Source organism: Amycolatopsis sp. NPDC004772, from assembly GCF_053601215.1.
In genome coordinates, this window is sequence record NZ_JBSGBK010000056.1 from 1 (window position 1) to 56,077 (window position 56,077).

A 56,077-nucleotide genomic window follows, 5' to 3' on the forward strand; every position below is an offset into this window, starting at 1 on the left:
CCCGCCGCGCCAAGCGCCCCAATGTGGCGTTCGGTGCGTCTGACGCACCGAACGCCACATTGGGTGCGTCTGACGCAACCAACGCCACATTGGGGCGCTTGTGACCGGGGGTCAGGTGAGGTAGGTCGAAAGCCCACGGTGGCCCCGCCGCATCATCAGCGCGTGGTTCGCGCGGAAGAGCGGCCGGGCCACCGTGTCGAAGCGCCGCAGCAACTCCTTCCGGGCCTGAACGTCCTGGGTGATTTCCAGCAGCGTGCCCGCGCCCGCCGCGCGGACCGCTCCCGTCAGGGTCCCGTCGAGGTCGCCACTGAGCCTGACCCGCATCAGGCCCGTGCGCTCGTCCTGGTGGTCCCGGTGCATCCGGACGACGATCCGGAACGGCAGCCGGGACCGGCAAACCAGCTCGGCGGTGTCGTCGTCCACGCGGCGCACCGCGCGGACGTCCGACCACCACCTCGGGTAGCCGGCGAGGTCGGTGACCACGCCGAACACCCGCCCGGGCGCGGTTCCCGGCAGCAGCCACGTGCTGCGGAACCGGTAGCGCGCGCCCGTCACGTCACACCTGGGCCGAGACCAGCTTCCGGCCGTCCACCGTGACGATGTCGACCGACTTCACGTCGTCGGGGGCGACCAGCGCCGACCCGTCGAGGTTGAAGCCCTGGTTCTCCCACTTCTCCGAGACCTGCCAGCTGCCCGCGGTCACCGCTTGGCCTTCCTTGGTGACCACCTGGAGCAGGCACTTCTCGCCGGCCTTGACGCCCTTGACGTTGACGTCCACCTTGACCCAGCCCTGGAACGGGGCCACCGACGCGGCCAGCTGAACGCCGGTGGTCGGATCCCGCCCTTCGACGTTCTTCGTGCCGGGGACATCCGACTGCGGCGCCGCGATGGTCCCGCCGTCCGAGGCCGTCTGCCGTCCCACCAGCACACCGCCGCCGAGGGCGGCCACCACCAGCACCGCCGCCGCGACCAGGGCGAGGCCCCGGCGGGACGAGCGGGGCGGCGCCACGCGCTCTTCCTCGTCGCGCACCCGGCGCAGGGTCTTCTGCAGCAGCAGGTCCCCGCCTTCGGGCGGCCCTTCGAGGAACGCCTCGGGCGGTACCTCGTCGAGCGAGTCGCGCAGGGCCACGAGCTCGTTCAGGTCGAACCGGCACTGCGCGCAGGTCTGCAGGTGCCGCCGCTCGAAGTCGGCTGCCTCGTGGGGATCGAGCGCGCCGAGGGCGTACGCGCCGAGCTGCGTGTGACTCTCGTCCACCGAGTTCATCGCGCCACCTCCGTTCCGCTCGAAATCATCGCTGCTCTGAGTGCTCGTAGTGCGTAGTACGACCTTGATTTCACGGTACCCGGTGCGACGCCCAGTGTTCTCGCCGCTTCGGCCACCGTCCGTCCCCGGTAGTAGATCTCCACCAGGACCTCTCGATGCTCGTTGGACAGCCCGTCCATCGCGCCGAGCACGGTCATCGAGTCGACCACGCCCTGGGCGTGATCGCGCTCGACGGCCGGGGTCGGCACCCCTTCGGCCGGTTCGGCCACTTCCTGTGGCCGGGCCGCCCTGGCCCGTGCCCGGTCGGTGACCAGGTTGCGCGCGACGGTCAGCAACCAGCCGCGCACCGAGCCTTTCCCGTCGTTCTGCAAGTCGTCCGCGTGCTTCCACGCACGGACGAGCGTCTCCTGGACCACGTCCTCGGCTGCCGCCCGATCCCCGGTCAGCCTCGTCGCGTAGGCCAGCAGGCTTCGCCCGTGTTCGGCGTACAGCTGCCGAATCAGGTCTTCGCCTTTGGCCTTCTTAGGCCGCCTGCCTCCTATGGCCACCCTCGTCCTCCCGACGGTGTTCTGAGTCGGCGAGGACAGTACTGCAACCCTCAGCTCCACCGGCGGTGCGTGCGCCGAGCGCAGCGCGACCATGGTGTTCATCGGCTGCCCGTCCTTCCTCGTTCTGCCCGGAAACCCGTCGTCTGTCAGTACCCGGCGCCGCCGGCCTTGCTCTTCGCGGTGATCTTGCTGCCGTCGGGCGCGACGGCGAACCACGCGCCGTTGGCGCCTTGGCCGTTCATGTCGCCCGCGACCTTGTCGCCCGCGTACTCGTACAGCGGGAAGCCGTTGAGGGTGATCTGCTTGCTGCCGTCCTTGCGGGTCGCGGTGCCCACCTGGGTGTCCTGGATGCCCTTGAGCATCGGGGTGGCGACCCCGGCCAGCATCGGCAGCCAGGACTTCGTGCAGTCACCGTCGCAGTTGGACGTCGGCGGCGAGGAAAGGTCCTTGTCGAACCGGTAGAGCGTCTTGCCGTCGGCGTCGGTGACCACCGCGCCGACCCCGTTGACCGTGGCGACCTGGAGCATCTTGTGCCCCGGCTCCCCGTGTTGCGGCCCTTGGGCACCGCCCGCCATGTCACCGCAGGCGGACAGGGAGGCGACGGCGAACAGCGCCACCGCGCTGACGACCACCGGCCGGATACGGTTCATGACGTTCTCTCCTAGGTGAGGGCGGCTCCGCCATCCGGCGGACCTCGACACCCAGAACACGGCGGCGGGCGCGAAACGGTTCAGCCGGGTTTTCGGGCGGTTCGGTGCCGGTTCGCCGCCGGATTGGTGTGTCCCGGTGATCGGCACGATCTTGTCGCCGTGCGGGCGGCTTCCTAAGCTCGTCACGTCCGCACCGCCGCCCCCGCCGTTCCGGGAGGCCGCCGTGCCCGTCAAACCCCTCGCCGTACTCGCGCTGCTGGCCGTGGGCTGTTCCGCTCCGGCGCCCTCGTTCACGGCGACCCTGACCACGCCCACGGACGTCGTGCTGAGCTGGCCGGACGACGGCGCCGGGCACCGCGTCGAGTACGCGAACGACCCGGCCGGGCCGTGGACGACGCTGCGCTTCCTGGCCCCGCACGTGACGAGCTACCACCACCCGGACCTGATCCCGGAGACGCCGTTCTACTACCGGGTGCAGCCGTTCACCGGCCCGGTCTCGACGGACCTGCACACGGCGACCGCGGGCGGCACGGTGACGTTCACCTGGGCCGACCGCACGCGCGACGAAGCCGGCTACCTGCTGGAGATGCGCCGCCTGGGCGCGCCGGACTTCGACCCGGTCGAGGTGACCGACCCGGACGTGACGACGTGCGCGCTCTCGCTGCTCCCCGGCGAAGAGGGGTCGGCCTACCGGCTCCGGGCCCTGCACTACGGCCCGCTCTCCCCCGTGGTCCACCAGACCACGGGGAAGGAGCGGTAGCCGCCCGCCGGCCGGCCTAGAGAACCGTCTTCAGGAACTGGCCGGTGTAGCTGTCCTCGATGTCCGCCAGGTGCTCCGGCGTGCCCTCGGCGACCACCGTGCCGCCGCCCGAGCCGCCCTCGGGGCCCATGTCGATGATCCAGTCGGAGGTCTTGATCACGTCGAGGTTGTGCTCGATCACGATCACCGAGTTGCCCTTGTCGACCAGGCCGTTGATCACGCCGATCAGCTTGTTGATGTCCTCGAAGTGCAGACCGGTGGTCGGCTCGTCGAGGATGTACACCGTCTTGCCGGTCGAGCGCTTCTGCAGCTCACTGGCCAGCTTGACGCGCTGCGCCTCACCGCCGGACAGCGTCGGCGCGGGCTGGCCGAGCCGGACGTAGCCGAGGCCGACGTCCACCAGCGTCTGCAGGTGGCGGTGGATGGCCTTGATCGGCTCGAAGAACTCCGCGGCCTCCTCGATGGGCATGTCGAGCACGTCCGAGACGGTCTTGCCCTTGTAGTGCACCTCGAGGGTCTCCCGGTTGTACCGGGCGCCCTTGCAGACCTCGCACGGAACGTAGACGTCCGGCAGGAAGTTCATCTCGATCTTGATCGTGCCGTCGCCGGCGCACGCCTCGCAGCGGCCGCCCTTGACGTTGAACGAGAACCGGCCCTGCTGGTAGCCGCGCACCTTCGCCTCGGTGGTCGCGGCGAACAGCTTGCGGACGTGGTCCCAGACACCCGTGTAGGTGGCCGGGTTGGACCGCGGGGTGCGCCCGATCGGCGACTGGTCGACGCGCACCAGCTTGTCGACGTTGCCCAGGCCGTTCACCCGGGTGTGCCGGCCCGGCACCTGGCGGGCGCCGTTGAGCTTGTTCGCCAGCACCGTCGCGAGGATGTCGTTCACCAGCGTGGACTTGCCCGAGCCGGAGACGCCGGTGACCGAGACCAGGCAGCCGAGCGGGAACGAGACGTCCAGCCCGCGCAGGTTGTGCTCACGCGCGCCCACCACGGTCAGCTGCCGCTTCTTGTCGATCGGCCGCCGGATGGCCGGCACCTCGATCCGGCGCCGGCCGGACAGGTACTGCCCGGTCAGCGACTCCTTGCTCTTCAGCAGCTTCTTGTACGGTCCACTGTGGACGATGTGGCCGCCGTGCTCGCCCGCGCCCGGGCCGATGTCGACCACCCAGTCGCTGGAGCGGATGGTGTCCTCGTCGTGTTCGACGACGATCAGCGTGTTGCCCAGGTTCCGCAGCCGGGTCAGCGTCTCGATCAGGCGGTGGTTGTCGCGCTGGTGCAGGCCGATCGACGGCTCGTCCAGCACGTACAGCACGCCGACCAGGCCGGAGCCGATCTGCGTCGCCAGCCGGATGCGCTGCGCTTCACCACCCGAAAGTGTGGCGGACGCGCGGTCGAGCGAGAGGTATGTCAGGCCGACGTCGAGCAGGAAGCGCAGCCGCGCCTGGATCTCCTTGAGCACCGCGCCGGCGATCATCGCCTCGCGCTGCCCCAGCTCCAGCTCGTCGAGGAACTGGGACGCCTCGGCGATGGACAGCCCGCAGACCTCGGCGATGGACATGTCGCCGCGGGTCTTGTGCTGCAGCGTCACCGCGAGGATCTCCGGCTTGAGCCGGGTGCCCTGGCAGGCCGGGCACGGCACCTCGCGCATGTAGCCCTCGTACCGCTCGCGCATGTACTCGGACTCGGTCTGCTCCTGGCGCCGCTCGAGGAACGGGATGACGCCCTCGAAGTTCGCGTAGTACGAGCGCTGGCGGCCGTAGCGGTTCTTGTAGCGGACGTGGACCTGCTCGTCGACGCCGTGGAGCACCGCCTTCTGGGCGCGTGCGGGCAGCCGCCGCCACGGCGTGTCCATCCGGAAGCCGATGGTCTCCGACAGCGACTCCAGCAGCCGGATGAAGTAGTCCGCGCTCTGGCCGCCCGACCACGGCGCGATGGCGCCCTCGGCCAGGGACAGCTCGTCGTCCGGGACCACCAGCTCCGGGTCGACCTCCTTGCGGATGCCGATACCGGTGCACTCCGGGCAGGCGCCGTAGGGCGAGTTGAAGGAGAACGAGCGGGGCTCGAGGTCCTCGATGGCCAGCGGGTGGCCGTTCGGGCAGGCCAGGTTCTCGGAGAAGCCGCGGATCCGGTGCGGGTCGTTCTCCGGGAGGTCGACGAACTCGAGCTCGATCAGCCCGTCGGCCAGGCGCAGCGCCGTCTCGACCGAGTCGGTGAGGCGCTGGCGCGAGGCCGCCTTCACGGTCAGGCGGTCGATGACCACGCCGATCTGGTGCTTTTCCTGCTTCTTCAGCTTCGGCGGGTCGGTGAGCGCGTGGACCGTGCCGTCGACGACCACGCGCGCGTACCCCTGCTGCTGCAGGTTCTCGAACAGGTCGACGTACTCGCCCTTGCGCCCGCGGACGACGGGGGCGAGCACCTGGAACCGGGTGCCCTCCTCCATGGCGAGCACCTGGTCGACGATCTGCTGCGGGGTCTGCTTGCTGATCGCCTCGCCGCAGGTCGGGCAGTGCGCCTTGCCGGCGCGGGCGTAGAGCAGGCGCAGGTAGTCGTAGACCTCGGTGATCGTGCCCACGGTGGAGCGCGGGTTGCGCGAGGTCGACTTCTGGTCGATCGACACCGCGGGCGAGAGGCCCTCGATGAAGTCGACGTCCGGCTTGTCCATCTGGCCCAGGAACTGCCGGGCGTACGCCGAGAGCGACTCGACGTAGCGGCGCTGCCCTTCGGCGAAGATGGTGTCGAAGGCGAGGCTCGACTTCCCCGACCCGGACAGGCCGGTGAACACGATCAGGCTGTCGCGGGGCAGGTCGAGATCCACGCCGCGGAGGTTGTGCTCGCGGGCACCGCGAACAACGAGGCGATCAGCCACGCCAGGGTCCTCTCAATGTCTTCTTCAGTGCGGTCGCCGACCCGGTGTCAAGCTGCACGGGCGGCCGCGATCCATGCTACGAGCCACCACCGACAAAAACGGGTTCCGCGTCCTTGACCTGCGGTTCTTCGGGCTTTCGACGTCTGGTGAGCCACCGGTGGGCCGGGCGTTCGACCCCCGCGGTGACCGCCCAGCCGGCCAGCACGGCGGCGCCGACGACGACGGGGAGCCGCAGCCAGCCGGGGAGGCCGAGGTCGAGCAGGGCGCGGGCCAGGATGTAGCCCAGTTCCTGGTGCACCAGGTAAAGACCATACGAGATGCCCGCGAGCCAGGTGACGGCCGGGGCGATCCGCGCCAGTCCGGGGAACCGCCAGTCCGGGCCGCGGGCGGCCACGCAGACCAGCAGGAGCAGCACGGCGAACCCGATCGTGGACGGCCAGCGCTGCGCGTCCTGCGGCAGGGCGACGTGGAACGGGAAGACCTGCAGGTCCTGCGCGGCCACGGCGGCGAGCACGAAGAGGGCGATGTGCCACGTCTTCAGCCGGCGCTGCGCCCACAGCCAGATCGCGACGCCGATGGCGAAGACGTGCAGCCGGTGCAGGCCCAGGCCGTAGTAGAAGGTCTCGACGACCGGGCTCGCCGTCCCGGGTGCGAAGACGAGGAACCGCAGCGCGAGCGGGACCAGGATCAGCGCCCAGAGCAGGGCGACGGTCAGCCGGTGGGTGCGCCACGACCGCGGCCACAGCAGGGCGGCGCCGGTGAAGGCGAGCAGCTGCACCGGCAGCGTCCAGTAGGAGCCGTCGAGGTAGTAGAACGTCTCCGACCGGATGCCCCACTCCTGCACCATGCCGAGGTTGGCGAGCAGATCCAGCCAGGTCGGGATATACCACGGCGAGGGGTCCGTCGGCGGGCCCTGCGGGACGCCGAAGAGGAACCCGGTGACGCCGGGCGGGTAGGGCAGGCCGCTGAAGGAGATGGCGGCCCACCGCGTCACGACGTAGGTCAGCAGGACCGCGACCAGGTAGGCGGGCACGAGGCGCGCGACGCGGTTCCACAGCCACCGGCGCGGGTTGCCCTTGCGGAGGCTGACGCAAACGAAGAAGGCGGAGATCACCAGCAGAATCGCGGCACCGAACTGCGCTGTCACCCGGAAGGGGTACCCCGTGAGTTCCGGGTGCAGCAGGGCACCCTGGTGGGTGACGTGCCCGAGCACGACGGCCAGCACGGCGACGACCCGGAGGAGGTCCCAGCTGATCCGGCGCGGCGTCGGGGAGGTGGGCACGGTCGTCCTGAGGTCGGCTGGCGGGGGTTCCCGCTGAGCCTACGTGGCGGGGTGGCCGGGTGCTTGTGCGGGTGGAACCGGTTGGAGCGAAACGACTACCGTGTGCACGGTGAACATCGTGGACACCTACACGGGGCACGTCGACCCGGGCGGCGACGCCGCCCGGCGCACGCTCGACGCGCTGACCATCACCAAGCTGTCCGTCGGCCCGATGGACAACAACGCGTACCTCCTGGTGTGCCGGGCGTCGAACGAGGCGTTGCTCATCGACGCGGCGAACGACCCGGACCGCATCTCCGACCTGATCGGCCACGGCCCGGACCGGCCGTCGTTGAAGACGGTGGTGACGACCCACCAGCACCAGGACCACTGGCAGGCCCTCGGCGCGGTGGCGGGAGCGAACGGCGCGAACACGGCGGCCCACCCGCTGGACGCCGAACCCCTGCCGGTGCCGCCGGACTTCCTGGTCGAGCACGGCGACACGCTGACGGTGGGCGAAGTCACGCTGTCGGTGATCCACCTGCGCGGACACACGCCGGGCTCGATCGCGCTGCTGTACCGGGACCCGGCGGGTCACCCGCACCTGTTCACCGGGGACTCGCTGTTCCCGGGCGGCGTCGGGAAGACGTCGTCGCCGGAGAACTTCACATCGCTGCTGGACGACGTCGAGACACGGCTCTTCGGGGACCTGCCGGACGAGACGTGGTTCTACCCGGGCCACGGCGACGACTCGACACTGGGCGCGGAGCGGCCGAAGCTGAAGGAGTGGCGCGACCGCGGCTGGTGACCGCGTGACGGACGGGGAGGGTCGGTGGGTCTCACCAAGCACGCCAAGCGGGTGCTCCAGCAGCAGGCTTCGGCACTGCTCACCGAGCACATCCCGCAGCTCGACGGCGATCGCCGCCGGATTCTCACCGCCCTGCTCGTCGAGACCGCCGGTCGCTGGCGGCTGTTCGTGCGGGCCGCGCCGGCCGGCCGGCGGGCCGACGCCTTCCTGATCGGCCCCGAGGGCCTCTTCGCCGTCACGGTCGCCGCCGGCCCGCCGCCGGGTCCCCATGCCCTCGTCCGGCACGCCGAAGAAAGCTGGGCCGGGATCCGGGACGGCCGGGGCCGGGAGCTCACCGGCAGTGCCGTCCACTTCGTGCTCGTCACCCCGGGCCCCAAGCGGCCCATCCGGGACCCCGGCCCGTTCCGCGTCGTCGCCGAGACCGAGCTGGCGAAGCTGCTCAAGCCCGCCGCACCGCACCTCGACCGGCGTCAGATCGACGCGATCGGCGAACAGGCCACCAAGATCCTCGACGGCTACGTCCCGCTGCGCGTCAAGCCGCCCGAAGCCGGTGAGGCGGCCGTGGGCTTCCTCGACGCCGGTGCTCTCGTCGAGGCCGAGGTCGCCGCCGCTCAGCTGCGGCCGTTCGACTCGTGGCTCACCTTCCTGCACCCGCACCAACGGGCCGTCGTCACGCGCGACTACCGCGGGCCGGCGCGGATCAGCGGGCCGGCCGGGACCGGGAAGACCGTCGTTGCGCTGCACCGGCTCCGGCACGTCGCCCGGCGGACCTCCGGGCCGGTGCTCTTCACCACCTTCGTGCGCACCCTGCCGCCCGTCCACGAGGCCGCGTTCCGCCGGCTGGCCCCGGAATTCGGCGACCGGGCCGAGTTCGTGCACCTCCACGCCTGGGTGCGCCGGTTCCTGACCGGACGCGGACGGCCGGTCGAGGTCGACGCGCGCGGGGTGCGGACCGCGTTCGGCCGGGCCTGGTCGCGGCACCGCGCCGTGCTGGAGCCGATCGAGCGGCACGACGAGTACTGGCGCACCGAGCTCGACCGGGTCATCAAGGGCCGCGGGTTCACCACGCTCGAGGAGTACCGCCGTCCGGCGACCCGGCGCGGGCGCGAGGTCCGGCTGGGCGGCGAGCAGAAGGCCGCGGTGTGGCAGTTCTACGAGACCTACCAGGAGATGCTCGCCGAACGCGGGCTGCACGACCACAACGACGTGATCGACATCGCGCTGGCCGAGCTGCGGCGGGAGCCGCTGGAAACCCGGTACGCCGCGGTGGTGGTCGACGAGGTGCAGGACATCACCCTGAACGGGCTGCGGCTGATCAAGGAGCTGGCCGGCACCGGCCCGAACCAGCTCCTCCTCGTCGGCGACGGCCAGCAGCAGGTGTACCCGGGCGGCTGGCGGCTCTCCGACGCCGGCATCCCGGTCCTCGGCCGGGGCGAGGTGCTGCGGGTCAACTACCGCAACCGCACCGAAGTCCTGGCCTTCGCCCAGCGGTTCGACGCGCGCAACGAAGTCGACGACCTCGACGGCGCGTCCGGGATCGCCTTGAAGAACGCCGAGGCGGGCAACACCGGCGGGACGGCGGTGTCCTGGCGCGGCACCGAAGCGGACCTCGCGGCCGAACTGACCCGGCGGATCGCCGGCCTGACCACCCCGCTCGGGCAGACCGCGCTGATCGTCTTCCAGCGCCAGGACCTCGTCCGGTGCCGGCGGATCCTGCGTGAGGCCGGCGTTCCCGTCCTGTCCCTCGACGACTACTCCGGAGCCCCCGACGAGCACCTCAAGGTCGGCACCGTGCACCGCGCCAAGGGCCTCGACTTCCAGGCCGTGCTGGTCGTCGAGTTCCCGGCCCGGGCGGGCGAAAGCGGGGCCGCCGCGGAGGAGGCGTCGGAACTGCGCGACCGGCAACGCCTCGTCGCGGCGACGCGCGCCCGCGACTTCCTCTGGTGGGGTGTCGTCGACGAGGTCGCGGACCCGGACGGAGCAGCCGGGTAACGATAGAGGACACGGGGGCAACTTCGCGGACGAACCGGGCGTCTCCAGCGCACCCAGCGCTGGGACGTCCATCGGTTCTCTCCGCCAGGAGGCCCACCATGTCCAGAACCAAGTGGCACGCACTCGCCGCAGTCAGCCTGCTGCTCGCCGGGAGCGGGGTGCTCGCCGCGGCCTCGCCCGCCCAGGGCGCCGCTCCCGTGACGCCCACCATGACGAACATCCGGACCGGGCTCAACACCGGGTTCGACCGGGTCGTGCTCGACCTCACCAGCGGGCCGGCGCCGACCGTCTCCTACCAGCTCGTCGACGAGCTGACCGCCGACGCCAGCGGGGAAATCGTGTGGCTCACCGGGGAATTCTTCATCAACGTCGCCGTCCACCCGGCCGCCGCGCACGACGCGAACGGGAACCCGACCTACCCCGGGCCAACGAAGTTCCGGACGCGGAACCTGAGCAATGTCATGGCGGTCGCCGTCACCGGGGACTTCGAGGGTCAGGTTTCGATCGGGCTCGGCGTGCGGTCGCGGACCGCGGTGAACGTCTTCACGCTCACCGCGCCCAACCGCGTGGTGATCGACGTGGCCCACTGAAGCCCGGCGGGGGAGTCACCCGCGCTCGTACGGGATCTTCTCCCCCGCCTCGACCGCGAACGGCAGGTGGTTGCCCGCCGGCGGCAGCGGGCACGTCGCGAAGTCCGTGAACGCGCACGGCAGGTTCACCGCGCGGTTGAAGTCCAGCGTCACCGTGCCGTCTTCGCCCGGCGCCCCGACCGGCAGCGAGCGGTTGGCGGCGTAGGTCGTCACGCCGCTCGTCCCGTCGGTGAACAGGATGCTGAAGCCGCCGTCCTTGCCGTTGAACGCCGTCAGCGTGTGCTCGACGCCGTCGCGCGAGAAGCGCACGACACCCGGCGCCGTGTAGACGTGGCTCAGGCCTTCCACGACCGCGCCGACGGTGGTCGGCCGCGGCGCGTCGAACGGCTCGAACCGCCCGGACAGCACCCACGACGGCGACGGCTCGTACGCCGGGACGCCGCGGAACTCGCGCAGCACCTCGGCCTTCGGGTCGTGGACGCGGATCAGGTACCCGGACCGGCGGGCCACCTCGATCTCGACGTCACCGGACAGCACGCGCGTGCCCGCACCGCTGTTGACCAGCTCGAATCGCCGGACGTCGGTGATCGGCTCGCCTTCGTGCGAGAGGGAGGCGCCGGCCGGGTCGACGTACGCCGCGTCGGCGTCCTGCCACCAGCGGCCGGGGATGCCGGGGTACTCGCGCGGGGAGCCGGTCAGCCAGTCCAGCGACACCAGCGCCAGCCAGCCGTGCGGCTCGGCCAGGTCGGTCTCGCGCCGGGCCTTCCAGTCCTGCCACTCCTGGGTGAACGTGCTCATCGCGGACCCCTTCTCCGTCGGCTACGACTGTGCCAACCCCGGGCCGGCGCGGCTATTCCACGTCCCACTATCCGGACTTCGGTGTCAGTCGAACGACCACTGCAGCCCGTAGCTCAAGCCCTGGTGCAGGTCGTGGAACTCGAGGCCGACCTCGCCGACCCGGTTCACGGTCAGCGCGTCACCCGAGTCGATGCCGTCGTCGACCACCCGGCCCGGGACGCCGTTGAGGCGCCACACCCGCGACGGCGGGGCCGCCCGGTCGAACCGGACCCGCACCGTGAACTCCTCGCAGCGGCGCAACGGCGTCATGGCGTAGTACGGCCGCAGTTCCGTGCGCCGCGGCGTGAACCTGATGCCGTACTCGTGGCGCTGGCCGAGCCGCAGCGGGTTCGGCAGCCGCATGATGAACTGCGCGTGGCTCGCCGACATCTGGCGCGCTTCGACGATTTCGCCGCCGAACAGGGCGTCCGCGGTGATGTCCGGCACCGGGTCGCTGCCCGGTTCGGCCGGCACGCTGAACGGCAGGACCAGCTCGTCCAGCTCGTCGACCTCGGCGACGATCCGGCGCTCCTCCTGCAGCTCCGCCGGGGTGCGGTCGAGCCGGAGCATCGCCTTCATCGACTCGACGTACCAGCCGGCCAGCGGGTGCGGGTCACGGCGGGGCGCGGGCGCGCCGAGCAGCTCGTCGATCCGGCGGAACGCCAGGTCGATCCGGCGGCGGGCGGTGCGCGGGTCGCGGTCGAGGACGCTGGCCAGCCACGAGATCCGCCGGTCGAGGAACTCCCCCGCGGCCTCTTCGTGCAGGCCCAGCGCCGCTAGCGCGGCCAGCTTCAGGTCCGGCGGCAGCCGTCCGCAGAGCTCGGTCAGCCGCAGCACGAGCTTCTGGCGCGCGGCGGCGGGCTGGTCGGTTTCGGTGATCGCGCACGCCGCCCGCAGGCAGGGGCCGATCCGCTGGTGCAGATCGGCGGCGTCGAGACCGCGGCCGCGGCGCAGTTCGTTCAGCTCGCGCACGAACGGGGAGGTGTGCTCGTCCGTCGTCCCACCCCCTCGTCCCCCCGCGGCCGACTTTCCCACGTTACCAGTTCCCGTTCTCCGAAAGCAGCACAAATCGCGGACGCCGGCATTCGGGAATACCGGCCGGCCGGCCCCCCACGAGCCGGCCGGCCGGTTTCACCACAGGTCAGTTCACCCCGAAGATCAGGGCCCAGATCGAGTGGCTCTCCATCAGACACACCTCCTCATCGCTGTACCCAGGCCGAGGTGGAGAGCGGCGCGGAGCCGTGCAACGCCGGAGCTGCCGGTTCCGCCGCGCTTCCGGCGGCCACCGCGAAACCCGCGAGGGCGCCGGCCACGAACGCGGCGAAGACCGATTTCACCAGGGTCAGAATCTTGCAGTAGACGTTCACGGCACGGGCTCCCCGACCTCGCTCGAAAGGAATCCGACCGGGTGGCATCGCATTCTTTTTTCCCGGCCGGGCTCCAGGATCGCCGGACGGGGGGTGCCGGTCAGAGGCCTGCTGTCACCGGTCTTGTGTGCCGTTTGGCTCAGAGTGGGCGAAGGCCCGCAGGACGCGCAGCTCGCGGATGAGGAAGCGGCGCCGGCCGGTCTCGACGATCCCGCGCTCCCGCAGCACCCGCAGCGCCCGTGCGACGGTACGCCGGGCGGCGCCGATCTGCGCGGCGATGTCCTCCTGCGACAGCGCGTCGACGACCACGCCCTCCGGCACGGTCCGGCCCCGCTCCTCGGCCAGCCGGACCAGGACGACCGCGACGCGGCGGCTGACGTCGAAGGCGGCGGCGTCGATCCGGGCGGACTCGGCGTTGCGCAGGCGTGCGGCGACCGTCTTGATCGTCGCGATGGCGATCGCCGGCCGTGCGTGCAGGACGTCGACGAACTCCGCGCCGGTCAGCTGGAAGACGGTGCAGGGTTCGATCGCGCGCACCGACGCCGACCGCGGCCGCCCGGTGACCGCGGCGAGGTCGCCGAGCACCTCGCCGGGACCGCGCAGGCCGAAGAGCACCTCGCGGCCGTCCTCGACGATCGTGGAGACGCGCACCCAGCCGGAGACCAGCACGTGGACGTGGTCGGAGGGGTCGCCCTCCATGAGCACGAGGGCGTTGGCGCGGAACCGGCGCCGGGTGCCGCGGGCGAGCAGGTACTCGCGATCGGCGTCGGCGAGGTAGGCCAGGAGCGCCCCCTCCGCCGTGTCGTCGTGCCCGCTCATGGTTCCCCTCCGGAGGTTCACCGTAACCCGGCGTGGCGGCCCGGGGCGAGGGGCGCGACCGGTAGGGTCGCCGCGTGGACGTGGAGATCTACACTGACGGCGCGTGCAGCGGGAACCCCGGACCGGGCGGCTGGGGCGCGGTGCTGCGCTACGGCCGCCACGAGCGCGAGCTGTACGGCGGCGAAGCCACGCCGACGACGAACAACCGCATGGAGCTGACGGCACCGATCCGCGCCCTGGAGAGCCTGACGAGGCCGTCGCAGGTCCGCGTCTACACCGACAGCACGTACGTGCGCAACGGCATCACGCAGTGGCTGCCCCGCTGGAAGAGCAACGGCTGGCAGACGGCGGCGCGCGCCCCGGTGAAGAACGCGGACCTGTGGCAACGCCTCGACGCGGCGATCGGCGGCCACACGGTCGAATGGCTGTGGGTCAAGGGCCACGCCGGACACCCGGAGAACGAGCGCGCCGACCGGCTCGCGGTGCGGGGTGCCCAGGAGGCGCGGCAGAGCGGGAAGCCGGTCAACGCGGATTAGTCCGGAGTGGACGGTCGTGGCAGAATTCGCCGATGCCTCCCGCTCCGTGCCCGTGCGGCCTAGCCGAGTCCTACGCCGCCTGTTGTGGCCGGTTCCACGGCGGCAGCCTCGCCGCTCCCACCGCCGAACTCCTCATGCGGTCGCGGTTCAGCGCCTTCGCCGTCGGTGACGCCGGCTACCTGCTGCGCACCTGGCACCCCGGTACGCGGCCGCGGCAGCTCACGCTCGATCCCGGGCAGGAGTGGACGCGGCTGGAGATCCTCGGCCGGACCGGCGGCGGCCTGCTGCACGCCGAGGGCACCGTCGAGTTCCGGGCGCACTACCGCCACCGGGGGCGGGACGGGTTCCTCGAGGAGAACAGCCGCTTCCGGCGTGAGGACGGCCACTGGGTGTATCTCGACGCCGGGTGAGACCGGCGTGCTAAACAGTGCGGCGATGGGAAAACTGACGCGCCGCGCCCGGGCCAAGGCGGACTACCTCGGCTTCCTCGGCGCCCGGGAGTGGCCGCTCGCCGCGTCCGGGCTGGGGGTGGTGCTCGGCGTCGTCACCATCCTGCCCAGCGCCGTCGGCGTCGTGCTCTCGGTCGTCGCGCTCGCGCTCGGGGTCGCCACCTTCACCCGGGACGTCCGGCTGCTGCGCCGGCGGTGGGCCGGGTTCGAGTTCACCACCATCGCCGCTCCCTTCCCCACCGCGGAACTGCCGCCGCCCGCCGCCTACCCGGAGTCCACCTACCTCGCCGTGCCCGCCCGCGGGACCGCGCTGGTCAGCGCGGCCATCGACCGGGACCTGTGGGAAGAGCGGCACACCATCGACGTCGCCGAGGAGCCCTACCGGCTGCCGCCGTCGCTCAAGGCCACCGCGCCGCACGTGCTGCCGCTGCGGGCCCGGGGCCGCCTGCTGTTCAACGGCCCGATCGTCGGCATGCGCGGCGAACCGCTGCCCGCCGCCGGGGCCCGGCCCGCGCCGATCCGGCTGCACCGGGCGCGGTTCTTCGACGCCGTCTGCTCGAACGAGCTCGCCGCGCTCCGGATCACCCGCACCGACACCGGCGAGGAGTACGACCTGCGCAAGGCCGAGCTCACCGACAGCGCCGGCGCGCTGCGCGAGCTGAGCGGCAGCGCGCTGGCCGACCTCGTCGGCGTCTCGACGGTCGCCTGCACCACCGACGGCAAGCTGGTCACCGTCCGGCAGTCGCCGCTCAACTCCGTCAGCGGGCTGCTGCTCGCCCCCTCGGGCAGCGGTTCGCTGGAGCCGCGCGACCTGCGCACGCCCGACGGCGGCCCGCGCCGGTTCCTGCACACCGCGGTCCGCGCCGGAATGGAACGCGAGCTCTGCGAGGAGAGCGGCCTGACCCCCGAGGACGTCCGCGAGACGAAGGTGGTCGGCTTCGCGCGCTGGATGGAACGCGGCGCCAAGCCGGAGTTCTTCGGGCTGACCGAGCTGGCGGTGGACGGCGCCGAGGTCGCCCGGCGCCGGCCGGTCAGCGGCGAGCGGCTCTACAGCGCCGGCCTGACGCTCTTCGACGTCGACATCGCCGCGATCGGCGCCGCGCTGGCCGGCGGTGTCCCGCTCAGCGAGGCACTTCCTCAACGGCTCTGGGAGGACGGTTCCCTGCCGCTCCTGCTGGCCCTGCGGGCCGCCGCGGTGTGGCAGGCGGCCCGGGTCTGACGGAACGGCCTCTGTTCCCGGCGTGAGCGGGCCGCTACGATCGTCGCAATTGTTAGGAAAGTTCCCTAACGATGGTCCGCTGTCCCCCGCCGCCGTGGGTGCCTAGGAGGCGCGCTAGTGAGCTATCGGCAGAGAAGAACCCGGACTCTCCTCGCGGCGGCGGTGCTGGCCGTCGCGGCGAGCGGCGCCAGTGTCGCACCGGCCACCGGGCAGGAACCGGTCAGAGCGGTGGTCGCGGCCGCGGCCCCGGCCACCGCGGTCCCCGGCTTCCTGATCCAGACGTCCGCGCAGGTCAGCGACGACGCCGCGGTCTCCAAACCCGGCTACAACACCTCCGGCTGGTACCCGGTCGGCCCGCGCTCGACCGTCTACGCCGGCCTGCTGGCCAACGGCAAGTACGCCGACCCGTTCTACTCGACGAACATGAAGAACGTGCCGACCGCGGACTTCCAGGTTCCCTGGTGGTACCGCACCGACCTCACGGTCGCCGACACCACCCAGCGCACGTACCTCGACTTCAGCGGCGTGCTGTCCAAGGCCGACGTCTGGGTCAACGGGACGCGCGTCGCCGACAAGACGCAGGTCAACGGCGCCTACACCCGCCACGACCTCGACATCACCGCGCTGGTGAAGGCGGGCACGAACAGCGTCGCGTTCAAGGTCTACCCGAACGACCCGAACAAGGACCTGTCGATGGGCTGGATCGACTGGGCGCAGACCCCGCCGGACCAGAACATGGGCATCGTGCGGGACGTCCTGGTCCGGCGCAGCGGCCCGGTGGCGCTGCGCGGCGGCCACGTCGTCACGAAGCTGACCGGGACGAGCCACGCCGACCTGACCGTGAAGGCCGACGTCCGCAACGACTCGGCGAGCGCGGTGAGCACGACGGTGTCCGGCACGGTCGCCGGGCGGGCGATCAGCCAGACTGTCTCGCTGGCGGCCAAGGAGAAGAAAACCGTCACGTTCGGCGTGGTCGGGATCGACAACCCGCAGCTCTGGTGGCCGGCCGGGATGGGCGGGCAGCCGCTCTACGACCTCGACCTGACCGCGAGCGTCGGCGGGACGGCGTCGGACTCCTCGCACTCGAGCTTCGGCGTGCGCACGGTGACGGCAAACAAGAACTCGAGCGGCGGCCGGTCCTACACGATCAACGGGCGCCCGCTGCTGATCAAGGGCGGCGGCTACTCGCCGGACCTGTTCCTGCGCTGGAACGAGCAGTTCGCGGCCGACAAGCTGGCCTACGTCAAGGACCTCGGGCTCAACACCGTGCGCCTGGAGGGCCACATCGAGCCGGACGAGTTCTTCGACCTCGCCGACCGGATGGGCGTGCTCACGCTGCCCGGCTGGGAGTGCTGCGACAAGTGGGAGGGCCAGGTCAACGGCAGCGAGAAGGGTGACCCGTGGACCGCCGCGGACTACCCGATCGCGAAGGCGTCGATGACCGCGGAGGCCGAGCGGCTGCGCGACCACCCGAGCGTCATCTCCTTCCTCATCGGCAGTGACTTCGCCCCCGACGCGACGATCGAGAAGAACTACCTCGACGCGCTGTCCGCCGCGGACTGGGCGACGCCGGTGGTCCCGGCCGCGTCGGCGAAGTCGTCGCCGCAGCTGGGGTCGTCCGGGATGAAGATGAACGGCCCGTACGACTACGTCCCGCCGAACTACTGGTACGACAAGGCGCACAGCGACCTCGGCGGTGCGTGGAGCTTCAACTCCGAGACCAGCGCCGGGCCGGACATCCCGACGATGGACACGCTCAAGCGGATGATGTCGGCGAGCGAGCTCGACACGATGTGGAAGAGCCCGTCGACCGCGCAGTACCACCGGTCGTCGTCGTCGACGTTCGCCAACCTGAAGCTCTTCGGCGACGCGCTGACCGGCCGGTACGGCAAGCCGTCGAGCCTGGCCGACTTCGTCCGGAAGGCGCAGCTGGCGCAGTACGAGAACGTCCGCGCCGAGTTCGAGTCGCACTCGCGGAACTTCAGCGACAGCTCGAACCCGGCCACCGGGATCATCTACTGGATGCTCAACAGCGGCTGGACGTCGCTGCACTGGCAGCTGTTCGACGCCTACCTCGACCAGAACGGCTCGTACTTCGGGGCCAAGAAGGCGAACGAGCCGCTGCACATCCAGTACTCGTACGACACGAAGTCGGTCGTGGTGGTCAACCACAACCACGACGCGGTGTCGGGGCTGACCGCCCGCGTGCAGCTGTTCAACCTGGACGGGACGTCGAAGTTCGACCAGTCGAAGAGCGTCTCGGTGGGCGGTGACGGCGCGAAGACGACGGCGCTGACCATCGGTTCGGTGAGCGGGCTGTCGACGACGTACCTGGCGAAGCTGGTGCTCACGGATTCCTCGGGCAAGGAGGTCAGCCGGAACGTGTACTGGCTGTCCACCAAGGCCGACACCCTGGATTGGGGCAACAGCGACTGGTACTACACGCCCACGACGTCGTACGCGGACCTCTCCGGGCTGAACTCGCTGGGTTCGGTCACGCTCGGGTCTTCGGCGACCTCGACGGCGAACGCCGACGGCACCACGACGACGAAGGTGACGCTTTCGAACCCCTCGACGGGCAAGGTGCCGGCGTTCTTCGTCGACGCGCACGTGGTCGGCACGGCGGGCGCACCGGTGCTGCCGGTCCGGTGGACCGACAACCAGGTGAGCCTGTGGCCGGGCGAGTCGACGACGCTGACGGCGACGTACCGGACCGCGGACCTGCACGGAGCGGCGCCGTCGGTGCGGGTCGCGGGCTGGAACACCGGGACGAAGACGATCCCGGCGGACGGCTCGACCGGGCCCGGCCCCGGCCCCGGTGACCCGGTGGACTACCAGGCCGAGGACGCGACGATCACGAACGGCGTCGCGGAGGCCAACCACGCGGGCTTCACCGGCACCGGGTTCGTCAACTACGACAACGCGGTCGGCAGCGCGGTGGAGTTCACCGTGCCCGCGGCCGCGCCGGGCAGCGCGAACGTCGTCCTGCGCTTCGCCAACGGCACCACGGCGAACCGCCCGATGGACATCACGGTCAACGGCACGAAGGTGGCCTCGGCCGTGGCGTTCGGCGGAACGGGCAATTGGGACACGTGGCAGACGGTCACGATCCCGGTCACCCTGACCGCCGGGACGAACAAGATCAAGGCGACCGCGACGACCGCCAACGGCGGCCCGAACGTCGACAAGATCACCGTCTAGCCCTGGGCCGGGGCGGTCTCGGGCCGCCCCGGCTCAGTCCCACAGCAACCGCTGCTCCCGATCCGGGTCGCTGACCGTCGTCGAGACGTCGTCGAACAGCCGCGTCACCCGGTCCGCCGGGCGGTACCGCGGCCAGCCCGGATCCCCGGTGCGCACGAACCGGACCCAGGCCCCGAACATCTCCGTCGCCACCGCCTGCATCCGCTCCGCCGGGAACGGCCGGCCGGCGAAGAGGAACCGCCAGTTGCGGTTGCGGATGTCGTCGAACACCAGCGGCAGGTCGAGCCCGTGCGCCGCCCCGAGGCCGCGGCCGCGTGGGGCGATCCGCCAGTCGAGCCGGTACATCCAGGCGTCCGGCTGCTTCTCGGCGAAGCGGATCGCCGGGATCCACCAGTCCCCCGCCGTCAGCGCGCGGTTGCGGATCTGGTCCGGGGGCCAGTCGAATAGGGCGTTATACGCCGCGACGGCCTTTTCGACGGCGGGCTCGTCCAGCATCGTCGAGCCGACGCCCAGCAGCTTCGCGCCGCCCGATTGCAGCCAGCTGAACAGGTCTTCCTCGTCGGCCGTCGTCCCGATGAGCAGCGGGACCTCACGGGCGCCGTCGGACGGCCGGCGCGGGAGCAGCTCGTCGCCGACCACCACGCGGTAGGTCACCTTCGTGCCCGACGCCGCCGAAACCCGTTGCTGCGCCTCGAGAATCCGGGTCACCGGCAGCGTGGCCAGATCCTCCGGTGACGCGGCCAGCTCCGCCAGGACCGCCGCAGCGACCGCCGCGCCTTCGTCCGGCGTGTGGACGACCGAGCCGACGCCGGTGCCGCTCTGCACGATCGCCTGGTGGACGAGCCCGCGGGTGGCGGGCACGGCCAGCAGCGTCCCGACCGTGCGGCCGCCGTTGGACTGCCCGGCCAGCGTGACCCGCCCCGGGTCACCGCCGAACGCGCCGATTTCGTCCCGCACCCATTCGAGCGCCGCCACCTGGTCGCGCAGGGACAGGTTCGAGCCGGCGACGCCGGGCAGGTGCAGCATCCCGAGCACGCCGAGCCGGTAGGCGACGGTCACCACCACCACGCCGGTACGAGCGTACGCGGAGGCGTCGAACTGGTGCGGCGCGCCCATCACGCCACCGCCGCCGTGGATCCATACGAGCACCGGGTACGAACCGGGTGCCGCGGGCGCGTAGACGTTGAGGTAGAGGCAGTCCTCGTCGCCGGTGAAGCCACGCCCGGTCAGCGCCGGTTGCGGCGCGCGGGGTGCCCACTTCGTCGCGTCGCGTTCACCGACCCAGCGCGAAACCGGCCGGGGCGCGCGGAACCGCAGCTCCCCCACCGGCGGCTCGGCGTACGGGACGCCGAGGAACGTCCGCACGCCGTCCCCTTCGGACCCGCGCAGGGCGCCGGCCGCGATCTCCGCTGTCGTCACGGACCCAGCCTAAAAGCTTGCGCTGGAGCGCGCTCCAGCGTGTTGACTGGGCCCATGACCGCGTCCGGGAACAAGCAGCTCCTGAAGACGGCGTTCGACGCCTGGGCGACCGGCGACATCCGGCCGCTGCTCGCCGCGATGGCCGACGACGTCACCTGGACGGTCGGCGGGCACACCAGCTGGTCCGGCAGCTTCCGCGGCAAGGACTCGGTCCGCCGCGACCTGCTCGGCCCGCTCGGCGCGCAGTTCGAGGGCACCTACACCAGCACCGCGAGCCGGTTCGTCGCCGAGGACGACGTCGTCGTGGTCGAAACGCAGGGCAGCGTCGCGACGAAGGCCGGGGCGCGCTACGACAACAAGTACTGCTTCGTCTTCCGCGTCGAGGGCGGCCGGATCCGCGAGATCACCGAGTACATGGACACCCAGCTGGTCGCCGAAGTGCTTCCCGAACTGGCCAGGTGACACCCGCCGCGGCGGGCGGGTAATGATTACCCCGTGCACATAGCGGCAGAGATAGTGGCGCTGGTCGTGACCGTCCTCGTCGTCAGCGCGGTGGCGCGGCGGCTGGACTGGTCCGCCCCGCTGTGCCTGATCGTCGTCGGCGTCGCCGGCTCGTACGTCCCCGGCGTGCCCGAGGTCCACCTCGACCCCGAGGTCGTCCTGCTCGGTCTGCTGCCCCCGCTGCTGTACTCGGCGGCCATCCAGACGTCGCTGGTCGACTTCCGGAAGAACCGCGGGGCGATCGGGCTGATGTCGGTCGGGCTCGTGGTGTTCACCGCGCTCGGCGTCGGCGTGGTCGCCTGGGCGGTGATCCCCGGGCTCCCGCTGGCCGGCGGCATCGCGCTCGGCGCCGTCGTCGCGCCGCCGGACGCGGTCGCCGCCAGCGTCGTCGCCCGGCGGGTCGGCATGCCCCGCAAGCTGATCCGGCTCCTCGAAGGCGAGAGCCTGTTCAACGACGCCGCCGCGCTGGTCGCCCTCCGCACCGCCATCGCCGCGCTGGCCGGCTCGGTCAGCCTCTGGCAGGTCGGCGCCGACTTCTTCCGCGCGGCCATCGGCGGAGCCGTGGTCGGGCTGGTCGTCGGGTTCGCCGCCGCGTTCATCCGGGCCCGGCTGAACGAGCCGGTGCTCGACACCGCGCTGTCGTTCGCCGTCCCCTTCATCGCCTACATCCCGGCCGAGGCGATCCACGGCTCCGGCGTGCTCGCCGTCGTCATCGCCGGGCTCATCCTCGGGCACAAGGCGCCGCAGATCCTGTCCGGCTCCACCCGGCTGGCGTCCCGGCTGAACTGGCAGACCATCCAGTTCCTGCTGGAGAACCTGGTCTTCCTGCTGATCGGCCTGCAGCTGCGGCGGATCCTCGCCGAGGTCGGCGAGAGCGGGCTGTCGCTGATGACGCTGACCTGGATCTGCGTCGCCGTCCTCGCCGCGACCATCCTCACCCGCGTGCTGTGGATGGCCGGGATCGGCACGGTGAAGCGCGTGGAACGGCGGCTGCTGCCGGGGAAGGTCCGGGCGAAGATCTGGCCGTGGCGCTACTCCGCCGTCATCGCCTGGGCCGGCATGCGCGGGGTGGTGACGCTCGCGGCCGCGTTCGTGCTGCCCGCGGACACGCCGCAGCGGGCCGTGCTGGTGCTCGCGGCGTTCGTCGTCGTGGCCGGCACCCTGGCCGTGCAGGGCATGACGCTGCCGCCGCTGATCCGGCGGCTGCGGCTGCCGCGGCCGGACCCCGCGGAGGACGCCCTGCAGGAGGCGGCCGTCCTGCACGACATGACCCGCGCGGCGCTGGCCAAGCTCGAGGAGATCCGGACCGACGACGACCCGCCGGAGATCATCCAGCGCCTGCGCGACCGGCTGCAGCACCGCGCCGACTCGGCGTGGGAGCAGCTCGGCCGGCAGAGCGCGCTGGCCGAGACACCGAGCGACGCCTACCGGCGGCTGCGGCTGGAGCTCCTGGAGGTCGAGCGCGACCAGTTCCTCAAGGCCCGCGACAGCGGCAGCGCCGACGACGACGTCCTGCGCAAGGTTCTGGAGCGGCTCGACATCGAAGAGTCCATGCTCGACCGGGACGAGGCCGAGCCGGACGTCGAGGGCCGCGAGCTGCGCACCCCGGCCGCGACGGCGGGGTCGTGCAAGCACCTGGCCCACGAGTGGGTCGACAAGGACCCCAGCTCGGCCGACAGCTGCGCCGCCTGCGTCGCCGAGGGCACCACGTGGGTGCACCTGCGGATGTGCCTGAAGTGCGGCAACGTCGCCTGCTGCGACTCCTCGCCGCGCCGCCACGCGACGCAGCACTTCCACGAATCCCGCCACCCGGTCATGCGCAGCTTCGAGCCGGGCGAGACGTGGCGATGGTGTTTCGTGGACAAGCAGCTGGGCTAGGGTCGAGGCCATGAGCACGCCGGAGCAGGAGATCGAGTACCGCCAGCACCGCTTCAGCCCGCCCCCGGGCTCGACGGAGATCTTCCTGGTCCGGCACGGCGAGTCCGCGCCGGCGCGCGGTGACGCCCCGTTCGACCTGGTCGACGGCCAGGCGGACCCGGACCTCGCGCCGGAAGGCCGTGACCACGCCCAGCGCGTCGGCGTCCGGCTCGCCGGGGAACGGATCGACGCGATCTACGTGACGACGCTGCGCCGCACGGTGCAGACCGCGGCTCCCCTGGCGGAGAAGCTGGGGCTGACCCCGGTCGTCGAGCCGGACCTGCGCGAGATCCACCTGGGCGACTGGGAAAACGGCCTGTTCCGGAAGTACACGGCCGAAGGCCACCCGATCGTCGAGCGGCTGTGGGCCGAGCAGCGCTGGGACGTGATCCCGGGCGCGGAGTCCGACGAGCGGTTCGGCGCCCGGTTGCGCGGCGCGCTGACCCGCATCGCGGCCGCGCACCCGGATCGGCGCGTCGCGGTGTTCACCCACGGCGGTGTGATCGGCGAGCTGTTCGCGCAGGCCAGCCGCGCGGTGGAGCGGTTCGCGTTCCTCGGCGCCGACAACGGGTCGATCTCCCACCTCGTGCTCCACGGCGAAAACTGGATGGTGCGGCGCTACAACGACACCGCCCACCTGGCTAGCCCGCTCGGCTGAGCTTCCCGGCCGCGACGAGCTGCACGGTCACCAGGATCGAGACGGCCTCCGCGGCCAGCAGCCCGATCAGCACGAGCACCTGCGTCAGCCCGGCCTGGATCGGGCCCGCCCCGCCGAGCAGGACGCCGACGTACGCGCCCGGGAGCGTCACCAGGCCGACCGTGCGGGTCTGGTCGAGCGCCGGGATGAGGGCGTGCCCGGCGCTGGGGCGGCAGATTTCGAGCGCGGCCGGGCGCGGGAGGAAGCCGAGGGCGAGCGCGGCTTCGTACTCGCCGTGCCGGGACTCGAGCTCGTCGAGGGCCCGGCGGCCGGCCTGCGAGGTCGCGGTCATCGCCCCGCCGATGACGATCCCGGCGATCGGCACGACGGCGATCGGCCGAGGCGGGACGACACCGGCGCCGAGGACCAGTGCGAGCACGGGCGCGACCCCGGCCGCGATGGCCAGCGCCGTCCACGGCAGGTTCCTGTTCGTTCCGACGCGGCGCGCCGACGTCACCGCGGCGATCGCGAACATCAGCACCACGAACAGGCCGGTGAGCGGCGCCGAGCGCAGGACGGCGGTGATCACGAGCGACACGACGGCGAGCTGCGCGACCGCCCGGGCGGCGGCGATCAGCACCGCGCGTCCCTCACCGAGCCCGCCGGCCTTGACGACGACCGCACCGGCGACGGCGAGCAGGACGAGGACCGCCACCAGGGCGGGCCCGAAGGTGATCGCGGCGTTCACGCCGCCGATCCTGCCGCTCAGACGGCGCAGCTGAAGAGGCGCCCCGGCTCGGTCTCGGTCTTCTCGGCGACGACGACGCCGTCGACGACGATCCGGCACCGCAGCGCGCCGGGGCCGGGGTTGCGGGCGGCGATGCTGTAGAACTCGGTGCGGCCGGCCGGGCCGACCCTGGTGAACTGCGTGGACCACGGCGTCGCGACCGCGGCCTGCTGGGTGAGGGCGGAGCCGGCGGCGGCGTAAGTGACGTTGCGGGCGCCGTGCGTGCCGAGCAGTTCGTAGACGACGCGGTGATCGACGGTGCGCACGGCGACCGGGGCGACGGGCGCTTCCTCGGCCGCGGGTTGGCGCGCGGACCGCGGCAGGACGTAGGCGGTGACCGCGAAGGCCGCGGCGAGCACACCGAGGACGACGACGAAGCTGCCGGCCGATCGAGCCCGCCCGGCGGAGTCGCGCATCGCCGTGGGAACGCTCATGGAGAGGTCTTCTCTCGTCGCGCGCACTTCCGTCGAGTGCGTCGACCTCTATCTCGCCGTGACCTGACGGGGTGTTAGCCGGTCTTCGCGGGAAGTTCGATGTTCACCCGGACGGGTGGCACCGATTCTTTCCGTTTTTGTCGGACCCCCACGGCATGATCGGGGTGTGTACGAGGAATGGGCGGCGCCGGCGGTCTTGCGGGGCGTGGCGAAGTGCGTGTGGCGATCGGCTTCGGAGGGCCCGAAGCGGATCGTCCCGGACGGCTGCGTCGACTTGGTGGTGGGCGGCGGAACGGCGTTCGTGGCGGGGCCGGACACGGCGGCGTGGTGGTCGGAGACGGAGGGGGTGGTGAGCGGGGTCCGATTGGTGCCGGGCCGGGCGGCGGCGGTGCTCGGGGTGGCGGCGGACGAGCTGCGGGATCGGCGGGTGCCGTTGGGTGAGTTGTGGGGGCGGTCGTCGGCGGAACGGTTGGTGGAGGGGGTGGTGTCGCCGGTTTCCGCGGTGGCCGAGCGGGTGACGGGGGTGCCGCCGCCGGATTTCGCGGTGGCGGAGCTGATCGCGCGGCTGGAGGCCGGGGTGGCCCGGGTCGGTGCGGCGGCGGCGTTGAACGGCCGTTCCGGTGCGGCCGCCATGGGTCAGCCGGCGGCGGGCGCGGTGAGCGAACGGCGGCTGCGGCGGCGGTTCGTCCAAGCCGTCGGGTACGGGCCGGCCACCTACCTCCGGGTGAGCCGGTTCCAGCGGGCGGTCGCGCTGGCTCCGCGCGTCTCGGGGCTGGCCGCGCTGGCCGTCGCCGCGGGGTACGCCGATCAAGCGCACCTCAGCCGGGAATGCCGGGCGCTGACCGGTCTTACCCCACGCGATTACTTCGGCGGACGCTCCACTGTGGACGTTGCGGTGCGTGATCGACTCCGTTCGGCGTAACCCCTGCGGTCAACCGGAAGTGGCTGTTCACCCAAAAAGGTAAGCGGACGGTAAACGACTACCAAGAGCGCTATCCTCCCCTCGACGAGTGATCAGGGAGGGCGTGTGGCCACCATCAGCGACGTCGCGGCGAGAGCCGGCGTCTCCACGGCGACGGTGTCGCGCGCGCTCAACGGGAAGTCCACTGTGGACCCCGCGTTGGCCGCGCGGGTCCAGGAGGCCGCCGCCGAGCTGGGGTACCACCCGAACGGGCTGGCCCGGAACCTCCGCCGTCAGGAGACCGCGGTGCTCGCACTGATCATCTCCGACGTCGAGAACCCGTTCTTCACCGCCATCGCCCGGGGTGTCGAGGACCTCGCGCAGCGGTCCGGGTACTCGGTGGTGCTCTGCAACTCGGACGAGAACGAGGACAAGGAGCGGCGCTACATCGAGGTGGCGCTGCAGGAGCGGGTCGCCGGCGTGGTGCTCTCGCCCACCGGCCGCTCGACGAACGTCGAGGGCCTGCGCCGCCAGGGCACCCCGCTGGTGGCGGTGGATCGGCCGTTGCAGGCCGCGGAGGGCGACCAGGTCCTGGTCGACACCCGCCACGCGGCGGCCGAAGCCACCCGGCACCTGCTCGCGGGCGGCTACCGGCGCGTCGGCTGCTTGACCGGTCCGCCGGGCGTCCGCACGGCCGAAGACCGCCTGGCGGGCTACGCCGATGTCGTCGGCGAAGAGAACGTCCTGTTCCGGCGGGCGGAATACCGCGCCGAGGGCGCCCGCCTGGCCGCGCTGGAGCTCCTGGACGAGCCCGCGCCACCGGACGCGCTCCTGGTCGCGAACAGCACGATGGCGATCGGAGTGCTGGAGGCCCTGTCGGCCCGAGGCCTGCGCCCGGGCAGCGACGTGGGCATAGTCTCGTTCGACGACGCACCATGGACAACCCTGATCGACCCACCCCTGACGGTGGTCGCCCAGCCGGCGTACGAGGTAGGCCGCGTGGCGGCGCAGCTCCTCCTGGCCCGAATCACGGACAGCAGCCGCGACGCCACGACGACCACGCTCGAAGCTCGCTTGATCGTGCGGAAGAGCTCCCGCCGCTGAGATCGAGGAGGCGAGGTCTGCGCCCCGATGCATGCCCGCGCGGCGGTCGGCTCAGGTACTTGAAGGATCGGCCTGCGCACCCCAGGGGTCGGCTGCGCGCCCCGGGGGTCGGCCTGCGCACCGGGAAGGTCGGCCGCGCACCGGGCAGCCGGCTCGAGTGCCCGGAGGGGCGGCTTGCGTACTCAGCCGGCCGGCCGAACTCGCCAAAGTAGGCCGGGTGGGAGCGACGTGCCCGAGGGGCCGGCTCGTGCCGGGCCCCCCAGGCACGCCCCACCCCCTGTGTCCCCCATCACCGGCGCCGGAACGCCGGGTCCTGTGAGCACGGAGCGGAAATCGTTTACTCATCCGGAACGTAGGTGCCCGACCGCACAGTGTCAAGCCGGGCCGTCAAGCCGGATCCAGGCTGGACAACGGCGCCCGATCCAGGGAAACTGACCGGAAGTTGCCTACTCAACGTGTTGGATGATGTGCCGTGAGTGTCGATCTCTGGTGAATTCACGCACAGACAGGGCAAGAAAGCGCACGAACCCGCACATCCGCGCTGTTTCGGGTTAACCTGAGCCACATGTCTGTAGCGCTGGAGAACATCCTCGCCAAGGCGGGCCTGAAGGTCGACGCGAATGAGTTCCTCACTCTCGTCGAAGACGCCGCGCGCAGACTGTCGCCACCGAATCCGGATCCCTCGCACTACTTCTCGGCCGACCAGCGCGCCGCGCTCACTGACGTCGGGCTCGACCTCTCCCCGAGGCGCGAGGACGAACCCGACTTCCGGGCGCGCACCGTCGCCGCCCATGCCGTGCTCGCCGAGGGCGCGCTCAGCGTCAACGAAGCCGCCAAGGCCCTCGGGGTCGACGACAGCCGGATCCGGCATCGGCTCAAGGAAGGGCGGCTGACCGGGTGGAAGGACGGCGGGTGGCGGCTCCCCGCGTGGCAGTTCGCCGGCTCCGGGGTGCTGCCCGGCCTCGAAGTCGTGCTCAAAGCCCTCCCCGAAGACCAGCCCGCGCTCGTCGTCGCCGCCTTCATGAGCACTCCGCAAGCGGATCTCGTCATCAACGAGCAGCCCGCGACCCCGCGCCAATGGCTCCTCTCCGGTGGTGATCCGGACCACGTCGCCCGCCTCATCGCCACGCTCGGCACTCCGCTCTAGGCTGGACCCTCCCGAGCAAGATCTCCGACAAGGACGGACCACCCCCGACCCATGGCCCGGCTCCCGCTGCCGCCCGCCCGATCCGTCCTGGTCCGGCAGCTGAACCGCGCCGACGACGTGGTGACGGTCCAGCCCGCGACCAGGCTCGTGCGGATCTTCACCGCGCACGGCAGACACCCCCAGCAGTGGAACTCGTTCCGCTACACCGGCCCGCTCCCGCACGGCCGCTTCGACCAGCAGTCGCCCGGCCGCGGTGGCGCGCCGGTCACCGATCCCGCCAACGGCGTCCTCTACTTCGGCCTCACCGTGCGCACGTCGGTCGCCGAGGTGTTCCAGACCAGCTCGACGGTCGATCGCCGCACCCGCGGTCCCCGGCTGGTCGTCGTCCGCCCGACACGCACACTGCGCCTGCTCGACCTGACCGGCCTCTGGCCGACGCGGGTGGGCGCTTCCCAGGAGATCTCCAGCGGCCCGAAGAAGCTGACCCAGGCCTGGGCGCGGGCGATCCGCGGCGCGTTCAGCGACCTCGACGGCCTCTGGTACCGCTCGTCGATGGACTCCGGCGACCCGGCGATCTGCCTGTGGGACCCACCGGCGGGCGCCGCGCTCCCGATCGCGCCGGACGTGCTGCTGCCGCTGGACCACCCGGGCCTGGACGTCCCGCTGGGCCGGGTCTGCGAAGAGCTCAACTACACGCTGCTGAACTGAGCCGCCAGCACCGGGAGCACCGCCCGCAGGTCCGGCCCGTCGACGACGTGCGTCGCGACGGCCCGGGCGGCCGGGGTCCCGTTGAAGGCGATGCTCGTCCCGACGGCGGCGAAGAGCGGCAGATCCGACCGGCTGTCCCCGATCGCCGCACACCGCTCCGGCGCGAACCCCTGGGCGAGCGCGAAGTCGCGCTTGCCGAACTCGTCCAGGTGCTCGGCGACGTTCCCGGTGTAGCGGCCGCCCTCGGCCTCCGGCACCGGGCCGCAGTACGCGGCGAACCCGAACCGCCCGGCGAGCATCCGGCCCACCGGCGTCCACGCGAGCGTGGTCAGGATCGGCCGCAGGTCGTGGTCGCGGCACCACGCCACCGTCTCGGCGATCCCGTCGACCAGCGGCAACGTCGCCAGCCGGGCCAGAACTTCCGCCTCGGTGTGCCCCGCCCAGCCGCGCGCGTCGATGACCGACGCCTCCTGGTTGGTCAGCTCGCCCGCGACGTACGCCGCCTCGGCCGCGACGAGCTCGGCCTCGTGCCCCAGCGCCGCGGCCACCCACGCGCACGAGCTGGTGCCCGGCACGAGGGTGCCGTCGACGTCGAAGCAGACCAGGCCGCGCGTCACAGGTGGCGCGACCACCACTCCAGGACCGCCTCGAACCGCTGGGCCCGGTGCCGCGGCCGTCCCGAGCGGCTCAGCTCGTGGCCCTCGCCCGGGAAGAGCAGCATCTCCGCCGGCGCGCCCGCCCGGCGCAGGGCCACGAACATCCGCTCCGCCTGCTCCAGCGGGCAGCGCCAGTCCTGCTCCGAATGCACGACCGCGAACGGGATGCGGATCTGCGAAGCGTACGAAAGCGGCGACCGGTCGCGCTGGACTTCCGGTGAAGACCCGATGTAGGCGTCGACGAAGAAGTAGCCGATGTCCGAACTGCCGACCATCGAGTCCCACGCGTTGACCGCGCGTTCGCTCCACGCGGCCTTGAACCGGTCTCCGTGGTGGGCGGCCAGCCAGCTCGTCATGAAGCCGCCGTACGAGCCGCCCATGATGCCGACGCGGGTGGCGTCCAGGTCCGGCCGCTCCAGGGCCTTGTCCAGCAGGGCCAGGACGTCGTCGACGTCGACCGTGCCGAAGCCGTGGGTGATCGCGTGGCCGTGCGCCTGCCCGTAGCCCGCCGAGCCGCGGGGGTTGCCGACCACCACCGCGTAGCCCGCCGCCGCGTAGACCTGGGCTTCGTCGAACACCGCCCACTCCTGCTGGGTGAACGGCCCGCCGTGCACCACGCGCAGCACCGGGTGCGGGCCCTCGCCCTCGGGCAGGACCAGCCAGCCGTGCACCGGGTAGCCGTCCGGGGCCGTCGTCTCCAGCTCGATCATCGGCCGGATGCCCTTGTCCCGCAACGGCTTCGCGTAGTCGGTCAGCACCTCGGGCCCGCCGTCGCCGAGCAGCACGACCTCGCCCGCGGTCGACGGCGTCGCGATCACCGCCACCAGCACCGAGCCGTCCAGCGTGAACGACCGGACCGCGGCCTGGTCCGCGTGGACCACCGCGAGGTCGGCCAGCGGGGCCTCGACGGTGTCGACGGCGACCGCGCGCAGTTCCACCGCGCCGCGGTGGCGGACGGCCACGACGACGTCGTCCTCGCGCGGAGCCGGCGGGCCGGCCGCGCCCTCGCAGTCCACGGTCTCGGCGTCGGTGAGCCGCCGGGCCTTCACCGGGCCGGCGCCGAATTCGGGCGTCGCCGCGTAGAGCCCGGTGGGCGCGGCCTCGTGGTGCTCCTCGAAGGACTGTCCCAAGTAGAACAACGTGCCGTCGGGGCCGAACGCCGGCCGCTCCGAGTACCCGTCGCAGCGCACGACGACCTCGGGCTCGCCGCCCTCGGCGGAGATCGCGCAGATGTCGCGGAAGTCGCTCTCGGCCGCACCCCAGTCCGGCGGGGCGGTGAAGACCACCCGCGTGCCGTCCGGCGTCCAGACCGGGTGGGCCGCGTCGAACCCGTCGCCGGTCAGCGGCTCGGGCGCCCCCGGCTCGAAGGCGTCGACAGTGTCGATGACGAACAGCCGCTGCATGCGGTCGCGCAGGAACCCGACGTCGTCGATCCGGTAGTCCATCCGCGTGATCCGGCGCGGGGCCTCGGCGGCCGGCTCCGGCGTCTCGCCGCCGGCGTCCGGCGTGCCGTAGCGCCCGGCCTCGGGCACCCGGGCGGTGAACGCGATCCGCCGCGAATCCGGCGCCCACACCGGTTCCCCGGCTCCGAGCGGCAGCGACGTCAACCGGCGGGCCTCCCCGCCGTCCGACGGCATCACGTGCAGCTGCGGGTTGCCGTCCGCGCCCGTGCCCTCCCCGGCGCGCAGGAACGCCACCCAGCGCCCGTCCGGCGAGATCGCCGGCGCCGAGTCGCGCGGACCGTGGGTCCACGCCGACTCACCGCCGTCGAGCGACACGCGCCGGACCTCGCCGTGCGTGGCGTTCGCCGTGAGATCCGGTCTCTTCAGCGCCGTGAGCAGCAGGTTCCCGCGCAGCGCGGGACGGCCGGGGACGACGAGGTGTTCGATGTCGGCAGGACGCACGTCCCGACCGTACCGGAAATCCTTAGCGAGGCGAACGAGTTTACTGATCCGGCCAAAAGCAGGCCGCCCCCGGCTCGGCACGTAACCGTCGCGGCAAAGTCATTCGGCCGTGACTGTGGCCGGATCAGTAACCATCGGCACCGCGCCAGGTCTCATGCGGCGACTTGCTTGCGCTCGTCGCGCCGGGCCTTCGCCAGGCTCGTCACCGTGGTCACGGTGAGCACGACGACGATCACGCCGAGGGAGACCCAGTTGTTGATGTCCAGCCAGTCCGGGACGACGTGGTACTCGTGCAGCGCGTGCAGGAACAGCTTCGCGCCGATGAAAGCGAGGATCACCGCGAGGCCGTAGCTGAGGTAGACCAGCTTGGTCACCAGGCCGCCGAGCAGGAAATACAGCTGACGCAGGCCCATCAGCGCGAACGCGTTGGCGGTGAAGACGAGGAACGCCTCCTGCGTGATGCCGAAGATCGCCGGGATCGAGTCGACGGCGAACAGCAGGTCGGCCGAGCCGATGGCCACGATCACCAGCAGCATCGGGGTGATCATCCGCTTGCCGTTGAGCTTCACCGTGTAGTGGTGGCCGTGGTAGTCGTCGGTCACCGGGGCGATCTTGCGGACCTGCCGGGTGACGGCGTTCTCGTGGTACTCCTCTTCCTCGCCCTTGCCGCGCAGCATGCTGATCGCCGTCCAGATCAGCACCGCGCCGAACAGGAAGAACACCCAGACGAACTGCTCGATGAGCGCGGCACCGATGGCGATGAAGACGCTCCGCATGGCGAGCGCGAGCAGGATGCCGACCAGCAGCACGCGGTGCTGGTGGATGGCGGGCACCTTGAACGAGCTCATGATGATCATGAAGATGAACAGGTTGTCGACGCTCAGCGAGTACTCGGTGATGTACCCGGTGAAGAACTCGACACCCGGGTCGTGCCCGGCGAAGATCCACACGCCGATGCCGAAGGCGATCGCGCACGAGACGTAGAAGATGACCCAGCGAGCCGCTTCCCCCGTGGTCACTTCGTGCGGCTTGCGATCGACGATGACCAGGTCCAGCGCGATCAGCGCGAGCAGGCCACCGATCGTGGCGATCCACAGCCACAGGGGGACAGTCATGGAACTCGAACCTCCGGATAGCGCGCAGCAGCAACTAACCGGAGGTCTCTCCCGCCGGTGAAACCACCGGCCGACGGTGCCGGGGGCGCAGGGCCACCGTGCTGACGACACCGCCGCGAAGGAATACTCCCCTCACAGCGCGTCCAGTTTGCCGGTTCCCCCCGGCCGAGCGCCAGCCGGGATCGCGCACGTCACCGTGTTGGTCGTGTAATTCCGGTCACTTCGGTCCACCAGGTGGTCCGGGCGTGTGATCACTGTGAGCCGCGGAGGACACTCTCAGGAAACTTCACCTACGGTCACGTCGTGCCCCGACTCCCGCTCCCGCGCACCCGCCGCGCCCGGCTCACGGCGCTCGGCGCCGTCGTGGCGGTGCTCGCCGCCGCGACCGTCCTCTGGGCGACGCGCGACACGGCCCCGCCCGCCGTGCCGACCCAGGACGCCCTGCTCGACCTGCCCGCCGCGCCCGGCTCGGCCGAGCAGGTCAAGATCGACACGACCACCTACCTCCCGGCGACCGTGCCCGCACCGGCCGTGCTGCTCGCGCACGGCTTCGGCGGGGACAAGAACAGCGTCGCCGACGACGCCCGCGAGCTCGCGCGGAAGGGCTTCGTCGTGATGACGTGGTCCGCGCGCGGCTTCGGCAAGAGCACCGGCAAGATCGGGCTCAACGACCCGGACGGCGAGGTCGCCGACGCGAGCCGCCTGATCGACCGGCTCGTCGCGCAGCACCAGGTGACGCTCGACGCCCAGGGCGATCCGAAGGTCGCCGTCACCGGTGCCTCCTACGGCGGCGCACTGTCGCTGCTGCTGGCCGGCACGGACAAGCGCGTCGACGCGATCGCGCCCGTGATCACCTACAACGACCTGGCCCAGGGCCTGATCCCGAACGCGGCGACCCCCGCGTCCGCGGCCCCCGGCACGCCGTCCGCCGGCGCCTTCTCGACCGACGGCGTCTTCAAGAAGAGCTGGGCGGGCATCTTCTTCTCGGCCGGTTCGGGTGCCGCGGCGAGCGGTTCGCCCTCCGCCGAAGCACCGGAAGCCGGGCAGGAGACCGACACCGGGGCCACCGGCGCCGCCGGGACCGCGGCCGCCGCGGGGGCCGCGGTGCCCGCCGGGCCGCCGGGCGCGGGCGGGCCGCGGAGCGCGTCGGCCGACCCCTGTGGCCGGTTCACCGCCGCGGTCTGCCGCGCCTACACCGAACTCGGCACCACCGGGCAGGCGAGCCAGGCGAGCGTCGACCTGCTGCGCCGGGTCTCCCCCGCGTCCGTCACCGGCAAGATCACCGTGCCGACGCTGCTGGTGCAGGGCGAGAGCGACACGCTGTTCGGCCTCGACCAGTCCGACGCGACCGCCCGGCAGATCACCGCGGCGGGCGGCAAGGTCAGGACGATCTGGTACACCGGCGGCCACGACGGCGGCAAGCCCGGCCCGCAGCTGCGCGCCAAGATCGCCGACTTCCTGAAGACGGCGCTGGACGGCGGCGACCCGGGCACCGGCTTCAGCTACGACGTCCAGGGCACGCTGCGCGCCAACGGGACGCCGTCGGTCCGCACGGTCAACGCGCCCGCCTACCCCGGCCTGACCGGGCCGGCCACCGAACGGCGCCTGCTGGCGCTGAACGGGCCCGCCCAGCCGGTGGTGCGCCCGGCCGGGGCGAACCCGGCGGCGGTCAGCGGGATCCCCGGCCTCAACGGCGTCGCGAGCAGCTCGTCACGGCTCGGCGCGCTGTTCAGCAACGACCCGCCCGGCCAGGCCGCGCAGTTCGCCACCGCGCCCTTCGACGGCCAGGTCGTCATCAGCGGCTCGTCCACCGTGCGGCTGCAGGTCGCCGCGGACCCGGCGCACCCGCAGCCGGACGCGGTGCTGTTCGCGAAGCTCTACGACGTCGGGCAGGACGGCTCGCGCGTGCTGCCGGCCAACGCCATCGCGCCGTTCCGGGTGAGCGGGCTGCCCGCCGACGGCACCCCGGTCGACGTCACGGTGACGCTGCCCGGCATCGTCCGGCCGATCGAGGGCGGCCACTCGCTGCGCCTGGTCGTCGGCACCACCGACCAGGGGTACGCCGCGCCGGCCGCGCCCGCGGTGTTCCGGATCGGGCTGGCCGCCGGCACCGCGCTGGCCGTGCCGGTCGTGCCGGGCAAGTCCGTCGGTTCCCCGGCACCGGTGGGGCAGCTGGTCGGCATCGGCGTGACGCTGGCGATCGGCCTCGCCGCGGTGCTCTTCGCGGCCCTGCGCCGCCGCCGCGCCACCGACGTCGACGCCGAGCTGGCCACGACTCCGCTGGTCATCGAGGGGTTGCGCAAGCAGTACGCGGGCGGGTTCGTGGCGGTGAAGGACCTGTCCTTCCGCGTCGAGCCGGGCCAGGTGCTCGGCCTGCTCGGGCCGAACGGCGCGGGCAAGACGACCACCCTGCGGATGCTGATGGGCCTGATCACGCCGACCGAGGGCACCATCCGCGTGTTCGGGCACAAGATCACCCCGGGCGCGCCGGTGCTCTCGCGCATCGGCTCCTTCGTCGAGGGCTCGGGCTTCCTGCCACACCTGTCCGGCCGGGCGAACCTCGAGCTGTACTGGGCCTCGACCGGGCGTCCGGCGGAGAAGGCGCACTTCGCCGAGGCGCTGGAGATCGCCGGGCTCGGCAACGCGGTCGAACGGCGGGTGCGGACCTACAGCCAGGGCATGCGGCAGCGGCTGGCGATCGCACAGGCGATGCTCGGCCTGCCGGAGCTCATGGTGCTCGACGAACCGACCAACGGGCTCGACCCGCCCCAGATCCACCAGATGCGCGAGGTGCTGAAGCGGTACGCCGCGACCGGCCGGACGGTGGTGGTGTCGAGCCACCTGCTGGCCGAGGTCGAGCAGACCTGCACGCACGTCGTGGTCATGCACCGCGGCTCGCTGGTCGCCTCGGGCGAGGTCGGCGAGCTGGCCGCGGCCGGCGGCGAAGCGACGTTCCGGGTCGACGACCCGGCAGCGGCCGCGGCGGCGCTCAAGGCGCTGAGCGGGGTCACCGACGTCGATGTCGAGGGCGAGCTCGTGCACGCGAACCTCGGCGAGCTGCCGCGGGCCGAGGGCGTGGCCGCGCTGGTGCGCGCCGGGGTCGCCGTGGAGCAGGCCGGGCCGCGGCGCCGGCTGGAAGACGCGTTCCTGCAACTGGTGGGAGAAGAGTCGTGAGCGAGGGTGTGCACACCGACCCGCACGCGCTGGACGAGCTGAGCGACCTCGCGTCGGCCGAGCACGCGGGCGTCGGGCCGGACGGCGCGGTCGAGGGCTACTCGGCGCGGCGGACGCTGCGGCTCGGCGTCGAGCTGCGGCGCCAGCTCAAGCGGCGGCGGACGCAGTTCCTGCTCGGGTTCGTCGCGATCCTGCCGTTCATCCTGGTGCTCGCGTTCCAGCTCGGGCAGTCGAACCCGAACCGGCGCAGCGGCGGCTTCGTCGACCTGGCCACGGCGTCCGCGCCGAACTTCGTCGTGCTGGCGCTGTTCGTGTCGGGGACGTTCCTGCTGCCGATGATCGTCGCGCTGTTCTTCGGCGACACGATCGCGAGTGAAGCGTCGTGGTCGAGCCTGAAGTACCTGCTGGCGGTGCCGGTGCCGCGGCAGCGGGTGCTGCGGCAGAAGGCGATCGTGTCGGGCCTGCTTTCGGCGTTCGCGCTGGTGCTGCTGCCCTTGGTGTCGCTCGGCGTCGGGGTGCTCTGGTACGGCGCGGGCGACGCGATCAGCCCGACCGGCGACGCGGTGTCCTTCGGTGACAGCCTGCTGGCCATCGCACTGTCCACTGTGTACATCATCCTGCAGCTGGCCTGGGTGGCCGGGCTGGCGCTCGCGCTGAGCGTGTCGACCGACGCCCCGCTGGGCGCGGTCGGCGGCGCGGTGCTGGTGGCGATCCTGTCGCAGATCCTGGACCAGATCACCGCGTTGGAAGGGCTCCGGAACTACCTGCCGACGCACTACGCGTTCTCTTGGATGGACCTGATCTCGACCGACGTCGACTGGACCAACCTGGCGAGCGGCCTGCTCTCGGCGGCGATCTACGGAACGGTGTTCTTCCTGTACGCGGGACGGCGGTTCGCGCGGAAGGACATCACCAGCTGAAGCCGGTACGGTCGGGTTCGTGCCGATCACCCTGGAGAACCACCACGACGTCGCCGTGCTCCGGATCGACCACGGGCGGGGCAACACGCTCGACACCGACTCCTGCCGGGCGCTGGTGCGGCAGCTCGAGGAGGCCGAACAGGCCCGCGCCGTGGTGCTCACCGGGACCGGGGGGATCTTCTGCGCGGGCGTCGACCTCAAGCGGCTCGACGACGGCGGGGCGCCGTACGTGGCGGAGTTCCTGCCGCTGCTGTCCGACGCGCTGCTGGCCGTGTTCGGCTGCCCGCGTCCGGTGGTCGCCGCGCTGAACGGGCACGCCATCGCCGGCGGGGCGGTGCTCGCCGCGGCCGGCGACCACCGGGTGCTGGGCGCCGGCCGGATCGGGGTCACCGAACTGCTCGTCGGGCTGCCGTTCCCGTTGGCCGCGCTGGAGATCCTGCGCTGCAGCTACGGGACCACCCGGCTGCCGCTGCTCACCTACCCGGGTGAGACTTGGGGCGGTGAGGAGGCCTTGGCCCGCGGGCTGGCCGACGAGCAGGCCCCACCGGACGGCGTGCTCGAGCGGGCCCTCGCCGTCGCGGCGCGGCTCGGCGACCTGCCCGCCGAGCCGTTCGCCCACACGAAGGCCCAGATCCGGCAGCCCTTCCACGAGCGGATCGCCGAGTACCGCCACTCGGACGATCCGCAGGTGGAGCGGCTGTGGCAGTCGGCCGAGGCGCTGGCCGCCGTGAAGTCCTATGTGGACCGGGTGCTCCGTTAGGCCGGCACGCCGCTTTCGGCGAGTGCCTTGATGCCCTCGACGGTCTTCTGCATGTTGGCCTGCAGCTCGCCGAGCCGCATGGCGACGATCTCCTCTTCGTGCTCGGGCATCGAGCCGATGATCGTCGTCAGGTTGGACGGGCCGGGGCCGATCCGGGCCCACTGCCGCAGGATCGTGCCGTCGCCGTCCGGGACGAGCTCGAACTTCCACGACGCGGCCGGGTTCGCCACGTCCATCACGGCCCACGCGAACAGCAGCCCGGGCTCGTAGCCGGTGACGGTCGAGACCGTCTCCCACTCCCCGGCGACCGGGTGGGAGTTGCGGCCGCGGAACCGCGCGCCGAGGCCGGGCTCGGCGTCGTCGACCCAGTCGCCACCCTGGAACTCGGTGGAGAACCGGGCCGGCAGGTCGATGTCCAGCAGCCAGGACCAGATCTCGGCCGGCCGCGCGGCGACGCGGACCTCGACCTGGGCCGTCGGGCAGTCGGAAACCTTCATGGCGGACCCCTCGCTCGATGACGGTGCCTACGGATCCGGACGGTAACGCGGCGCCGAACACGCCGACAACTCGCACGATGCCCCCGGCCGGGCACGCCGGGCGACCCGACGCCACCCGCCGAAAGTCGGATCCTCACCGATTCTGCGCCCGGACAGCCGATTGCCGACCCCGGCCGGTTCTGTGAGGGTCCCACCGAGGGTTTCGACGACGGGTGGTGCTCGATGCGCAGACTTTTCACCGCGGGTGCGGTCCTGCTGGCGCTGGCCGGCCTGGCGCCGGCGGCCACGGCGGCGCCGGACATCAAGGCGCAGCTGCAGCGGATCCCGGGGCTGACGGTCGTGTCCGAGGACGCGGCGCCGGCCGGGTTCCGGTTCTTCAAGCTGACCTACACCCAGCCCGCCGACCACCGGCACCCCGGCGCGGGCACGTTCCAACAGCGGTTCACGTTGCTGCACCGCGACTTCGCCGCCCCGACGGTCGCCTTCACGAGCGGCTACAACGTCAGCGGCTCGCCGAACCGTTCGGAGCCGACGCAGATCGTCGACGGCAACCAGCTGTCGATGGAGTACCGCTACTTCACGCCGTCGCGGCCGGAACCGGAGAACTGGGCGAAGCAGCTGACGATCTGGCAGGCCGCGGCGGACGAGCACCGCGCGGTGCAGGCGTTCAAGGCGATCTACCCGGGCAAGTGGCTGGCCACCGGCGGCAGCAAGGGCGGCATGACCGCGACGTACTTCCGCCGCTTCTTCCCCGACGACGTCGACGCGACGATCCCGTACGTCGCGCCCAACGACGTCATCGACCCGGTCGACGTCTACAACCGGTTCCTGTCCCGCGTGGGCAACGACCCGGCGTGCCGCGACGCCTTGAAGGCGATCCAGCGCGACGCGCTGAAGCGGCGTGACGAGCTGGGGGCGATCGCCGCGGCGGACGCGGCGCAGCGCGGGCTGACGTTCTCGATCGTGGGTTCGGCCGACAAGTCCCTCGAGATCTCGGTGATCGACTCGTACTTCGCGTTCTGGCAGTACCAGACGCAGGCGGACTGCGCGACGGTGCCGCCGGCGGGCGCGCCCGCCGCCGACGTCTACGCCTGGTACGAGAAGGTGGAGAGCCTGAACACGTACTCCGACCAGGACCTGGCGCCGTACATCCCGTACTACTACCAGGCGGCGGTGCAGCTGGGCTCGCCCGAGGCGTACGACGGCTACCTGCGCGACCTGCTGCGCTACCCGGGCGCCGACCAGCCGAAGACGTTCGTGCCGGCGTCGATCCGCCTGCCGCGCTTCGACTACGCGGCGATGCCGGACATCGACTTCTGGGTGAAGAGCCGCGGCACCCGCCTGCTGTTCGTGTACGGGTCCAACGACCCGTGGGGCGCGGAGCCGTTCGAGCTGGGCCGCGGCAGCCGCGATTCGTACCGCTACTACGTCCAGGGCGGCAACCACGGCTCGAAGATCGCCCAGCTGGCCCCGGCCGACGCGGCGGCGGCAACGGCGACGATCCGGCGCTGGGCCGGCCTGCCCCCGGTTTCTTCGCCGGCGCTGCGTTCGGCCCCGGCTCCGGCCGGCTTCCCGGACTTCGACGCGGACCTGACGCCCCGGACGCGGCTGTAACTTTCCTCAGGCCGGGCGTACTCTCACCACACCCTGACGGCCCGGCCTGAGGAGGCGCGCATGCCTCGTCCCGTCCACTTCGAGATCCACGCGAGCGACCCCGAACGCGCGGCGGCGTTCTACACGGCGGTGTTCGGCTGGAAGTTCGAGCGCTGGGGTGAGGTGCCCTACTGGGTGATCACCACCGGCGAAGGCAACGGCATCGACGGAGGGCTGCTGCCCCGGCAGGGCCCGGCGCCCGAGGCGTCGGCGCCGATCCACGGCTTCGTCAACACGATCGACGTGGCGAACCTGGACGAGGCACTGGGTGACGTCAACCGGGCCGGCGGGACGCTGGCGCTGCCGAAGAACCCGGTTCCGGGGGTCGGGTGGCTGGCGTACTGCAAGGACACCGAGGGGAATGTGTTCGGGATGCTGCAGGCGGACGAGAACGCCCCGGCGCCGGAGTGAGTCAGGGCCGCTTGGCCTTGGGCAGCCTTCGGACGACCTCGTCGTAGGAAGCATCGATCAGCTCTTCGAGCTCGGCGCCGGGCACTCCGGCGCCGAGCTCGACGCGGTTCCAGCCGTAGCGGCCGAGATAGTCCATGACGCTGACCGCACCGGGATAGCGAGCGCGGACCTCGGCGGCTTCTTCCTTGGTGGCCCCGCATTTGACGGCGACGCTGCCGGGCTGGTTCTGGCCGATGAAGGCGAAGCCCTTGCCACCGACCTTGGCGACGAGGACGTGGTCGCCGAACGGGTAGGTCTCTTCGGCGCCGGGCTTGCCGAGGCAATAGGCGACGACGGCTTCGAGGTTCACGGTTTCACCTCGACCGGCTCGAGATCGGCAGGGCGATCCCCGCCTCCGCCTTGGTCGGCGCGCCGATCTCGGGCTCCCGGTCGGCGACCAGCTTCGCCTTCGGCTCGCGCAGTGCGGCGCGCACAGCACCCGTCTTGGTGTCCCCGGTCAGCTCGGCGACCTCGGCCGCGAGCCGCTCCGTTTCGGGGTCCTCGATGTTCATCCGGCCGGGCCCGCTACTTGATGCCGGCCGCGTCCATGCCCCTCAGCTCCTTCTTCAGGTCGGAGATCTCGTCACGCAGGCGGGCCGCCAGCTCGAACTGGAGGTCGCGGGCCGCCTGCATCATCTGGTCGGTCATCTGCTGGATCAGGTCGGCCAGCTGGGCCCGCGGCATCGCCGACACGTCCTTGTCGACCAGCATGCCCGAGCTGCGGACCCGGTCGCCCTGCTCGGGCTTCTTGCCGCGGGAGGAGTTGCGGCCCGAGCCGCCCACCGAGACCTGCTCGGTGTCCTCGGCTTCGCTGTACACGCGGTCGAGGATGTCCGCGATCTTCTTGCGCAGCGGCTGCGGGTCGACGCCGCGTTCCTTGTTGTACGCCACCTGCTTCTCGCGGCGGCGGTCCGTCTCCTCGATCGCGTGCTGCATCGAGTCGGTGATCTTGTCCGCGTACATGTGGACCTCGCCGGAGACGTTTCGCGCCGCGCGGCCGATCGTCTGGATCAGCGACGTACCGCTCCGGAGGAAGCCCTCCTTGTCCGCGTCGAGGATCGCCACCAGCGAGACCTCCGGCAGGTCGAGGCCCTCGCGCAGCAGGTTGATGCCGACCAGCACGTCGAAGTCGCCCGCCCGCAGCTGCCGCAGCAGCTCGACGCGGCGCAGCGTGTCGACCTCCGAGTGCAGGTAGCGCACCCGGATGCCCAGCTCCAGCAGGTAGTCGGTGAGGTCCTCGGCCATCTTCTTCGTCAGCGTCGTGACCAGGACGCGCTCGTCCCGGTCCGCCCGCTCCCGGATCTCGTGCACCAGGTCGTCGATCTGGCCCTCGGTCGGCTTCACGACCACCTTCGGGTCGACCAGGCCCGTCGGCCGGATGACCTGCTCGACGAACTCGCCGCCCGCCTGGCCCATCTCGTACGGCCCCGGTGTCGCCGAGAGGTAGACGGTCTGGCCGATCCGGTCGGAGAACTCCTCCCAGGTCAGCGGCCGGTTGTCCACCGCGCTCGGCAGCCGGAAGCCGTACTCGACCAGGTTCCGCTTCCGCGACATGTCGCCTTCGTACATGCCGCCGATCTGCGGGACGGTCTGGTGCGACTCGTCGATCACCAGCAGGAAGTCGTCCGGGAAGTAGTCGATCAGCGTGGCCGGCGCCGAGCCCGGGCCGCGGCCGTCGATGTGGCGCGAGTAGTTCTCGATGCCGGAGCAGAAGCCGACCTGGCGCATCATCTCGATGTCGTAGGCCGTGCGCATCCGCAGCCGCTGCGCCTCCAGCAGCTTGCCCTGGCGCTCCAGCTCGGCGAGCCGCTCCTCGAGCTCCTTCTCGATGCCCTGGATCGCCTTTTCCATCCGCTCCGGGCCGGCGACGTAGTGCGTCGCCGGGAAGATCCGGACCTCGTCGACCTCCTTGACGATGTCCCCGGTGAGCGGGTGCAGGTAGTACAGCTTCTCGACTTCGTCGCCGAAGAACTCGACCCGGATCGCGAGCTCTTCGTAGGCCGGGATGATCTCGACCGTGTCACCCCGGGCGCGGAACGTGCCGCGCGCGAAGGCGATGTCGTTGCGGGTGTACTGGACGTCGACCAGGGCCCGCAGGAAGACGTCCCGGTCGAGCTGCATGCCGACCGCGAGCTTCGAGGAGCGGTCCAGGTACGACTGCGGCGTGCCGAGGCCGTAGATGCAGGAGACACTGGCGACCACGATGACGTCCCGGCGGGACAGCAGGTTCATCGTCGCCGAGTGCCGCAGCCGCTCGACGTCGTCGTTGATCGACGAGTCCTTCTCGATGTAGGTGTCCGTCTGCGCGATGTACGCCTCGGGCTGGTAGTAGTCGTAGTAGCTGACGAAGTACTCGACCGCGTTGTGCGGGAAGAGGTCGCGCAGCTCGTTCGCCAGCTGGGCGGCGAGGGTCTTGTTCGGCGCCATGACCAGCGTCGGCCGCTGGACGCGCTCGATCAGCCACGCCGTCGTCGCCGACTTGCCGGTGCCGGTGGCGCCGAGCAGCACGACGTCCTTCTCGCCCGCCTTGATCCGGCGTTCGAGCTCGTCGATGGCCGCCGGCTGGTCACCGGCGGGCTGGTAGTCACTGACCACCTCGAACCGGCCGCCGGTCCGCGGGATCTCCGAGACGGGCCGGAAGTCGGACTGGGCGAGGACGGGGTGTTCGGTTGCGAAAGCCACGTCGACCAGAGTAGGCCGACCCACCGACATTTTCCGTCGGGCCTGGTCAGTGGGCTCGGAACACCGTGATCGACGTGACATCCGGGCCGTCGACGGCGCAGTGCAGGACGGCGCCGGGCACCGGGTCGTCGCCGTGGCACGAGACGAGCACCCGATCGGGGCCGATCGCCTGGACCTCGGTGCGCGGGAAATCCGCCAGCACCTCGGCCACCTCGCCTTCGGGCGCCTCGAGGTGGGCGAGGACGACTTCGCGCGGCGACGGCGGGGGCGGGATCGGCAGGCCGTGGCCTTCGAAGAGGCGGTTCAGCTGGTCGGCGGCGGAAACGGCGCGCGGGAAGCCCGCGAAGGCGGCGGTCTGGACGACGACTTCGCAGACCTCGGCCGGCGACAGCCCGGAAGCGAGACCGGTGCGGAGGTGCACGCTCAGCGGCGGCCCGACCATGCCGGCGGCGACGATCGCGGCGAGCGTGGCGGCCTCGCGGGTGCGGGCGTCGAGGGCGGGGACGTTCGTGCAGGTGGCCGTAGACGGTGCCGACGGCCAGTTCGCCCAGCGCCGGGACGGTGGCGAAGAGCGCGTCGAGGCGGGCCTTCCCGCCTTCGACGAGCCCGGCGAAGTTCTCGCGGCCCTGGTCGTGGAGCTGAGCCATCGGGTCGGTCATGGTCTCCCCTTCAGCAACTGCAGTCACAGCAGGAACAACAGTCGCAGCAATCGCAGTCGCATCCCCAAGCGTCGTGGGGGTTGCCGCTCCAGGGGCCAGGATAGGGATCGCGGCAGCAGAATTGGCAGGTGCAGCACATGTAGGGGATGAGGGCGCAGCCGAGGAAGGCGTTGCGCTTCTTCGGCGGGACGGCGAATTTCGGGTACCAGAGGCCGCCGCCCTTGCCGTCGTAGAACTCGGGCTTGTCGCGCTTGCCGGGGCCGCCGGGGTCCTTGGGGCCTCCCGGACCGCCGGGGTCGTTCGGGCCACCGGGGCCACCGGGGCCGCCGGGACCATCGGGTCCCCCTGGGCCACCAGGCCCACCTGGGCCACCAGGGCCACCAGGCCCACCTGGGCCGCGGCCACCCGGACCGCCGGGGCCGTTCGGGCCCCCTGGGCCACGTCCGCCGGGGGCGCCCGGCGGCGGGACCGGGCCCGGCGGCGGAAATCCGTGCGGCTGCGGCGAGCCCCAGCCGGGCGGGACCTGGTGCGGGTGCTGCTGCGGGGTCGGCCCGGGCCCGATCCAGCCCGGCGGCGGCTGATGCGGGTGCTGCTGCGGAGTGGGTCCGGGCCCGATCCACCCCGGCGGCGGCTGCTGCCCGGCCGCCGCGGAGCCGTGCTCCAGCGTGGCGCACTCGCCTGCCGACGGAGGATGCCGCAAGGACGAGCCGTGGCCGAACGTCCTCCGCACCGCTTGCCTCAGCTCGTGCACCAGCAACGCGTGCACCAGCGCCGGCTGCGCGAACTCCGCCTCGCGCAACGCCAACTCCACCCCCAGCACCGCGTCGTCGCACAGCCGGCGGGCTTCCTCCGGCCTTGTCCCCGTGGCCAGCAACGGGTTCCACACCCCGGCCGCCGCGTCCGGTTCGTAGTCCTCGACCGCGTCCAGCAGGTGTGCCACGCGGCCGAACAGCCGGCCCGCCTCGGCCAGGGGTGCCACGTTCGCCGGCTTGCCCGCCAGCTCCGCCGTGCGCGCGAACGCCGCCGCCGTGGCCCTCTCCGCCGGTTCGGTCGCCAGCAGCGGCGAGTCACCCGACCGGACCGAGGACTCCAGCGAGCCCTGTCCCTCGACCGCCTCCGTCAGCACCGTCGTGTCGAACCCCACCCGGCCGCCCGTGCGACGGCCCTGTGCGGTCCAGCGGGCCGCGACCCGGCGGGCCGCCGCCGCCACCGGGCGCCTTCCGTACGCGCCGTCGCCGTCCTCGACGTGGTCGCCGACCTTGGCCGCCGCCAGGACCAGCGACACCGCCGCCGCCAGCTGGGCTCCCTCGCCGCGGGCCACCGAAGCCGTCCGCATCCCCCGCAGGGGGCAGGGACCCGCCTCGCGGCGGCCGTCCGCTCGCGGGGTCTGGGCCTCGACCAGCACCGAGATGATCAGCCCGTCGTAGTTGGTGACCACCCGGGCGAACTGGCCGTGCTCGTCGCGCAGCGTGAGGCACAGCCCGCACAGGTGCGCCATCCAGTCCGCGTGCAGGCCTTCGGCCAGCCGGTGGCGGCACGGCCTGATGATCCCGAACATCCCCAGTCCCCCCTCGTTCCCCGGAAGCTCGGCGCACCTTAGCCCGAATGCGTGACGCCCGGGGCGGGGGTTCGCGTTTCGTGACCGGCCCGGCAGGATGACGCGCATGGCCGCACTGCACCCCCCGAAGGTCGAGGTCTTCGACCCCGCCGCGCGCGCGAACATCGACCCGAAGGGCATCCGGCGGGAGGTCGAGGAGTTCCGCGAGGAGCCGTTCGGCCTCTACCTCGCGCGCCCGACGCCGGGCCGCGCCCAGTTCCACTACCTCGAGTCGTGGCTGGTGCCCACGCTGGGCCTGCGCTTCACCGACTTCTGGTTCTCCCCCGGCCACGAACGCGACCAGGACTTCTACCTCGACGTCGTCCGCGTCCACCGCGACGGCCCGCGCTGGGTCGCCACCGACCTCTACGTCGACATCGTGCTCAAGGACAAGCTCTCCCTGCGGGTCATCGACACCGACGAGCTCCTGGAGGCCCTCGAGGCGGGCCTGGTCACCGCCGAAGAGGCCGAGTACGCGCTGAAGACCACCTACACCGCCGTCGAGGGCCTGGCCGCGCACGGCTACGACCTCGCCGCCTGGCTGGCCACCCTCGACATCGCACTGACCTGGCGGCGTCACCCCTGACCCCGGCGGCGCCGGACCCGCACGTAGGGTGCGGGAAGACCGGCGCCGACGAGGAACAGGAGCACGATGGACGCCGTGGCCACGGCCCCCGACCAGGCCGAAGCCGAGCTCGCCCCGTTCGCCCGGCTCCCGGTCCTGCTGCTCGCGGCGGGCACGGCCACCGCGCTGCTGCTCACCGCCGGCCGCTACGGCTACTTCGGCGACGAGCTGTACTTCCTCGCCGCCGGCCGGCACCTGGCCTGGGGGTACGCCGACCAGCCGCCGCTCGTGCCCGCCCTCGCCCGGGCGATGGACACGCTCGCTCCCGGCTCGCTCGTGGTCTTCCGGCTGCCCGCGATCGCCGCGACGGCGGCCGGTGTGGTCGTCACCGCGCTGATCGCCCGGGAGCTCGGCGGGCGACGCAAGGCCCAGGCCCGCGCCGCGGCCGCGTACGCGATCTGCGGGCAGTTCGTCGGCAGCGGCCACTACCTCGCGACGTCGACGATCGACCCGCTGCTGTGGACGCTCGCGCTGTGGCTGCTGGTCCGCTGGGTGCGCACCCGCCACGACACGCTGCTGGTCTGGCTCGGCGTCGTGACGGCGGTGGCGCTGAACGGCAAGCTGCTCATCGCCGCGTTCTGGGTGGTGGCCGGGCTCGCGGTGCTCGTGTTCGGGCCGCGTGACCTGCTGCGCCGCCCGAAGCTCTGGCTGGGCGCCCTGATCGCCGCCAGCTCCCTGGTCCCGACGGTGCTCTGGCAGCGCGCGAACGGCTGGCCGCAGCTCGGCATGGGCGACACCGTCGGCGCCGAGGTCGACGCCGCGGGCGGCCGCGCGAGCTTCGTCTCGGACCTGCTGGCCGGCGCCGGCTGGGTGATCGGCGCGCTCGGCGTCCTCTACGGCGTCGCCGTGCTGGTGGCGAGCAAGCAGCTGCGGCCCTACCGGTTCCTCGGCTGGACGGCGCTGGGGGTCGTCGCGGTCTTCCTGGCCGCCAACGGGCGGTACTACTACGCCGCCGGGACGTTCGGCGTGCTGTGGGCGGCCGCCGCCGTCCACCTCGAAGCGCGGGAGCCGGCGCGGTGGTGGCGGTGGGTGCCGGCCTGGCCGGTCTTCGCCGTGTCCGCCCTCTTCAGCCTGCCGTTCACGCTCCCGGTCTGGCCGGCGCACTGGCTCGTCGAGCACCCGGGCGCGCCACGGCCCGCCTACGCGGCCGAAGAAATCGGCTGGCCGGACCTCGCCTCCGACGTCGCCGCGTGGTACCGGACGGCGCCGCCGGACACGGCGATCGTCACCGGCGGGTACTGGCAGGCGGGCGCGCTCGACCGCTACGGGCCCGAGCGCGGCCTGCCCCAGGCGTCCAGCGCCAGCCGGGGCTTCTGGTACTTCGGGCGTCCGGCCGACGACACCCGCAACGTGCTCTTCGTCGGCTACGACCCGTCGAAGATCGCGAAGCACTTCGGCGACGCGCGGATCGTCGGGCAGGTCGGCAACCGGCTCGGGATCCGCAACGCCAGCGAGCACATGCCCGTCTGGCTGCTGACCGGCCGCACCGGGAGCTGGGCCGAAATCTGGCCGCAGCTCAAGGACATGCGCGCTCAGAGTGTCCAGCCGGTGGCCGCGGCCCACTTCTCGGCGCGGGCGAACACGGCGTTGACCCACTCCTGCTTTTCCTCGGCGTAGGCGGCGACGTTGCCGTCGGCGGCGTGCGCCTCGGCCAGCCGCAGCTTGACGTCGCGGTAGTCGTCGCGCTCGTCCGGGTTCGCGCGCAGGAAGTCGCGGAAGAGCAGGGCGAGCCGCCACGCCGGCGTCTCCACCGACCGGACGTGCAGGTTCACCGGCCGCTTCGGGTCGGCGCCGACGTGCAGGCGCTTGGGCCACGTCCCGGTGCCGTCCAGGGCGTCGTCGTACCAGTCGCCTTCGAGGCGCGGGAAGCCGGCGTCGGCCAGCAGGCCACCCAGCGCGTCCGCCTCGTCCAAAGTGGACACCGTGAGCTGCAGGTCCAGGATGTCCTTGGCCGGCAGGCCGGGCACGGCCGTCGACCCGATGTGGTCGGCGCGGCGGGCCGGCTCCCCCGCCACGGCGCGGACCCGGGCCAGCACCTTCTCGGCCTGCGCCGGCCAGGTGAGGTCGTATTCGGCGATCTTCGGCGACACCGGCGGCCGCGGCCGCCGCAGCCGGACGTTCGCCTCGAACGGCACCAGCCGATCCGCCCACAGCGCGTCCACCTCGGCGAGCACGGTGTCTTCGGCGCCGCCGTTGTCCAGCCAGACGTCCGCGACGGCGCGGCGCTGCTCGGTGCTCGCCTGCGCCCGGATCCGCGCCCGCGCGTCCTCCTCGGCCATCCCGCGCGCCGACACCAGCCGCCGCACCCGCACCTCGACCGGCGCGTCGACGACCACGACCAGGTGGTACGCGGTCGCGAGGCCGTTTTCGACCAGCAGCGGGATGTCGTGGACGATGATCGCGTCCGGCTTCGCGGCCGCCATCAGCTCCCCGGTGCGCGCGCCGACCAGCGGGTGCACGATCGCGTTCAGCCGGTGCCGCGACTCGTCGTCGGCGAACGCCTTCGCGGCGAGCGCGGGCCGGTCGAGCGAGCCGTCCGCGGCCAGGATGCCGGACCCGAACTCCGCGACCAGCCGGGCGAGCCCCTCGGTGCCGGGTTCGACGACCTCGCGGGCGATCTTGTCGGAGTCCACCAGCACCGCGCCGTGTTCGGCGAGCCTATTCGCCACCGTCGACTTCCCGGCCCCGATCCCACCCGTCAACCCCACACGCAACATGCCGATCACCCTAGTCAGGCGCGTGACTCAACCGATATCCGGACACGCCGTGTTGCTTACCCACCTCGCCGCGCCGCAGTGCGTACGGTGCGCGCGAAGAGCGTCGCCCACGCGGAGGAACGATGGCGATCAGCAAGCACGTCGGGAAGCACCGGCTCGGCACGCCGGGGCTGGTGCACTGCCTCGTCCACCTTTCGGTGGCCGTGGCGCTCGCGGACTACCGGCGGACCTGGCTGAGCACGCTGCTGGTGCCGGCCAAGCACAGCTTCGCCGGCCTGCGCCGCAAGGCCCGCGCCGCGGCGCTCGAGCGGATCTGGGTGCCGTCGGTCAGCCCGGCCCGGCCGGCCGCGGTGACCGTGCGCGCCGCCTGAGCGGTCGCGACAACCGAGGCTTCGCCACCCGGCCCCCTAGAAGCCGGTGGCTTCCCGCGTCTCGATCACGATCTCCGAGGACAGCGTCCGGTGCACCGGGCACTTGTCGGCGATCAGCATGAGCTTGGCGCGCTGTTCGGCGTCGAGGTCGCCTTCGAGCTCGATCTCGCGGCTGATCCGGCTGAGCAGGCCACGCTCGGTTTCGCAGCGCGCGCAGTCTTCGGCGTGGATGCGGTCGTGTCGCAGCCGGACGGTCGCCCTGGTCAGCGGGATGCCCTTGCGGTCGGCGTACATCCGCAGCGTGATCGCCGTGCACGAGCCCAGTGACGCGAGCAGCAGCTCGTACGGATTCGGGCCGGCGTCGGCGCCGCCCACCGCGACCGGTTCGTCGACGAGCAGCGTGTGGCCCGCCGTGACGACCTGCTGGGTGTAGGTGCCGTCGCCGCTCGCGGTGACGACGACGGTGCCGGGCTCGGGGTGTTCCATCCGCCTGAAATCCTCTCGGGTCGCGGGAAGCGGCCGATCCGGACATCCGGCGCATTCCCAAGACGCGGCGGATATCGTATCTTCTGCTGCGGGTGGGTCACCCGGACGCCGCCCTGCGCCCGGCTGCCGCAAAGGGGGTGCGCCGTGGCTACCAGGCACTTGCCGATGCGCCCGGCCGATCAGGGCGGTCGCGAGCGCTACCTCGACGCGGCGTTGTCCGTGCTCGTGGACCGCGGGGTCCCCGGCCTGACCGTCCGCGGGGTGGCGGAGGCGGCCGGCGCGTCGACGCTGTCGGTCTACGCCCGGTTCGGCGGCCGCGCGGGCCTGCTCGACGCCCTGTACGAGCGCACCTTCGACTCGCTGCGGGAGCTGCTGGAGGGCCTGCCGCCGTCGAGCGAGGACGGTGTCGCGGACCTGCTGCACCTCGCGCTGGAGTACCGGCGCTTCGCCCGCGAAAGCCCGACCCGCTACGCGCTGATGTTCGAGCGCCCGGTGCCGGGGTTCGACCCGGACCCCGGCCTGCGGTCGGCGGTGCTGCGGACGACGTTCACCCTGTTCATCGGCCGGGTCCAGCGGGTCTGCCCGCCGGGAGCGGACGCCCGCTCGGTGGCCTACCGGCTGTGGACGGCGATCCACGGCCTGGTGGGAGCGGAACTCCTGATGGCCTCGCGGCGGCCGTTGCCGGACTGGTTCATCCCGCCGACGGAAGAGGCCCACGAGGAGATGTACCGCGCCGGCGTCACGGCGATGATGACCGGCCTCGGCCTGCGGAACCACTGACCCGTCGGCTCCCCTGCCCCATCCGCCCCAATGTGGCGTTGGTTGCGTCTGACGCACCCAATGTGGCGTTCGGTGCGTCTGACGCACCGAACGCCACATTGGGGCGCTTGTGCGCCCCGGCCCGGAACGCGGCGAACCCCCGGCCCTGAGTGGACCGGGGGTTCGCCGTTGCTCAGAGAACTAGTGCTCACGCACCGCCGGAGAGCTTCTCGCGGAGCGCCGCGAGCTGCTCGTCGGAGGCGAGGGTGCCGCCGCTGCTCTTCGAGTCGGCCGGGGCCGAGCCCGAGGTGTAGCTTTCCGCGCCACCCTCGATGCCGGTCGCCGCGTCGGCCGCCGCTTCGGCGTCCGCCTCGACGGCCTTCTGGACCTGCTTCATGTGGGCCTCGTAACGAGTGTGCGCCTCGGCGTACTGGCGCTCCCACTCCTCACGCTGCTTGTCGAAGCCTTCCTGCCACTCCTGGGTGTCCGGGTCGAAGCCTTCGGGGTAGATGTAGTTGCCCTCGGCGTCGTACTCGGCGGCCATGCCGTACTGGGTCGGGTCGAACTCGGTGTCCGGCGTGACACCCTCGTTCGCCTGCTTCAGCGACAGCGAGATGCGACGGCGCTCGAGGTCGATGTCGATGACCTTGACCATGACGTCGCCGTTGACCTGGACGACCTGCTCCGGGATCTCGACGTGGCGCTCGGCCAGCTCGGAGATGTGGACCAGGCCCTCGATGCCCTCTTCGACGCGGACGAACGCACCGAACGGAACCAGCTTGGTGACCTTGCCCGGCACGATCTGGCCGATCGCGTGGGTGCGGGCGAACTGGCGCCACGGGTCTTCCTGGGTCGCCTTCAGCGACAGCGAGACGCGCTCGCGGTCCATGTCGACGTCCAGAACCTCGACCGTGACCTCCTGGCCGACCTCGACGACCTCGGACGGGTGGTCGATGTGCTTCCAGGACAGCTCGGAGACGTGCACCAGGCCGTCGACGCCACCCAGGTCCACGAAGGCACCGAAGTTGACGATGGACGACACGACGCCCTTGCGGACCTGGCCCTTGGCGAGCGCGTTGAGGAACTCGCTGCGCACCTCGGACTGGGTCTGCTCCAGGTAGGCGCGGCGGGACAGGACCACGTTGTTGCGGTTCTTGTCCAGCTCGATGATCTTCGCCTCGAGCTCGCGGCCGACGTACGGCTGCAGGTCGCGCACGCGGCGCATCTCGACCAGCGACGCGGGGAGGAAGCCGCGCAGGCCGATGTCCAGGATGAGGCCGCCCTTGACGACCTCGATGACGGTGCCCTTGACGGGCTCGTCCTTCTCCTTGAGCTCCTCGATCGTGCCCCAGGCGCGCTCGTACTGCGCGCGCTTCTTGGACAGGATCAGACGGCCTTCCTTGTCCTCCTTCTGGAGAACCAGGGCTTCGACCTCATCGCCGACGGTGACAACCTCAGCCGGGTCGACATCGTGCTTGATGGAGAGCTCACGCGAGGGGATGACACCCTCGGTCTTGTAGCCGATGTCGAGCAGGACCTCGTCGCGGTCGACCTTGACGATGGTGCCCTCGACGATGTCGCCATCGTTGAAGTACTTGATCGTCTTGTCGATCGCCGCGAGGAAGTCTTCCTCCGACCCGATGTCGTTGATGGCGACCTGCTGGGGCCCGGTGGGGGCGGTCGGGGCGGTGGCGGTGTCGGTGGTCATTAGGCGGGTTGCTCCGGTGGATGGGAATCGAGGGTTGGCAGTTGTCGGCGCGATGGGCGGCATGCGACGACCCTGCAAGCAAACGTCCACCAGTGAACGACCGCGGCATGACCCCGCATACGGTGCGCGACCCGAGTCCCAACCAGAAGCTGAGCGGAAGGCAGCGCGAACCCACTGCGCTAACACTTATCCTACGCGGCAGCCGCTAGGCGGCACAATCAGGGTCCCCCTGGCTCGCTAAGGTCCTCGCGGAAGCAAACCGCACGCACGAGGACGCAGGTGGAGCCGCTCGCGGCCACCGGGACCGGAGACCCCCATCATGCCACCGGAGCAGGCGCCCGCGCCGGGGCGCCACGACGCCGCCGAGCACCGGCTGGGCACCACGGCGGTCGCCTACCGCGAGGTCGGCGGGGCCGAGGCCGCGGCCGCCAACCTCGCCTGGTGGGACGCCGACGCCGACGACTACCAGGCCGAGCACGGCGGGTTCCTCGGCGACGCCGACTTCGTCTGGTGCCCGGAGGGCGTCCGGGAGGCCGAGGCCCGGCTGCTCGGCGACGTCCGGGGCAAGCGCGTGCTCGAGGTCGGCTGCGGGCAGGCCGCCTGCGCGCGCTGGCTGGCCGCCGAGGGCGCGCACGCCGTGGCGACCGACCTCTCGGCCGGCATGCTGCGCCACGCCCGCGACGGCAACGCGCGCACCGGCCTGGCCGTCCCCCTGGTCCAGGCCAACGCCGAGCACCTGCCGCTGGCGTCCGGCAGCTTCGACGCGGCCTGCTCGGCCTTCGGCGCGATCCCCTTCGTCGCGTCGGTGGACGCCGTCTTCGCCGAGGTCCACCGGGTGCTGCGGACGGGAGCGCCGTGGGTGTTCTCGGTGACCCACCCGATGCGGTGGATCTTCCCCGACGACCCGGGCCCGCAGGGGCTCACCGTCACCCAGCCGTACTTCGACCGCACGCCGTACGTCGAGGTCGACGACGAGGGCACCGCCACCTACGTCGAGTACCACCACACGCTCGGCGACTACGTGCGCGCGCTGGCCGGGGCCGGGTTCACCCTGACCGACCTGGTCGAGCCCGAGTGGCCGGCCGGGCACACCCGGGTGTGGGGCCAGTGGAGCCCGCTGCGCGGCAAGCTCTTCCCCGGCACGGCGATCTTCCGCACGCACCGCTCGTGACCACCCTCGAGGAGCAGCAGAACGCGCGGTTCGCCGCGCTCGACCCGCTGCTCCCGCCGATCGCCGCCCCGCCGTCGCCGTCGAACGAGCCCCTCGTCGTGACGGTCGGCGGCCGCAAGGCGGGCGGCCTGCTGACGCAGGTCGTGCACGCGCCGGGGTCCTGGCCCTCGCTCTGGGGGCCGTCGGACATCCGCGACCTGACCGCGGTGCCGGGCGACAGCGGCGCGGCGGGCCTCGCCGCGCTGCTGGGCGCGTGGCGGGAGAAGCTGCGCGGGACGCCGGCCGGCCCGGACTCGGCCTGCTCGCTGACCTGGCCGAGCCGCGACGCCGAAGCGTCCGCGGTGCTCCTGGCGCACGGGTTCGCGCCGATGACGTGCCTGGCCGTGCGGGCTCCCGAGCCCCCCGGCGGCCCCGGGGCGGCGCCGGTGAGCGTCCGCCGGGCCGGGGAAGGCGACGCCGACGCGCTGACCGAGCTGCGGCTCGCCGAGTGGCGGTACACCTCGCTGGTCGGCACCGCGGTGGCGCGGCCGGGGGCCCGGGCGCTGCTGCGCACCGAAGTCGTCCGCTCGCTGCGGTTCGGCGGACTGGTCTGGCTGGCCGAGGAGGACGGCGGGGTGCCGGCCGGCCTGGCCTCCTGCGCGCTGGTCTCGGCCACGCCGGGCAACTCCGTCCACGGCCGGCTGCTGCCCGGCCGCTGGGGGTACGTCGACACGCTGTCGGTCGCGCCCGCGGCCCGCGGCGGCGGGGTCGGCCGGGCGCTGATGGCGGTGGCGCACCGGACGTTGCTGGAACACGACGTGCGCGGGACGTTCCTGTTCTACCATCCGGCGAATCCGCTTTCGCCGGTGTTCTGGCACCGGCAGGGTTATCGTCCTCTGTGGACCATGTGGCTCCGGCGTCCCGCCTGGTCCTGACCGCACGCGCCGAGGGGGAACCATGGACATCGCCGAGCCGCTGCTCGCGGCGCACCGGGCGCGCTTCGCCGCCGTCGACGCGCTCCTGCCGCCCGCCGCGCCGCCGGCCCGCGGCGAGCGCCTGGACGCGGCGACCGCGGACGGCACACAGGTCAGCGGGGTGCTCCAGCGCCTGCGCCTCGCGCCGGGCGACGTCCCGATGCTGTGGTCGGCCGCGGACACCTGGCAGCTCTTCCCGTACTTCGGCGACACGGGCACCGAAGGCGTCGATGTCCTGCTGCGCGCGCTGAAGGGCCGGCTGGAGGCGGAGGAGATCGGCGACGACTCGGCGTGCGTGGTCGTCTGGCCCAGCCGGGACGCCGAGGCGATCCGCGCGTTCCTCGACCACGGCCTCGTCCCGCTCTCCGCGGTCGGCGTGCGCACCGCGCGCCCGCCGGAGGCCCGGCCGGAGATCGCGGTCCGGCGAGCCGGGCCGGACGACTACGACAGCGCGCTGAAGCTGGCCGAGGCGACGTTCGACTACACCGGGCTCGTCGCCGCGCCGCGCCGGGCGAACACCGCCGCGCTGCTGGGCCCCTCGCTGCGGAAGGCCCTCGCCGAGGCCGAGCCGCTCGTCTGGGTGGCCGAAGAGGACGGCGAAACCCGCGCGCTCGCGCACTGCGCGTGGGTGGACGCGACACCGGGCAGCGAGGCGGCCGAGCTGCTCCCGCTCGGCCGCTGGGGGTACGTGAACAACGTCGTCACCCTGCCGGGCGAACGCGGCGGCGGCTTCGGCCGGGCGCTGATGGCCCACGTGCACCGGGAACTGCACCGGGGCGGCGCGACCCGCACGTACCTCTACTACAACCCGACCAACCCGCTGTCCTCGGTGTTCTGGCACCGGCAGGGCTACCGTCCACTGTGGACGACGTGGGAGGTGCGGCCGGCTTCGGCGCTCCGGTGAGGGGGAAGCGCCGCGGTGACCCGGCGCCGGCCGGCCCGGCGCCCCGCCCCACCCGGCGAGCAATCCGGCCCAGCCGCCCGGCGTCCCGCGCGATCCGCCCCGGCCGCCCGGTGCCGCGAATGTCATCTCATTCGCGGCGCAAGCCGAGCCGCCGTCGGACGTGCCGTTGTGACTTTGCCGGACCCACCCTCCGGCCCGGGGAAGCCGTGGGCGCCCCCGCCCGAGCTGCGCCGCGGCGGGCGAGGTGCGACAGTCGGCCGTGGCCTGCACTGTGAGCCACCCACAAGTGTGACGTGCGTCCGGTGATCTTGCCGCCTCCTCCTGCGCGGTCTAGTTTTTGAACTGACCGGTCAGTTCAAAAATTCGCGAAGCGGGAGAAACCGTGCAGGTCCGAGCCGATCGGGTGTCCCTCGAAGGGCACCACGGCACCTTGTTGCCGCCCACCTCACTGACCGTCGGCGAGGGCGACCTGGCGATCGTGCACGGCGAACCCGGTGTCGGCGTCACGGCGTTCGGCCTCGCGCTGGCGGGCCGGCTCAAGCCGACCACCGGCACGGTGCACGCCGAGGGCGTCGACGCCCCGCTGACCGAGCTCGTCGCGGTCGTGGACGCCCCCGGGGTCAGCGAACCGGACGACGCGCTGCCCCTGCGCGTGGTCGCCGGCGAGGAGCTGGCGCTGGCCCACCGCCCGGCGGGCAAGGAGGACGTCGCCCGCTGGCTCGCCGAGCACGACGCCGCGCCGTTCGCCGGTACGCGCTTCGAGAACCTCGCCCCTGCCCTGCGGACGCGGCTGCTCACCGAGCTCGCCGCCGAGCGCACGGGCGTGCGCGTGCTCGTGCTGGACACGCCCGACCGGCACACCAGCGACGTCGACGGCTGGGCGGGGCTGGCGCGCGAGGTGGCCGGACGCGGGCTGGCCGTCGTTGTCCTGGCCGCGACCACCCCGCTGTCCGCGCTGCCGTTCACCCCCGCGCTCGTCGGCGCGGCCGAGCAGCCGGCGCCGCAGAACTTCACTCCCCCCGAACCCACCGAAGAGCTCACCGAGAGCACTGACGGAGCCTCCGAATGAACGCCTTCCGGATCGCGCGCAACGAGCTGCGCCGCCTCTCCACCGGCACCCTGCCGAAGCTCGCGCTGGTCGCGCTCGTGCTGGTGCCGCTGCTCTACGCGTCCTTCTACCTCTACGCGAACTACGACCCCTACGGCCGGCTCGACAAGCTGCCCGCCGCGGTCTTCACCAGCGACACCGGCGCGAAGGACGCCGGCGGCCAGGAGCGCAACGTCGGCCGCGAGGTGACCGACGAGCTGGTCAAGTCCGGCACCTTCCAGTGGCACGAGGTGTCCGAGCAGGAGGCCCGCGACGGCGTCCGCGACGACAAGTACTCGTTCGCGATCGGCATCCCGAGCGGGTTCTCCGCGGCGCTGCTGTCGGTCGGCAACTTCCAGCCGCAGCAGGCGACGATCACGCTGACCACCAACGACGCCAACAACTACCTCTCCGGCACCATCGCCAAGCAGGTCGCCGAGCAGGTGCGCAAGACGATCGCGGAGAAGGTCGGCAGCGAGGCCGCGGACCGGTTCCTGGTCGGCT

Annotated in this window: 54 protein-coding genes (1 of these 54 cut by a window edge); 29 read left to right on the forward strand and 25 right to left on the reverse strand. The window is 72.1% G+C overall.

Features of this window, described 5'->3' with window-relative positions; genetic code table 11:
• Nucleotides 1-111: 111 nt before the first annotated feature.
• The 4 genes from ACWEF6_RS28290 to ACWEF6_RS28305 all read right to left on the reverse strand — a co-directional run bounded on the left by ACWEF6_RS28290 (nt 112) and on the right by ACWEF6_RS28305 (nt 2,462).
• Nucleotides 112-555 carry an SRPBCC family protein gene (locus ACWEF6_RS28290; protein ID WP_449685711.1) on the reverse strand — a complete coding sequence of 148 codons (444 nt, stop codon included), beginning with the start codon at nt 553-555 and terminating at the stop codon, nt 112-114.
• Nucleotide 556: 1 nt separating this feature from the next.
• On the reverse strand, nt 557-1,264 hold the full coding sequence (locus ACWEF6_RS28295) for an anti-sigma factor family protein (RefSeq protein ID WP_449685712.1): 708 nt from the start codon (nt 1,262-1,264) through the stop codon (nt 557-559).
• On the reverse strand, nt 1,261-1,812 hold the full coding sequence (locus tag ACWEF6_RS28300) for a sigma-70 family RNA polymerase sigma factor (RefSeq protein WP_026469270.1): 552 nt from the start codon (nt 1,810-1,812) through the stop codon (nt 1,261-1,263). Before ACWEF6_RS28300 ends, ACWEF6_RS28295 begins: the two co-directional genes overlap by 4 nt.
• Before the next feature lie 146 nt (nt 1,813-1,958).
• On the reverse strand, nt 1,959-2,462 hold the full coding sequence (locus tag ACWEF6_RS28305) for a hypothetical protein (protein WP_449685713.1): 504 nt from the start codon (nt 2,460-2,462) through the stop codon (nt 1,959-1,961).
• A gap of 223 nt (nt 2,463-2,685) precedes the next feature.
• Here ACWEF6_RS28305 and ACWEF6_RS28310 point away from each other — a divergent pair, with 223 nt between their 5' ends.
• The gene (locus ACWEF6_RS28310; RefSeq protein WP_449685714.1) at nt 2,686-3,222 is read left to right on the forward strand and encodes a fibronectin type III domain-containing protein; all 537 of its coding nucleotides are present in this window, start codon (nt 2,686-2,688) and stop codon (nt 3,220-3,222) included.
• 16 nt (nt 3,223-3,238) lie between these two features.
• Here the strand turns inward: ACWEF6_RS28310 and uvrA are convergent, their stop codons facing one another.
• Together uvrA and ACWEF6_RS28320 are read right to left on the reverse strand one after the other, a co-directional pair.
• The gene (uvrA, locus tag ACWEF6_RS28315; protein WP_449685715.1) at nt 3,239-6,091 is read right to left on the reverse strand and encodes an excinuclease ABC subunit UvrA; all 2,853 of its coding nucleotides are present in this window, start codon (nt 6,089-6,091) and stop codon (nt 3,239-3,241) included.
• A 76-nt stretch (nt 6,092-6,167) separates the two neighbouring features.
• Entirely contained in the window at nt 6,168-7,373 is a 1,206-nt protein-coding gene (locus ACWEF6_RS28320; protein ID WP_449685716.1) for an acyltransferase family protein, read from the reverse strand.
• 109 nt (nt 7,374-7,482) lie between these two features.
• Here ACWEF6_RS28320 and ACWEF6_RS28325 point away from each other — a divergent pair, with 109 nt between their 5' ends.
• The 3 genes from ACWEF6_RS28325 to ACWEF6_RS28335 all read left to right on the forward strand — a co-directional run bounded on the left by ACWEF6_RS28325 (nt 7,483) and on the right by ACWEF6_RS28335 (nt 10,742).
• Nucleotides 7,483-8,160, forward strand: a complete 678-nt coding sequence (locus ACWEF6_RS28325) for an MBL fold metallo-hydrolase (protein ID WP_449685717.1) — start codon at nt 7,483-7,485, stop codon at nt 8,158-8,160.
• 24 nt (nt 8,161-8,184) lie between these two features.
• Nucleotides 8,185-10,152, forward strand: coding sequence for a UvrD-helicase domain-containing protein (locus ACWEF6_RS28330; protein WP_449685718.1), 1,968 nt, complete (start codon nt 8,185-8,187; stop codon nt 10,150-10,152).
• A 98-nt stretch (nt 10,153-10,250) separates the two neighbouring features.
• The gene (locus ACWEF6_RS28335; protein WP_449685719.1) at nt 10,251-10,742 is read left to right on the forward strand and encodes an AMIN-like domain-containing (lipo)protein; all 492 of its coding nucleotides are present in this window, start codon (nt 10,251-10,253) and stop codon (nt 10,740-10,742) included.
• A 15-nt stretch (nt 10,743-10,757) separates the two neighbouring features.
• Here the strand turns inward: ACWEF6_RS28335 and ACWEF6_RS28340 are convergent, their stop codons facing one another.
• From ACWEF6_RS28340 to ACWEF6_RS28355, 4 genes are all read right to left on the reverse strand, one after another.
• On the reverse strand, nt 10,758-11,540 hold the full coding sequence (locus ACWEF6_RS28340) for a DUF1684 domain-containing protein (protein ID WP_449685720.1): 783 nt from the start codon (nt 11,538-11,540) through the stop codon (nt 10,758-10,760).
• Nucleotides 11,541-11,624: 84 nt separating this feature from the next.
• Complete coding sequence (locus tag ACWEF6_RS28345) at nt 11,625-12,551, reverse strand: hypothetical protein (protein ID WP_310976643.1); 927 nt, start codon at nt 12,549-12,551, stop codon at nt 11,625-11,627.
• A 227-nt stretch (nt 12,552-12,778) separates the two neighbouring features.
• Nucleotides 12,779-12,946, reverse strand: coding sequence for a hypothetical protein (locus ACWEF6_RS28350; RefSeq protein WP_449685721.1), 168 nt, complete (start codon nt 12,944-12,946; stop codon nt 12,779-12,781).
• 114 nt (nt 12,947-13,060) lie between these two features.
• Nucleotides 13,061-13,765, reverse strand: a complete 705-nt coding sequence (locus tag ACWEF6_RS28355; protein ID WP_310976645.1) for a Crp/Fnr family transcriptional regulator — start codon at nt 13,763-13,765, stop codon at nt 13,061-13,063.
• A gap of 74 nt (nt 13,766-13,839) precedes the next feature.
• Here ACWEF6_RS28355 and rnhA point away from each other — a divergent pair, with 74 nt between their 5' ends.
• The 4 genes from rnhA (at nt 13,840) to ACWEF6_RS28375 (ending at nt 19,170) form a co-directional block, all read left to right on the forward strand.
• Complete coding sequence (rnhA, locus tag ACWEF6_RS28360; protein ID WP_449685722.1) at nt 13,840-14,301, forward strand: ribonuclease HI; 462 nt, start codon at nt 13,840-13,842, stop codon at nt 14,299-14,301.
• A gap of 32 nt (nt 14,302-14,333) precedes the next feature.
• A complete protein-coding gene (locus tag ACWEF6_RS28365) occupies nt 14,334-14,711 on the forward strand; it encodes a YchJ family protein (RefSeq protein WP_449685723.1) in 378 nt (125 codons plus the stop codon).
• A 25-nt stretch (nt 14,712-14,736) separates the two neighbouring features.
• Nucleotides 14,737-15,969, forward strand: coding sequence for a hypothetical protein (locus ACWEF6_RS28370; protein WP_449685724.1), 1,233 nt, complete (start codon nt 14,737-14,739; stop codon nt 15,967-15,969).
• Between the two features lie 117 nt (nt 15,970-16,086).
• Entirely contained in the window at nt 16,087-19,170 is a 3,084-nt protein-coding gene (locus ACWEF6_RS28375; RefSeq protein WP_449685725.1) for a glycosyl hydrolase 2 galactose-binding domain-containing protein, read from the forward strand.
• Nucleotides 19,171-19,203: 33 nt separating this feature from the next.
• Here the strand turns inward: ACWEF6_RS28375 and ACWEF6_RS28380 are convergent, their stop codons facing one another.
• Nucleotides 19,204-20,589, reverse strand: coding sequence for a carboxylesterase/lipase family protein (locus tag ACWEF6_RS28380; protein WP_449685726.1), 1,386 nt, complete (start codon nt 20,587-20,589; stop codon nt 19,204-19,206).
• Between the two features lie 54 nt (nt 20,590-20,643).
• Here ACWEF6_RS28380 and ACWEF6_RS28385 point away from each other — a divergent pair, with 54 nt between their 5' ends.
• Genes ACWEF6_RS28385 through ACWEF6_RS28395 form a run of 3 tightly spaced genes read left to right on the forward strand, consistent with a single transcriptional unit; the run spans nt 20,644 to nt 23,665 of the window.
• A complete protein-coding gene (locus tag ACWEF6_RS28385; protein WP_449685727.1) occupies nt 20,644-21,051 on the forward strand; it encodes a nuclear transport factor 2 family protein in 408 nt (135 codons plus the stop codon).
• 33 nt (nt 21,052-21,084) lie between these two features.
• The gene (locus ACWEF6_RS28390) at nt 21,085-22,968 is read left to right on the forward strand and encodes a Na+/H+ antiporter (RefSeq protein ID WP_310976655.1); all 1,884 of its coding nucleotides are present in this window, start codon (nt 21,085-21,087) and stop codon (nt 22,966-22,968) included.
• 10 nt (nt 22,969-22,978) lie between these two features.
• Nucleotides 22,979-23,665, forward strand: a complete 687-nt coding sequence (locus ACWEF6_RS28395; RefSeq protein ID WP_449685728.1) for a histidine phosphatase family protein — start codon at nt 22,979-22,981, stop codon at nt 23,663-23,665.
• On the opposite strand, the gene ACWEF6_RS28400 is transcribed toward ACWEF6_RS28395, so the two are convergent.
• Complete coding sequence (locus ACWEF6_RS28400; protein ID WP_449685729.1) at nt 23,649-24,392, reverse strand: ABC transporter permease; 744 nt, start codon at nt 24,390-24,392, stop codon at nt 23,649-23,651. The two genes, ACWEF6_RS28395 and ACWEF6_RS28400, sit on opposite strands and share 17 nt — an antisense overlap.
• Nucleotides 24,393-24,409: 17 nt before the next feature.
• Entirely contained in the window at nt 24,410-24,865 is a 456-nt protein-coding gene (locus tag ACWEF6_RS28405) for an MmpS family transport accessory protein (protein WP_449685730.1), read from the reverse strand.
• Nucleotides 24,866-25,031: 166 nt separating this feature from the next.
• On the opposite strand from ACWEF6_RS28405, the gene ACWEF6_RS28410 reads away from it, so the two are divergent.
• The 4 genes from ACWEF6_RS28410 to ACWEF6_RS28425 all read left to right on the forward strand — a co-directional run bounded on the left by ACWEF6_RS28410 (nt 25,032) and on the right by ACWEF6_RS28425 (nt 28,725).
• Nucleotides 25,032-25,787, forward strand: a complete 756-nt coding sequence (locus ACWEF6_RS28410; protein WP_449685731.1) for a helix-turn-helix domain-containing protein — start codon at nt 25,032-25,034, stop codon at nt 25,785-25,787.
• A gap of 105 nt (nt 25,788-25,892) precedes the next feature.
• The gene (locus ACWEF6_RS28415; protein WP_449685732.1) at nt 25,893-26,870 is read left to right on the forward strand and encodes a LacI family DNA-binding transcriptional regulator; all 978 of its coding nucleotides are present in this window, start codon (nt 25,893-25,895) and stop codon (nt 26,868-26,870) included.
• Nucleotides 26,871-27,435: 565 nt separating this feature from the next.
• Nucleotides 27,436-28,017, forward strand: coding sequence for a DNA-binding protein (locus tag ACWEF6_RS28420; RefSeq protein ID WP_449685733.1), 582 nt, complete (start codon nt 27,436-27,438; stop codon nt 28,015-28,017).
• 51 nt (nt 28,018-28,068) lie between these two features.
• Entirely contained in the window at nt 28,069-28,725 is a 657-nt protein-coding gene (locus ACWEF6_RS28425; protein WP_310976663.1) for an RES family NAD+ phosphorylase, read from the forward strand.
• On the opposite strand, the gene ACWEF6_RS28430 is transcribed toward ACWEF6_RS28425, so the two are convergent.
• The 3 genes from ACWEF6_RS28430 to ACWEF6_RS28440 form a co-directional block, all read right to left on the reverse strand.
• On the reverse strand, nt 28,707-29,357 hold the full coding sequence (locus ACWEF6_RS28430; protein WP_449685734.1) for an HAD family hydrolase: 651 nt from the start codon (nt 29,355-29,357) through the stop codon (nt 28,707-28,709). The genes ACWEF6_RS28425 and ACWEF6_RS28430 overlap by 19 nt on opposite strands.
• Nucleotides 29,339-31,285 carry a S9 family peptidase gene (locus tag ACWEF6_RS28435; RefSeq protein WP_449685735.1) on the reverse strand — a complete coding sequence of 649 codons (1,947 nt, stop codon included), beginning with the start codon at nt 31,283-31,285 and terminating at the stop codon, nt 29,339-29,341. The genes ACWEF6_RS28430 and ACWEF6_RS28435 overlap by 19 nt, the downstream gene beginning before the upstream one ends.
• A 152-nt stretch (nt 31,286-31,437) precedes the next feature.
• Complete coding sequence (locus tag ACWEF6_RS28440) at nt 31,438-32,400, reverse strand: TerC family protein (RefSeq protein WP_449685736.1); 963 nt, start codon at nt 32,398-32,400, stop codon at nt 31,438-31,440.
• Between the two features lie 303 nt (nt 32,401-32,703).
• On the opposite strand from ACWEF6_RS28440, the gene ACWEF6_RS28445 reads away from it, so the two are divergent.
• The 3 genes from ACWEF6_RS28445 to ACWEF6_RS28455 are packed head-to-tail and all read left to right on the forward strand — an operon-like array spanning nt 32,704 to nt 37,254.
• The gene (locus ACWEF6_RS28445; protein WP_449685737.1) at nt 32,704-35,574 is read left to right on the forward strand and encodes an alpha/beta fold hydrolase; all 2,871 of its coding nucleotides are present in this window, start codon (nt 32,704-32,706) and stop codon (nt 35,572-35,574) included.
• Nucleotides 35,571-36,494, forward strand: coding sequence for an ABC transporter permease (locus tag ACWEF6_RS28450; RefSeq protein WP_449685738.1), 924 nt, complete (start codon nt 35,571-35,573; stop codon nt 36,492-36,494). Before ACWEF6_RS28445 ends, ACWEF6_RS28450 begins: the two co-directional genes overlap by 4 nt.
• A 19-nt stretch (nt 36,495-36,513) precedes the next feature.
• Nucleotides 36,514-37,254, forward strand: a complete 741-nt coding sequence (locus tag ACWEF6_RS28455) for an enoyl-CoA hydratase/isomerase family protein (protein WP_449685739.1) — start codon at nt 36,514-36,516, stop codon at nt 37,252-37,254.
• Here the strand turns inward: ACWEF6_RS28455 and ACWEF6_RS28460 are convergent.
• Nucleotides 37,251-37,751 (reverse strand): SRPBCC family protein, encoded by a 501-nt coding sequence (locus ACWEF6_RS28460; RefSeq protein WP_449685740.1) that lies wholly within the window; start codon nt 37,749-37,751, stop codon nt 37,251-37,253. The genes ACWEF6_RS28455 and ACWEF6_RS28460 overlap by 4 nt on opposite strands.
• A 222-nt stretch (nt 37,752-37,973) precedes the next feature.
• On the opposite strand from ACWEF6_RS28460, the gene ACWEF6_RS28465 reads away from it, so the two are divergent.
• Both ACWEF6_RS28465 and ACWEF6_RS28470 read left to right on the forward strand, forming a co-directional pair.
• On the forward strand, nt 37,974-39,365 hold the full coding sequence (locus ACWEF6_RS28465) for a S28 family serine protease (protein ID WP_449685741.1): 1,392 nt from the start codon (nt 37,974-37,976) through the stop codon (nt 39,363-39,365).
• 60 nt (nt 39,366-39,425) lie between these two features.
• The gene (locus tag ACWEF6_RS28470) at nt 39,426-39,815 is read left to right on the forward strand and encodes a VOC family protein (RefSeq protein ID WP_449685742.1); all 390 of its coding nucleotides are present in this window, start codon (nt 39,426-39,428) and stop codon (nt 39,813-39,815) included.
• A 1-nt stretch (nt 39,816) separates the two neighbouring features.
• Here ACWEF6_RS28470 and ACWEF6_RS28475 read toward each other — a convergent pair whose 3' ends face one another.
• From ACWEF6_RS28475 to ACWEF6_RS28495, 5 genes are all read right to left on the reverse strand, one after another.
• A complete protein-coding gene (locus ACWEF6_RS28475; protein ID WP_449685743.1) occupies nt 39,817-40,164 on the reverse strand; it encodes an MmcQ/YjbR family DNA-binding protein in 348 nt (115 codons plus the stop codon).
• A gap of 4 nt (nt 40,165-40,168) precedes the next feature.
• On the reverse strand, nt 40,169-40,366 hold the full coding sequence (locus ACWEF6_RS28480; protein WP_449685744.1) for a type II toxin-antitoxin system VapB family antitoxin: 198 nt from the start codon (nt 40,364-40,366) through the stop codon (nt 40,169-40,171).
• 13 nt (nt 40,367-40,379) lie between these two features.
• Nucleotides 40,380-42,536 (reverse strand): excinuclease ABC subunit UvrB, encoded by a 2,157-nt coding sequence (uvrB, locus tag ACWEF6_RS28485; RefSeq protein WP_449685745.1) that lies wholly within the window; start codon nt 42,534-42,536, stop codon nt 40,380-40,382.
• A 46-nt stretch (nt 42,537-42,582) separates the two neighbouring features.
• Complete coding sequence (locus tag ACWEF6_RS28490; RefSeq protein ID WP_449685746.1) at nt 42,583-42,978, reverse strand: carboxymuconolactone decarboxylase family protein; 396 nt, start codon at nt 42,976-42,978, stop codon at nt 42,583-42,585.
• Nucleotides 42,979-43,205: 227 nt separating this feature from the next.
• Nucleotides 43,206-44,753 carry a DUF5685 family protein gene (locus ACWEF6_RS28495; RefSeq protein ID WP_449685747.1) on the reverse strand — a complete coding sequence of 516 codons (1,548 nt, stop codon included), beginning with the start codon at nt 44,751-44,753 and terminating at the stop codon, nt 43,206-43,208.
• A gap of 106 nt (nt 44,754-44,859) precedes the next feature.
• Between ACWEF6_RS28495 and ACWEF6_RS28500 the strand changes: the two genes are divergently transcribed.
• Both ACWEF6_RS28500 and ACWEF6_RS28505 read left to right on the forward strand, forming a co-directional pair.
• Entirely contained in the window at nt 44,860-45,378 is a 519-nt protein-coding gene (locus ACWEF6_RS28500; protein ID WP_449680589.1) for a DUF402 domain-containing protein, read from the forward strand.
• 66 nt (nt 45,379-45,444) lie between these two features.
• Complete coding sequence (locus tag ACWEF6_RS28505; RefSeq protein WP_449685748.1) at nt 45,445-47,034, forward strand: ArnT family glycosyltransferase; 1,590 nt, start codon at nt 45,445-45,447, stop codon at nt 47,032-47,034.
• On the opposite strand, the gene coaE is transcribed toward ACWEF6_RS28505, so the two are convergent.
• Nucleotides 46,950-48,134 (reverse strand): dephospho-CoA kinase, encoded by a 1,185-nt coding sequence (gene coaE / locus ACWEF6_RS28510; protein ID WP_449685749.1) that lies wholly within the window; start codon nt 48,132-48,134, stop codon nt 46,950-46,952. The two genes, ACWEF6_RS28505 and coaE, sit on opposite strands and share 85 nt — an antisense overlap.
• A 122-nt stretch (nt 48,135-48,256) precedes the next feature.
• Between coaE and ACWEF6_RS28515 the strand changes: the two genes are divergently transcribed.
• Complete coding sequence (locus tag ACWEF6_RS28515) at nt 48,257-48,505, forward strand: hypothetical protein (protein ID WP_449685750.1); 249 nt, start codon at nt 48,257-48,259, stop codon at nt 48,503-48,505.
• 36 nt (nt 48,506-48,541) lie between these two features.
• Here ACWEF6_RS28515 and ACWEF6_RS28520 read toward each other — a convergent pair whose 3' ends face one another.
• Nucleotides 48,542-48,991, reverse strand: a complete 450-nt coding sequence (locus tag ACWEF6_RS28520; RefSeq protein ID WP_449685751.1) for an OsmC family protein — start codon at nt 48,989-48,991, stop codon at nt 48,542-48,544.
• Between the two features lie 165 nt (nt 48,992-49,156).
• On the opposite strand from ACWEF6_RS28520, the gene ACWEF6_RS28525 reads away from it, so the two are divergent.
• A complete protein-coding gene (locus ACWEF6_RS28525; RefSeq protein WP_449685758.1) occupies nt 49,157-49,771 on the forward strand; it encodes a TetR/AcrR family transcriptional regulator in 615 nt (204 codons plus the stop codon).
• A gap of 187 nt (nt 49,772-49,958) precedes the next feature.
• Here the strand turns inward: ACWEF6_RS28525 and rpsA are convergent, their stop codons facing one another.
• On the reverse strand, nt 49,959-51,458 hold the full coding sequence (gene rpsA, locus ACWEF6_RS28530) for a 30S ribosomal protein S1 (protein WP_003098851.1): 1,500 nt from the start codon (nt 51,456-51,458) through the stop codon (nt 49,959-49,961).
• 319 nt (nt 51,459-51,777) lie between these two features.
• Between rpsA and ACWEF6_RS28535 the strand changes: the two genes are divergently transcribed.
• The 5 genes from ACWEF6_RS28535 to ACWEF6_RS28555 all read left to right on the forward strand — a co-directional run.
• Entirely contained in the window at nt 51,778-52,629 is an 852-nt protein-coding gene (locus tag ACWEF6_RS28535) for a class I SAM-dependent methyltransferase (RefSeq protein ID WP_449685752.1), read from the forward strand.
• Nucleotides 52,626-53,543, forward strand: a complete 918-nt coding sequence (locus ACWEF6_RS28540) for a GNAT family N-acetyltransferase (protein WP_449685753.1) — start codon at nt 52,626-52,628, stop codon at nt 53,541-53,543. The genes ACWEF6_RS28535 and ACWEF6_RS28540 overlap by 4 nt, the downstream gene beginning before the upstream one ends.
• A 22-nt stretch (nt 53,544-53,565) precedes the next feature.
• Nucleotides 53,566-54,486, forward strand: coding sequence for a GNAT family N-acetyltransferase (locus tag ACWEF6_RS28545; protein ID WP_449685754.1), 921 nt, complete (start codon nt 53,566-53,568; stop codon nt 54,484-54,486).
• A 382-nt stretch (nt 54,487-54,868) separates the two neighbouring features.
• A complete protein-coding gene (locus ACWEF6_RS28550) occupies nt 54,869-55,555 on the forward strand; it encodes an ABC transporter ATP-binding protein (RefSeq protein WP_449685755.1) in 687 nt (228 codons plus the stop codon).
• Nucleotides 55,552-56,077, forward strand: partial view of a YhgE/Pip family protein gene (locus ACWEF6_RS28555; protein WP_449685756.1) — the 5' end (the start) only. It continues 1,373 nt past the right edge of the window; only the first 526 of its 1,899 coding nucleotides appear in the window; the start codon lies at nt 55,552-55,554; its stop codon lies beyond the right edge, outside the window. The genes ACWEF6_RS28550 and ACWEF6_RS28555 overlap by 4 nt, the downstream gene beginning before the upstream one ends.

Coding starts and splice junctions, on each gene's coding strand:
- ACWEF6_RS28295 (WP_449685712.1), bottom strand. CDS start 1,264: ATGAACTCGGTGGACGAGAGTCACACGCAGCTCGGCGCGTACGCCCTC.
- ACWEF6_RS28305 (WP_449685713.1), bottom strand. CDS start 2,462: ATGAACCGTATCCGGCCGGTGGTCGTCAGCGCGGTGGCGCTGTTCGCC.
- ACWEF6_RS28335 (WP_449685719.1), top strand. CDS start 10,251: ATGTCCAGAACCAAGTGGCACGCACTCGCCGCAGTCAGCCTGCTGCTC.
- ACWEF6_RS28340 (WP_449685720.1), bottom strand. CDS start 11,540: ATGAGCACGTTCACCCAGGAGTGGCAGGACTGGAAGGCCCGGCGCGAG.
- ACWEF6_RS28355 (WP_310976645.1), bottom strand. CDS start 13,765: ATGAGCGGGCACGACGACACGGCGGAGGGGGCGCTCCTGGCCTACCTC.
- ACWEF6_RS28365 (WP_449685723.1), top strand. CDS start 14,334: ATGCCTCCCGCTCCGTGCCCGTGCGGCCTAGCCGAGTCCTACGCCGCC.
- ACWEF6_RS28370 (WP_449685724.1), top strand. CDS start 14,737: ATGGGAAAACTGACGCGCCGCGCCCGGGCCAAGGCGGACTACCTCGGC.
- ACWEF6_RS28385 (WP_449685727.1), top strand. CDS start 20,644: ATGACCGCGTCCGGGAACAAGCAGCTCCTGAAGACGGCGTTCGACGCC.
- ACWEF6_RS28395 (WP_449685728.1), top strand. CDS start 22,979: ATGAGCACGCCGGAGCAGGAGATCGAGTACCGCCAGCACCGCTTCAGC.
- ACWEF6_RS28405 (WP_449685730.1), bottom strand. CDS start 24,865: ATGAGCGTTCCCACGGCGATGCGCGACTCCGCCGGGCGGGCTCGATCG.
- ACWEF6_RS28420 (WP_449685733.1), top strand. CDS start 27,436: ATGTCTGTAGCGCTGGAGAACATCCTCGCCAAGGCGGGCCTGAAGGTC.
- ACWEF6_RS28425 (WP_310976663.1), top strand. CDS start 28,069: ATGGCCCGGCTCCCGCTGCCGCCCGCCCGATCCGTCCTGGTCCGGCAG.
- ACWEF6_RS28440 (WP_449685736.1), bottom strand. CDS start 32,400: ATGACTGTCCCCCTGTGGCTGTGGATCGCCACGATCGGTGGCCTGCTC.
- ACWEF6_RS28460 (WP_449685740.1), bottom strand. CDS start 37,751: ATGAAGGTTTCCGACTGCCCGACGGCCCAGGTCGAGGTCCGCGTCGCC.
- ACWEF6_RS28465 (WP_449685741.1), top strand. CDS start 37,974: ATGCGCAGACTTTTCACCGCGGGTGCGGTCCTGCTGGCGCTGGCCGGC.
- ACWEF6_RS28470 (WP_449685742.1), top strand. CDS start 39,426: ATGCCTCGTCCCGTCCACTTCGAGATCCACGCGAGCGACCCCGAACGC.
- ACWEF6_RS28480 (WP_449685744.1), bottom strand. CDS start 40,366: ATGAACATCGAGGACCCCGAAACGGAGCGGCTCGCGGCCGAGGTCGCC.
- ACWEF6_RS28490 (WP_449685746.1), bottom strand. CDS start 42,978: ATGGTCGGGCCGCCGCTGAGCGTGCACCTCCGCACCGGTCTCGCTTCC.
- ACWEF6_RS28495 (WP_449685747.1), bottom strand. CDS start 44,753: ATGTTCGGGATCATCAGGCCGTGCCGCCACCGGCTGGCCGAAGGCCTG.
- ACWEF6_RS28500 (WP_449680589.1), top strand. CDS start 44,860: ATGGCCGCACTGCACCCCCCGAAGGTCGAGGTCTTCGACCCCGCCGCG.
- ACWEF6_RS28505 (WP_449685748.1), top strand. CDS start 45,445: ATGGACGCCGTGGCCACGGCCCCCGACCAGGCCGAAGCCGAGCTCGCC.
- coaE (WP_449685749.1), bottom strand. CDS start 48,134: ATGTTGCGTGTGGGGTTGACGGGTGGGATCGGGGCCGGGAAGTCGACG.
- ACWEF6_RS28515 (WP_449685750.1), top strand. CDS start 48,257: ATGGCGATCAGCAAGCACGTCGGGAAGCACCGGCTCGGCACGCCGGGG.
- ACWEF6_RS28520 (WP_449685751.1), bottom strand. CDS start 48,991: ATGGAACACCCCGAGCCCGGCACCGTCGTCGTCACCGCGAGCGGCGAC.
- ACWEF6_RS28525 (WP_449685758.1), top strand. CDS start 49,157: ATGCGCCCGGCCGATCAGGGCGGTCGCGAGCGCTACCTCGACGCGGCG.
- rpsA (WP_003098851.1), bottom strand. CDS start 51,458: ATGACCACCGACACCGCCACCGCCCCGACCGCCCCCACCGGGCCCCAG.
- ACWEF6_RS28535 (WP_449685752.1), top strand. CDS start 51,778: ATGCCACCGGAGCAGGCGCCCGCGCCGGGGCGCCACGACGCCGCCGAG.
- ACWEF6_RS28545 (WP_449685754.1), top strand. CDS start 53,566: ATGGACATCGCCGAGCCGCTGCTCGCGGCGCACCGGGCGCGCTTCGCC.